Annotated in this window: 58 protein-coding genes and 2 riboswitches (1 of these 60 only partly in view); of the genes, 37 read left to right on the forward strand and 21 right to left on the reverse strand. The window is 44.1% G+C overall.

Translation table 11 applies throughout. From position 1 onward, the window contains the following. Positions 1-178: 178 nt before the first annotated feature. A complete protein-coding gene (locus HMPREF0083_RS14425) occupies positions 179-871 on the reverse strand; it encodes a M15 family metallopeptidase (RefSeq protein ID WP_021622226.1) in 693 nt (230 codons plus the stop codon). 233 nt (positions 872-1104) lie between these two features. Between HMPREF0083_RS14425 and HMPREF0083_RS14430 the strand changes: the two genes are divergently transcribed. The 5 genes from HMPREF0083_RS14430 to HMPREF0083_RS14445 all read left to right on the forward strand — a co-directional run bounded on the left by HMPREF0083_RS14430 (position 1105) and on the right by HMPREF0083_RS14445 (position 4642). Beyond that, complete coding sequence (locus HMPREF0083_RS14430) at positions 1105-2106, forward strand: Rad52/Rad22 family DNA repair protein (RefSeq protein ID WP_021622228.1); 1002 nt, start codon at positions 1105-1107, stop codon at positions 2104-2106. 106 nt (positions 2107-2212) lie between these two features. After that, complete coding sequence (locus HMPREF0083_RS14435) at positions 2213-2638, forward strand: single-stranded DNA-binding protein (RefSeq protein ID WP_040302883.1); 426 nt, start codon at positions 2213-2215, stop codon at positions 2636-2638. Between the two features lie 31 nt (positions 2639-2669). Beyond that, positions 2670-2885: a hypothetical protein gene (locus HMPREF0083_RS28125; RefSeq protein WP_021622230.1), complete on the forward strand. Its 216-nt coding sequence runs from the start codon at positions 2670-2672 to the stop codon at positions 2883-2885. A gap of 128 nt (positions 2886-3013) precedes the next feature. Beyond that, positions 3014-4261, forward strand: a complete 1248-nt coding sequence (locus tag HMPREF0083_RS14440) for a DUF418 domain-containing protein (RefSeq protein ID WP_021622231.1) — start codon at positions 3014-3016, stop codon at positions 4259-4261. Positions 4262-4456: 195 nt separating this feature from the next. Then, on the forward strand, positions 4457-4642 hold the full coding sequence (locus HMPREF0083_RS14445; protein ID WP_021622232.1) for a hypothetical protein: 186 nt from the start codon (positions 4457-4459) through the stop codon (positions 4640-4642). A gap of 131 nt (positions 4643-4773) precedes the next feature. Here HMPREF0083_RS14445 and HMPREF0083_RS14450 read toward each other — a convergent pair whose 3' ends face one another. After that, the gene (locus HMPREF0083_RS14450) at positions 4774-5214 is read right to left on the reverse strand and encodes a DUF3888 domain-containing protein (RefSeq protein ID WP_040302884.1); all 441 of its coding nucleotides are present in this window, start codon (positions 5212-5214) and stop codon (positions 4774-4776) included. Positions 5215-5655: 441 nt separating this feature from the next. On the opposite strand from HMPREF0083_RS14450, the gene HMPREF0083_RS14455 reads away from it, so the two are divergent. The 7 genes from HMPREF0083_RS14455 to HMPREF0083_RS14485 all read left to right on the forward strand — a co-directional run bounded on the left by HMPREF0083_RS14455 (position 5656) and on the right by HMPREF0083_RS14485 (position 12440). After that, positions 5656-5970, forward strand: coding sequence for an antibiotic biosynthesis monooxygenase (locus HMPREF0083_RS14455; protein WP_040302886.1), 315 nt, complete (start codon positions 5656-5658; stop codon positions 5968-5970). Between the two features lie 270 nt (positions 5971-6240). Further along, positions 6241-6437: riboswitch (cobalamin riboswitch) on the forward strand. 256 nt (positions 6438-6693) lie between these two features. Next, entirely contained in the window at positions 6694-8262 is a 1569-nt protein-coding gene (locus tag HMPREF0083_RS14460) for an ABC transporter substrate-binding protein (RefSeq protein ID WP_040302905.1), read from the forward strand. Continuing rightward, positions 8259-9197: an ABC transporter permease gene (locus tag HMPREF0083_RS14465; protein WP_021622237.1), complete on the forward strand. Its 939-nt coding sequence runs from the start codon at positions 8259-8261 to the stop codon at positions 9195-9197. The genes HMPREF0083_RS14460 and HMPREF0083_RS14465 overlap by 4 nt, the downstream gene beginning before the upstream one ends. Next, positions 9194-10024: an ABC transporter permease gene (locus HMPREF0083_RS14470; protein ID WP_021622238.1), complete on the forward strand. Its 831-nt coding sequence runs from the start codon at positions 9194-9196 to the stop codon at positions 10022-10024. Before HMPREF0083_RS14465 ends, HMPREF0083_RS14470 begins: the two co-directional genes overlap by 4 nt. Positions 10025-10036: 12 nt before the next feature. Next, complete coding sequence (locus HMPREF0083_RS14475; RefSeq protein ID WP_021622239.1) at positions 10037-10987, forward strand: ABC transporter ATP-binding protein; 951 nt, start codon at positions 10037-10039, stop codon at positions 10985-10987. Beyond that, positions 10971-11741, forward strand: a complete 771-nt coding sequence (locus HMPREF0083_RS14480; RefSeq protein ID WP_021622240.1) for an ABC transporter ATP-binding protein — start codon at positions 10971-10973, stop codon at positions 11739-11741. Before HMPREF0083_RS14475 ends, HMPREF0083_RS14480 begins: the two co-directional genes overlap by 17 nt. 12 nt (positions 11742-11753) lie before the next feature. Further along, entirely contained in the window at positions 11754-12440 is a 687-nt protein-coding gene (locus tag HMPREF0083_RS14485; RefSeq protein ID WP_021622241.1) for a class I SAM-dependent methyltransferase, read from the forward strand. 290 nt (positions 12441-12730) lie between these two features. Here HMPREF0083_RS14485 and HMPREF0083_RS14490 read toward each other — a convergent pair whose 3' ends face one another. Then, on the reverse strand, positions 12731-13621 hold the full coding sequence (locus HMPREF0083_RS14490) for a DUF4349 domain-containing protein (RefSeq protein ID WP_021622242.1): 891 nt from the start codon (positions 13619-13621) through the stop codon (positions 12731-12733). Positions 13622-13990: 369 nt separating this feature from the next. Between HMPREF0083_RS14490 and HMPREF0083_RS14495 the strand changes: the two genes are divergently transcribed. Next, on the forward strand, positions 13991-14698 hold the full coding sequence (locus HMPREF0083_RS14495; protein WP_021622243.1) for a pirin family protein: 708 nt from the start codon (positions 13991-13993) through the stop codon (positions 14696-14698). Between the two features lie 249 nt (positions 14699-14947). Here HMPREF0083_RS14495 and HMPREF0083_RS14500 read toward each other — a convergent pair whose 3' ends face one another. Genes HMPREF0083_RS14500 through HMPREF0083_RS14510 form a run of 3 tightly spaced genes read right to left on the reverse strand, consistent with a single transcriptional unit; the run spans position 14948 to position 18682 of the window. Continuing rightward, the gene (locus HMPREF0083_RS14500; protein ID WP_021622245.1) at positions 14948-16072 is read right to left on the reverse strand and encodes a Ger(x)C family spore germination protein; all 1125 of its coding nucleotides are present in this window, start codon (positions 16070-16072) and stop codon (positions 14948-14950) included. Beyond that, positions 16069-17169, reverse strand: coding sequence for a GerAB/ArcD/ProY family transporter (locus HMPREF0083_RS14505; protein ID WP_021622246.1), 1101 nt, complete (start codon positions 17167-17169; stop codon positions 16069-16071). Before HMPREF0083_RS14505 ends, HMPREF0083_RS14500 begins: the two co-directional genes overlap by 4 nt. After that, complete coding sequence (locus HMPREF0083_RS14510; protein WP_081696087.1) at positions 17153-18682, reverse strand: spore germination protein; 1530 nt, start codon at positions 18680-18682, stop codon at positions 17153-17155. Before HMPREF0083_RS14510 ends, HMPREF0083_RS14505 begins: the two co-directional genes overlap by 17 nt. 136 nt (positions 18683-18818) lie before the next feature. Here HMPREF0083_RS14510 and HMPREF0083_RS14515 point away from each other — a divergent pair, with 136 nt between their 5' ends. Continuing rightward, positions 18819-19079 (forward strand): metal-sensitive transcriptional regulator, encoded by a 261-nt coding sequence (locus tag HMPREF0083_RS14515; RefSeq protein ID WP_021622248.1) that lies wholly within the window; start codon positions 18819-18821, stop codon positions 19077-19079. Between the two features lie 55 nt (positions 19080-19134). On the opposite strand, the gene HMPREF0083_RS14520 is transcribed toward HMPREF0083_RS14515, so the two are convergent. Beyond that, positions 19135-19581, reverse strand: a complete 447-nt coding sequence (locus tag HMPREF0083_RS14520; RefSeq protein ID WP_040302887.1) for a 2-thiouracil desulfurase family protein — start codon at positions 19579-19581, stop codon at positions 19135-19137. A 139-nt stretch (positions 19582-19720) separates the two neighbouring features. Here HMPREF0083_RS14520 and HMPREF0083_RS29780 point away from each other — a divergent pair, with 139 nt between their 5' ends. Together HMPREF0083_RS29780 and HMPREF0083_RS14525 are read left to right on the forward strand one after the other, a co-directional pair. After that, a complete protein-coding gene (locus HMPREF0083_RS29780; protein WP_021622250.1) occupies positions 19721-19855 on the forward strand; it encodes a hypothetical protein in 135 nt (44 codons plus the stop codon). Positions 19856-20019: 164 nt separating this feature from the next. Next, positions 20020-21177, forward strand: coding sequence for an aminotransferase A (locus HMPREF0083_RS14525; protein ID WP_021622251.1), 1158 nt, complete (start codon positions 20020-20022; stop codon positions 21175-21177). Positions 21178-21226: 49 nt separating this feature from the next. Here the strand turns inward: HMPREF0083_RS14525 and nhaC are convergent, their stop codons facing one another. Beyond that, positions 21227-22639 carry a Na+/H+ antiporter NhaC gene (nhaC, locus tag HMPREF0083_RS14530; RefSeq protein ID WP_040302889.1) on the reverse strand — a complete coding sequence of 471 codons (1413 nt, stop codon included), beginning with the start codon at positions 22637-22639 and terminating at the stop codon, positions 21227-21229. A gap of 139 nt (positions 22640-22778) precedes the next feature. On the opposite strand from nhaC, the gene HMPREF0083_RS14535 reads away from it, so the two are divergent. Beyond that, entirely contained in the window at positions 22779-23480 is a 702-nt protein-coding gene (locus tag HMPREF0083_RS14535; protein ID WP_021622253.1) for a hypothetical protein, read from the forward strand. Positions 23481-23568: 88 nt separating this feature from the next. Here the strand turns inward: HMPREF0083_RS14535 and HMPREF0083_RS26450 are convergent, their stop codons facing one another. The 6 genes from HMPREF0083_RS26450 to HMPREF0083_RS14565 form a co-directional block, all read right to left on the reverse strand. Next, positions 23569-24096 (reverse strand): C40 family peptidase, encoded by a 528-nt coding sequence (locus HMPREF0083_RS26450; protein WP_021622254.1) that lies wholly within the window; start codon positions 24094-24096, stop codon positions 23569-23571. Between the two features lie 6 nt (positions 24097-24102). Next, positions 24103-24248: riboswitch (cyclic di-AMP (ydaO/yuaA leader) on the reverse strand. A gap of 151 nt (positions 24249-24399) precedes the next feature. Continuing rightward, positions 24400-25488, reverse strand: coding sequence for a YheC/YheD family endospore coat-associated protein (locus tag HMPREF0083_RS14545; RefSeq protein ID WP_021622255.1), 1089 nt, complete (start codon positions 25486-25488; stop codon positions 24400-24402). Next, positions 25485-25949: a GNAT family N-acetyltransferase gene (locus HMPREF0083_RS14550; protein WP_021622256.1), complete on the reverse strand. Its 465-nt coding sequence runs from the start codon at positions 25947-25949 to the stop codon at positions 25485-25487. Before HMPREF0083_RS14550 ends, HMPREF0083_RS14545 begins: the two co-directional genes overlap by 4 nt. Before the next feature lies 1 nt (position 25950). Continuing rightward, on the reverse strand, positions 25951-27258 hold the full coding sequence (locus HMPREF0083_RS14555) for a YheC/YheD family endospore coat-associated protein (RefSeq protein WP_021622257.1): 1308 nt from the start codon (positions 27256-27258) through the stop codon (positions 25951-25953). Beyond that, positions 27255-28355 carry a YheC/YheD family endospore coat-associated protein gene (locus HMPREF0083_RS14560; RefSeq protein ID WP_040302913.1) on the reverse strand — a complete coding sequence of 367 codons (1101 nt, stop codon included), beginning with the start codon at positions 28353-28355 and terminating at the stop codon, positions 27255-27257. Before HMPREF0083_RS14560 ends, HMPREF0083_RS14555 begins: the two co-directional genes overlap by 4 nt. A gap of 5 nt (positions 28356-28360) precedes the next feature. Further along, positions 28361-29788 (reverse strand): YheC/YheD family endospore coat-associated protein, encoded by a 1428-nt coding sequence (locus HMPREF0083_RS14565; protein WP_021622259.1) that lies wholly within the window; start codon positions 29786-29788, stop codon positions 28361-28363. A 155-nt stretch (positions 29789-29943) separates the two neighbouring features. Here HMPREF0083_RS14565 and HMPREF0083_RS14570 point away from each other — a divergent pair, with 155 nt between their 5' ends. Then, entirely contained in the window at positions 29944-30633 is a 690-nt protein-coding gene (locus HMPREF0083_RS14570) for a metal-dependent hydrolase (protein WP_040302892.1), read from the forward strand. Positions 30634-30871: 238 nt separating this feature from the next. Here the strand turns inward: HMPREF0083_RS14570 and HMPREF0083_RS14575 are convergent, their stop codons facing one another. Together HMPREF0083_RS14575 and HMPREF0083_RS14580 are read right to left on the reverse strand one after the other, a co-directional pair. Next, the gene (locus tag HMPREF0083_RS14575) at positions 30872-32059 is read right to left on the reverse strand and encodes an MFS transporter (RefSeq protein ID WP_021622261.1); all 1188 of its coding nucleotides are present in this window, start codon (positions 32057-32059) and stop codon (positions 30872-30874) included. Between the two features lie 25 nt (positions 32060-32084). After that, positions 32085-32546: a MarR family transcriptional regulator gene (locus HMPREF0083_RS14580; protein ID WP_021622262.1), complete on the reverse strand. Its 462-nt coding sequence runs from the start codon at positions 32544-32546 to the stop codon at positions 32085-32087. A gap of 185 nt (positions 32547-32731) precedes the next feature. Here HMPREF0083_RS14580 and trmB point away from each other — a divergent pair, with 185 nt between their 5' ends. The 3 genes from trmB (at position 32732) to HMPREF0083_RS14595 (ending at position 35259) form a co-directional block, all read left to right on the forward strand. Further along, positions 32732-33421: a tRNA (guanosine(46)-N7)-methyltransferase TrmB gene (gene trmB, locus HMPREF0083_RS14585; protein WP_021622263.1), complete on the forward strand. Its 690-nt coding sequence runs from the start codon at positions 32732-32734 to the stop codon at positions 33419-33421. 43 nt (positions 33422-33464) lie between these two features. Further along, the gene (locus HMPREF0083_RS14590; protein ID WP_051354668.1) at positions 33465-33725 is read left to right on the forward strand and encodes a hypothetical protein; all 261 of its coding nucleotides are present in this window, start codon (positions 33465-33467) and stop codon (positions 33723-33725) included. Positions 33726-33948: 223 nt separating this feature from the next. Continuing rightward, entirely contained in the window at positions 33949-35259 is a 1311-nt protein-coding gene (locus HMPREF0083_RS14595) for a DRTGG domain-containing protein (RefSeq protein ID WP_021622265.1), read from the forward strand. Positions 35260-35288: 29 nt separating this feature from the next. Here HMPREF0083_RS14595 and HMPREF0083_RS14600 read toward each other — a convergent pair whose 3' ends face one another. The 4 genes from HMPREF0083_RS14600 to HMPREF0083_RS14615 all read right to left on the reverse strand — a co-directional run bounded on the left by HMPREF0083_RS14600 (position 35289) and on the right by HMPREF0083_RS14615 (position 36791). Further along, a complete protein-coding gene (locus tag HMPREF0083_RS14600) occupies positions 35289-35705 on the reverse strand; it encodes a YtpI family protein (RefSeq protein WP_021622266.1) in 417 nt (138 codons plus the stop codon). 5 nt (positions 35706-35710) lie between these two features. Next, entirely contained in the window at positions 35711-35905 is a 195-nt protein-coding gene (locus HMPREF0083_RS14605) for a YtzJ family protein (protein ID WP_021622267.1), read from the reverse strand. A gap of 62 nt (positions 35906-35967) precedes the next feature. Then, positions 35968-36372, reverse strand: a complete 405-nt coding sequence (locus tag HMPREF0083_RS14610; RefSeq protein ID WP_148315978.1) for a sporulation membrane protein YtrI — start codon at positions 36370-36372, stop codon at positions 35968-35970. A 74-nt stretch (positions 36373-36446) separates the two neighbouring features. After that, on the reverse strand, positions 36447-36791 hold the full coding sequence (locus HMPREF0083_RS14615) for a YtrH family sporulation protein (RefSeq protein WP_021622269.1): 345 nt from the start codon (positions 36789-36791) through the stop codon (positions 36447-36449). Between the two features lie 182 nt (positions 36792-36973). Here HMPREF0083_RS14615 and HMPREF0083_RS14620 point away from each other — a divergent pair, with 182 nt between their 5' ends. The 10 genes from HMPREF0083_RS14620 (at position 36974) to HMPREF0083_RS14665 (ending at position 48476) form a co-directional block, all read left to right on the forward strand. Beyond that, positions 36974-40405, forward strand: a complete 3432-nt coding sequence (locus HMPREF0083_RS14620) for a DNA polymerase III subunit alpha (protein ID WP_040302894.1) — start codon at positions 36974-36976, stop codon at positions 40403-40405. Between the two features lie 147 nt (positions 40406-40552). Then, positions 40553-41773, forward strand: coding sequence for an NADP-dependent malic enzyme (gene ystJ, locus HMPREF0083_RS14625; RefSeq protein WP_021622271.1), 1221 nt, complete (start codon positions 40553-40555; stop codon positions 41771-41773). 121 nt (positions 41774-41894) lie between these two features. Then, on the forward strand, positions 41895-42566 hold the full coding sequence (locus tag HMPREF0083_RS14630; protein ID WP_021622272.1) for a FadR/GntR family transcriptional regulator: 672 nt from the start codon (positions 41895-41897) through the stop codon (positions 42564-42566). An 86-nt stretch (positions 42567-42652) separates the two neighbouring features. Beyond that, positions 42653-42835 (forward strand): hypothetical protein, encoded by a 183-nt coding sequence (locus HMPREF0083_RS14635; RefSeq protein WP_021622273.1) that lies wholly within the window; start codon positions 42653-42655, stop codon positions 42833-42835. A 29-nt stretch (positions 42836-42864) separates the two neighbouring features. Then, positions 42865-43746, forward strand: coding sequence for an acetyl-CoA carboxylase, carboxyltransferase subunit beta (gene accD / locus HMPREF0083_RS14640; protein ID WP_040302921.1), 882 nt, complete (start codon positions 42865-42867; stop codon positions 43744-43746). Beyond that, a complete protein-coding gene (locus HMPREF0083_RS14645) occupies positions 43746-44714 on the forward strand; it encodes an acetyl-CoA carboxylase carboxyltransferase subunit alpha (protein ID WP_021622275.1) in 969 nt (322 codons plus the stop codon). The genes accD and HMPREF0083_RS14645 overlap by 1 nt, the downstream gene beginning before the upstream one ends. Before the next feature lie 14 nt (positions 44715-44728). Beyond that, complete coding sequence (pyk, locus tag HMPREF0083_RS14650; RefSeq protein ID WP_021622276.1) at positions 44729-46480, forward strand: pyruvate kinase; 1752 nt, start codon at positions 44729-44731, stop codon at positions 46478-46480. Positions 46481-46492: 12 nt separating this feature from the next. Beyond that, complete coding sequence (locus HMPREF0083_RS14655; RefSeq protein ID WP_021622277.1) at positions 46493-46921, forward strand: acyl-CoA thioesterase; 429 nt, start codon at positions 46493-46495, stop codon at positions 46919-46921. A gap of 22 nt (positions 46922-46943) precedes the next feature. Beyond that, positions 46944-47351: an FxsA family protein gene (locus HMPREF0083_RS14660; protein WP_021622278.1), complete on the forward strand. Its 408-nt coding sequence runs from the start codon at positions 46944-46946 to the stop codon at positions 47349-47351. Between the two features lie 138 nt (positions 47352-47489). Continuing rightward, entirely contained in the window at positions 47490-48476 is a 987-nt protein-coding gene (locus tag HMPREF0083_RS14665) for a bile acid:sodium symporter family protein (protein ID WP_021622279.1), read from the forward strand. An 80-nt stretch (positions 48477-48556) separates the two neighbouring features. On the opposite strand, the gene ytvI is transcribed toward HMPREF0083_RS14665, so the two are convergent. Further along, positions 48557-49690: a sporulation integral membrane protein YtvI gene (ytvI, locus tag HMPREF0083_RS14670; protein WP_021622280.1), complete on the reverse strand. Its 1134-nt coding sequence runs from the start codon at positions 49688-49690 to the stop codon at positions 48557-48559. Between the two features lie 288 nt (positions 49691-49978). Here ytvI and citZ point away from each other — a divergent pair, with 288 nt between their 5' ends. From citZ to pnpS, 6 genes are all read left to right on the forward strand, one after another. Beyond that, positions 49979-51088, forward strand: coding sequence for a citrate synthase (citZ, locus tag HMPREF0083_RS14675; RefSeq protein ID WP_021622282.1), 1110 nt, complete (start codon positions 49979-49981; stop codon positions 51086-51088). 143 nt (positions 51089-51231) lie between these two features. Then, positions 51232-52506, forward strand: coding sequence for an NADP-dependent isocitrate dehydrogenase (gene icd / locus HMPREF0083_RS14680; RefSeq protein ID WP_148315979.1), 1275 nt, complete (start codon positions 51232-51234; stop codon positions 52504-52506). Between the two features lie 136 nt (positions 52507-52642). Then, positions 52643-53587 (forward strand): malate dehydrogenase, encoded by a 945-nt coding sequence (gene mdh, locus HMPREF0083_RS14685; protein WP_021622284.1) that lies wholly within the window; start codon positions 52643-52645, stop codon positions 53585-53587. A 179-nt stretch (positions 53588-53766) separates the two neighbouring features. Beyond that, positions 53767-54237, forward strand: coding sequence for a hypothetical protein (locus HMPREF0083_RS14690; RefSeq protein WP_021622285.1), 471 nt, complete (start codon positions 53767-53769; stop codon positions 54235-54237). 11 nt (positions 54238-54248) lie between these two features. Beyond that, positions 54249-54950 carry a response regulator transcription factor gene (locus tag HMPREF0083_RS14695; RefSeq protein WP_021622286.1) on the forward strand — a complete coding sequence of 234 codons (702 nt, stop codon included), beginning with the start codon at positions 54249-54251 and terminating at the stop codon, positions 54948-54950. 1 nt (position 54951) lies between these two features. Then, positions 54952-56469, forward strand: partial view of a two-component system histidine kinase PnpS gene (gene pnpS / locus HMPREF0083_RS14700; protein WP_021622287.1) — the 5' portion only. 267 nt of this gene lie beyond the right edge of the window; only the first 1518 of its 1785 coding nucleotides appear in the window; it begins with the start codon at positions 54952-54954; its stop codon lies beyond the right edge, outside the window.

The following is a 56469-nucleotide window of genomic DNA, read 5'->3' on the forward strand; positions in this document are numbered from 1 at the left end:
TTTCTTCCACCTTATGGATAATCAACAGGCGTGGCTTTTTCTCTTAAATAAAATAAAGCTGCCGCATGGTTTATCTGTTGCGGTAGCTTTATTTTTTGCTTTAATGGACAAGGAAGTATCACTTGCAAAACGCCCATGGCATGGCAGATGAAAAGACAGACAACGCCAGTGAGTTTTTTTATTTGATTTTCTTCTCAAAATGCTGATAGTCTTTAGAGCTTTTCCATTCCCCGCCCCAGCTCCAGCCACGCTTTTTAAACGCGTTATAACATGCGTCTCCTTTCATAATCATTCCTTTTCGGGCGACTTTTCGATTAGCGTATTCTTTAGAGCTTGCCGGGTTTACTTTATTCCCAACCACATGAGGATTCTGTAATGGATTGATATCGATAGCTATGCCATAGCTGTGATTTGACATTTTTTTCTTTCCATCTATGGCCCTTGTATTAAATGCAGATGAGTTGTTGGCTTTCATCGACAGTTCGTCAGAGCCTTTGTATTCGTCGATAAGATTGACCTTTTCAATCGGATACCGTTTTTGATATAGTTCTTCGAAAATCTCGAAAACGTCCTTTGCCAGCATTTTATGAACAATAAGCTCCCCTGTATGTGCCTTATCATCAAAACCTATGTATCGTACACGTACATACGATAAGTCGCTCATTTTAACGGGTGTTTTTTTGGTAAAAGAGATACCTGTAATTTTCTGCTCTATAGCAGTCGGTATGCTACCGTATCCGACGTCTGTAGTTGATAGAGGCAAGGCCTCTGTATTTGTCGTTGCCGGCATCGACGGAGCAGCAAAGGTAGAAGCTCCTGTAATGGTTGACAGCATACAAGCTAAAATAAGTCCATTTCGCAAGTGTTTCATGTTGTATCACCCCCTGCATTCTTATGCTCAGTATAGCACGTTACACAGTAAGAAAAGAAGGAAGGGCGGTGGGCGGGAGCGGTCAAAAAAAGCCACGCCAGCCTTCTTCGTGCCCTGTTTGGGTGTCTGCTTGCCAAAAGCGAACGTATGTACTATAATAGGAACATAAGTTCTTGTATAGGCGTAATTTCCCGACATGTCTTGTGTGAGCATCTAAGAAAGGGGAAAGCAGTATGAGCATTGGCAAAATAGCGCAATCATTAGGCGTTGAGTTATCCAGCTCCTCCAGGGAGCAGATAATGGAGAAGGAGCGCTGGCTAAAGTTGGCGGATGCTCCGTTTCCGTATCATGATTATAAAGTGAATTATGACGGTAATATTTATATTGCCCAACAGTGTATCGCAGACAGGAATGCACTGTTGTTTGATCAATTCCAATATGAAGCGGAAGAAGCGCAAGTGAATACGGATACCTGGTGTGTTGGGGTATGGGTAAAAGTTCGTGCCATTATTAATGGCAAGGAGCACAGTGTACGTCAGTACGGTGTACATACCATCAGCAAGCTGCGGGGAGATGTCAAACCGGTCGGAGATGCAATGGAGCAAGCCATTAAGTCAGCCGTATCGGATGGAATGAAGAAATGCAGCTCCTGGTTGGGGATTGCGGCGCACATTTATCGCGGGGAAGTTATTTCTATTCGCGCAAACCGTAACAAAGAGGGACAGTCGCAGAGCAAGTTCTATCTACAGAACCTTGAGAAATTTGGTCTCTCGGAGTACGAATACAAATACGGTATTCCGGTGCTTCCTGATTCATTCAAATCTTTTTATGAGAAGATGGATTGGACAGACGGTATATTTTATTCCGATGTATTTGGTTATAGGGACCATCAGGAAGATGAGCATATACCATCCGAAAAAATGGAGAAGAAAACGGAGAAGGTTCAGGAACGAAGCGAAGCGGAGAGCCCAGCTTTTATTAATGACATGCAGGCCAATTATCTGCGTGGCCTGATTTATGACTTTAATGAGAATGCCCAAGAGGCAGATATTGTGCAGGCAATTATTGCATACCTTGTTAAGCGCAAAGTCGATGTTGTACAAGAGGCGGAGGAGATGGGGAGACGTTTTACGACGGTAGATGCTTTACCGTCTGTGCACTTTACTTCTGTACACCGCTATTTTAAGCAGCTAAGAAGGGCGCGATTGGAAAGCACAGAGGAGAAATCGGCGTAAACTGGTATATGTAAGCCGCGTTTTGTCGAATGCTACTATAGTAAACCAGTATACACATGTACATGATATGCACGCACGGTAAAGAAATGAGAGAGGAGGAGACATGATGTTAAACAGGGTGATTTTAATTGGCAGGTTAACAAAAGATCCAGAATTGCGCTATACTCAGAGCGGTACAGCCGTTGCGACCTTTACATTGGCGGTTGATCGGAGGGTTACCAATCAGCAGGGTGAACGGGAGACTGACTTTATTTCTGTTGTGGTATGGAGCAAGCAGGCAGAATTATGTGCTCAATACTTGAATAAAGGAAGACAAACCGCTGTGGAAGGCCGACTTCAGGTACGTAATTATGAGAATAATGAGGGACGGCGGGTGTATGTGACCGAAGTTGTTGCTGAGAACGTACAATTTCTTGGAAGTGGACAAGGGGCAGGAGCAATGGAACGGAGAGAAGCATCAAGCCGGAATGAAAATCCGTTCGCAGAAGATCAACGTCCGATCGATATTTCGGATGATGATTTGCCATTCTGATTGTTGAGAAACCCTTATTTTTAAAAGTGAAATGTATAAAGTATTAGTAAGATTCACACCTGTTGATTGTCCAAAGAGGAAAAGGCCGCCACAACAGGAGACGAACCGCCGCCCGTTTGGGGCACGGTGTGATGGTGATCCACTCTGGATCATACTGGATAATCAACACCCTTGTTCTGATGCGACAAAAGGTACAGAAGTTATTGCGGCATTATCTGCGGAAAGCAAGGCAAAAATTGATGAATAACTGAAACATAGTGCCACTCATTTCCCTATGCTTGGAATGAGTGGTTTTTTGCATGTAATCCCTGTCGTTGTCATTCTTTATTTTTTCTTTAGAAACTGTATATAAACTAGGGACTGGGAGGGATAAACATGAACCGTTTTGGTACAAATGCAAGCAATCAAATCAGTTTTAAAGAAAGAGGAGATGCGATAATTAATTTGTCTGCAAATGAACGAATACAAATTATAGATATCATCCGAGGAATTGCTATTCTTGGTATTTTGTTTGTTAATATGAGTTTTTATAGTTCCTCATTAATGGCTATATCCTTGCAAGTTGAGCTATGGCAGGGATTTTGGAATAAAAGCGCAGAATTGTTTAGAAATATATTTATAGATGAGAAATTTATCAACATATTCTCCTTTTTATTTGGATTCGGGATGATTTTGTTTAAAGAAGGGGCAATTGCAAAAGGGAGACGCTTCATTCCCCTATTCTCCAGAAGGTTAATCGCATTATTTCTATTCGGCCTGATTCATGGCTGGTTTATCTGGTATGGCGACATCTTGCTGCATTATGCAGTGTTAGGCTTTTTTCTGTTATTATTCCATAAATGTAAGCCGAGAACACTGTTGATATGGTCCATCCTGCTGCTTTCGCTGTTACCAATAGTTATTCTAATGAGTGGAAACGCAGGAATGCCTGCCAGCTCAGACTTGAGCAGAATGGGACAGGAGGCGATGAAGCATGATACGGCGATTTATGGAAGCGGAAGTTTCATTGCTATTCAGAACCAACGTTTTATCGATTGGAATAGTACGTTAATTAATCAAATTTTGTTTTATCCACGAATCCTTGGGATGTTTCTGCTTGGTTCTTATTTTGCTAAGCGAAAAATTTTACATAATATATCCGGGCACTTACGATTAGTGAAAAACATTTGCAAATGTACGGGATTGTTCGGATTTGGGCTTATCATGTTAGGTGTGTTTACACAGTATTCGAGCAACCCGGTTATCGCTGGCTGGCATGATTTTCTGTTTGTTTTAGGAATGCTGGTTGGTTCCCCGCTACTAGCTTTGTTTTATATTACGTTCTTTGCCCTGCTATTTCAGAAAGAGAACTGGAAAAGAAGACTACTACCATTTTCTTTTGTTGGTAAAATGGCGTTTACCAATTACATTGCACAATCAGTGATTTGTACATTAATTTTTTATAGCTATGGTTTGGGTTTATATGGGAAAGTGGGGACTTTTGCCGGACTATGGCTTGCTTTGGGAATATATATTCTGCAGTTGATAGTAAGTAGGCTTTGGCTGCAAAAATATCAGATGGGATTGCTGGAATGGATGGCGTATCCTCACTTATTTACGAGTATCCCCCTTAAAATATCCTAACAAGCACAATAGATAATGTAGGATAAAAGCGCGCTGTACAAACTAATGGTTGAATTTACCTTATTTATGAATTAAAATGTAATAGATTTACAATTAAAAGCTTAAGCAAATAAGTTTACACAGAAATAGAAGACGGAATAATCAGAATTAAATTGAGTGAAATGATGTAACAATTTTATCCTAGGGGGAATCGCAATGGAAATTTTAGAAAAGAAAGCAAGAAGCTATTTTAAAGAAGATGAACAAGTGATTCATAAGAAATTTGGAAAGGGAATTGTCTACAGTATAGATGAGAAGGTAATTGAAATTGATTTTAATGAGGAGCGAAAGAGAATGAGCTTAGAAGTGTTGATCAAAAATAATCTTCTTGAGAAAGCATAGGCTGGATGGTACTGGATAATCAATATCCTTTGAACAGAAATATGCCCGAATCATAAGCAAATGTAAAGGAGAGGAGTTGTTCTGACTTGGAACAACTCCTTATTATGGTTCATAACTAAACAAGTAATTTATTAAAGCTGTTCTTTAATCATGTGTTTCCAGTTTTCAGGCAGGTTCTCGGTTTTTATATGCTCAAACTTTTTTAATTCAACATCGCCACTCCCTCTGATTTTAAATGTCAAATGATCGATTCCGACAGAAATATGTGGTCCGATAACCGGGATGACTTTAAGTTTCACTAAAAAATCGAAGGAACGATAATCCCCGATTCTTTTTGCTTTTAATACATAAACAAAATATGGATAAACCACAGGGGAGGTAGTCAGGACTTTTGTGTAATAATTATTTATTTGCTTTTGAATATGTGGCATAAGCAAAGAAATAAAGATGTCTTGATACAATTCTTCCCTTGATTGCTCGGGTGGTGTGTATATACTTTCCGCATGACAAGTGAACGGCGAGGAAATTACAAATCCCATCGTTAAAAACATTGCAATAACCGTTTTATTCAAGGTAAAACCCCCACGATAAATCTTTTAAGTTATGTTTTCCTTTCGTGTTCAGGTTAATGCTTTTAAAGGCAAATGTTATGTACGGTAACGATTAATATATAAACCAACTATCCACTCCTGAATCCAATAAACCTGAAATTATTGCCGCATCTGCAAGAGTGGGCACTGAATTAGGCGCAGATATTATTAAAACAAGATTTTTAGGGGAACCAGGGGATGCGGATGTAGATGAAAATTGGATGCGCCCTGCGCTATGGTAGAAAAAAAGACTGGTGTTTCTTTTCTTACCTTCTGCTACAAGAGTATGTTCATTCATTAAGTCAGAAGTATATAAATAGTTGACAGATGCGTTTTATATAGTGATATAATCGAGACTAATAATCTTTATCAATAAAATGAATGAATACTATACTCTTGCATGAGCAAAAGGAGTGAATGCTAATGTTTATTGAAACTAAAACTATTATTGTCAAGGAAGGCACTTCTGATAAAATTGTAAGCCGCTTTAGCCAGGAAGGGGCTATCGAAAAATCTGAAGGGTTTATTGATTTAAGCGTTCTGGTTAAGAAAAGCAGAAAGGGTGATGAGGAAGTCATTGTTATGATTCGTTGGGATTCTGAAGAATCATGGAAAAATTGGGAGAAGAGTGAAGCACATATCCAGGGTCATAGACAAAGCAGGGGGAAGCCGAAGCCGGATTATATTATCAGTTCCGGCCATAGCACATACGAGGTTAAAGTAATAAAGGGAGCCTAAATATTAGGGGTACATTCATTCCGCGCATTTATGCAAAGCCGATCTGTGAAGAAGCCTGACGATCTACCTTATTAGGGGTGTGTCAGGCTTTAAGTTTCCTATAGTTCCTGTTCTCTTACCAGCGTACCTCTTGTTTCTAAAACAGCAGATAATTTTTTTGCAAAAATAGTAAACAGGGCTTCCGATATAGCTTTATGTGATACTATAATCTTATAGAATAAAACTTCTATTAGTGAAAGTTTTACTGCCCAGGGAGGGCTGGGACAAAAGAATACGATTCGGTTTGTTGGTGTGTATGTGCAATATAAGCATACACTTAAAAGGGAAGAACGGTGTAAATCCGACGCGGTCCCGCCACTGTAAATGCCAGTTTCTTTACAGGATGCCACTGTTTCATTTGGAAATGGGAAGGCGTAAAGAAGCGTGTAAGCATGAGCCAGGATACCTGCCAACAAATACCACACTGATTGAACCACGGAGATTGGGGAGGTGTTTTCTGTACGTACGTGAAGATTATACATAATCAGTACGACTTTATGAAAGCAACGTTTCCTGTGATGGATGAACGTTGCTTTTTATATTGTAAGAAAATCTTGCAGGTGTTGCCACTTGTTCTTTTTTCGTCCGCTGTGCTACGTGCTACACAGGGCGCAAGCAACGTTTGGCACACGCCTCGCGAGCTTTTTTAAGCGATACTTATCCATTAAAGAAAGGACAGGGGTTATGAAACAAAGACTAAAAAATATCGGATTATTTTTTCTTATCGTATCTTTGCTTGCCGGGATTATAGGGTGCTCCAATGTAGCCAATCAGACGGCAAATCATGCTGACGAGAAAGAAATCGTATTAGCTGCACCACGTGATTTAGCTCCGGGGGAAAAGGATGCATATTACACAAGCATTATTACGTATGTTTGGGAACCGCTAGTGGGGATGGGAGAGAATGGTGAGCCGATTCCTGGCCTGGCTACGTCCTGGGAGATGGCGAATGGTGCGAAGGAATGGATATTTACTTTACGAAAAGGAATGAAGTTCCATGACGGTAAGCCGGTGAACGCTGATGCGGTTGTCACAAATTATAAGCGTCATTGGGAAGTCAGCCCTAAAAACTCACCTTTTTACACATTGGATTTTAAAAAATCATATGCAGGGCTGCAAGCGATTGAAAAGGTAGATGAGCAGCGGGTGAAGTTTGTTTTTGAACAGCCGCAACCGACCTTGCTTTATGCGATGGAGAACTTCGGAAGCCCGATATACAGTCCAGATTCATTTGCGGAGAACGGGGATTTTAAAGGAATACCGGCCGGTACAGGACCTTTCAAGCTGGTATCCCATGAAAAAGATCATTATATGCTACTGGAGCGTAATGAGGAATATTATGGGGAGAAAGCCAAGGCAAAACAAATCCGAATTAATGTAATTCCGGATGCAGATACAAGGTTCTCGGCCCTGAAGTCGGGCGAGATTATGGGTGTGATTGATTTGGGAGCGATTTCGCCCGATCAGGCGAATCAGTTGAAGCAGAATCACGATTTCTCTATATCCGTTAATAAATCAAGTGTATCCCATTATATCCATCCGAATGGAACAAAATATCCGTTTAATGATGTAAAAATGAGACAGGCGGTGAGTTTGCTGCTGGATAGAAAACAGCTTGTCGACTCTTTATACGGGGGGTACGCCACACCGACTGCGACAATGATAAATGCAATGTCTCCTTTTTATGTGGAGCAGCCGATTGAACACAGCCCTGAAAAGGCGAAAAAGTTAGCGAACGAAGTGTTACAAGGCAAAAGAAAATCGGTTACATTGATTGTTCCAAGCTATGGGATTGATCGCTATCCGTATAAGGCACAAGCTGAATGGGTACAAGCAGTGTTAAAAGAAATTGGATTGGATGTTTCCATCAAAATTTTGGATGGCGCTGCTTTTAAAGAGGCACAGCGTACCGGCGACTATAATTTGGCTCTGGCTACACAGGGACTGCCGAATATGGACCCGTATACACTTTTGGCTAATTATATGCAAAGTCACGGAGCCAGCAATAAGAATTACAGCCTTGGCTATCAGAACGCGGAAGCAGATGCGTTGCTTAAGGATGTGCAGAAGACACTGAATATAGAAGAACGCAAGAAAATATACGGATGTCTATTGCAGATTGCAGCACAGGACTGGCCGACAATTCCGCTTTTCCATGATGCAACGCTTGTGTCTTCTAATGCAAAGCTACAGGGGCTTAATGCTTTGCCATACGGGGTTACTTTGCCACAAATTGAGCGGAAAAAGGAATGACGGGTCGTCAAAAGCTTATCGGGAGCATCTGCACACTCCTAGGGGCATCTTTACTTGCTTTTGTTCTGGGAGTGATTGCCCCCGGCGATCCTGCACTTGAAGTGCTTAGTATGAATGGATTGAATGAACCGACAGAAGCGGAGATTGCGGCTAAAAGAGAGGAGCTGGGCCTTAATCTGCCTATCTGGAAGCAATATATGCACTGGTTGGGAATGGTTTTACAAGGTGATTTAGGGGTGTCGTATATTACTCAACAATCGGTGAGCGCAGAACTTATTCAGCGTTTACCGATTACATTATCCCTGGCATGCGGAGCGCTTGCATTTGCAATCGGCTTCGGTATTCCAGGCGGTATTATACTGGCAATGTTTCATAATCGATGGATCGACTATGCTGGAAGAGCGTGGATAACCATATGGACAGCGTTTCCCAGTTTTTTGAACGCCATTCTTTTTATTATTGCTTTTTCAGAGGTATTGCATTGGCTTCCGACGAGTGGATACGGCACGTGGCAGCATTTCATCATGCCTTCGATTGTACTTGGATTGGGAACGAGTGCTGTACTTATGAGGTTAACGCGTGCCGCAGTATTGGATATCCTTCCTCAACAATATATCGTTACCGCAAGGGCAAAAGGGATTCACATGTTCATTCTTATGCTGCGCCATGTATTATTGAATGCATTTATCCCGCTTATTACGGTAATCGGCAATTACTTTGGGGGTATTCTAGGCGGCGCTGTTATCGCAGAAGTTATTTTTTCGTTGCCCGGGATTGGCCGTTTTGCCGTAGAAGGGATTTTTCGGCGGGATTATCCGGTTATGCAAGGATATGTTCTTTTCATGGCTTGTGTGTATGTATTATTCAACACCGTTGTCGATATATTGTACGGACTCATTCATCCTCAATTGCGACGAAGTGAGGTGTTGAAATGATAGGTAAGGGAAAAGCCGGAGCATTTGCTGCTGGCTGTTTAGGCCTGATTGTTTTTGTCAGTCTGTGTGCTCCCTGGATAAGTCCATATGATCCTAATCAAATCGATATGAGCAATCGTTTGATGTCTTTATCTGCTGCACACTGGATGGGTACAGATCAGTTAGGAAGAGATGTATATAGCCGTATATTGTACGGTGGACGTGTTTCCTTGCTATTATCGGGAGTAGCTACCGTTTCGACGCTTCTCGTAGGGTTTTGTATCGGCGTGCTGGGTGGATATTTTCGAGGGAAGGTGGATACTTGCTTACAAACAATCGTCCATATTTTTCAGGGAGTTCCCGGTTTGACAATGATGCTGGCCATTGTCGGCGTATTGGGGCCAAGCCTGAAAAGTTTATTTCTCGCGATTGTGCTTACTTCCTGGGCTGACTTTTCCCGTGTAGTACGGGGAGAAGTAATGAAAATACAAGTGGAGCCATACATAGAGGGCACCAGGGTGCTGGGTGCATCCGCGTTTTATATTATGATTGTTCATATTATTCCTTCTATCGCTGGTACGGTGCTCGTATTACTTACGATTCGGATGAGCCGTACATTGTTAATGATTGCCTCCTTAAGCTTTCTCGGCTTGGGCGTACAGCCGCCTACCCCGGATTGGAGCGTCATGCTTAACGATGCAAGACCTTTTCTTCGTACGCAACCGCATCTTATGCTAGCACCAGGTATATGTATCACTGCCGTTTCTCTATCGTTTCAAATCATAGGAGATACGCTACGGGATCGATTGGATCCTAAGCGCATGCAGCGGGTGGAGGATATCGCATAAAAGAAAGGAAAGATGATGAAACCTTTACTTTCGTTCGAGCACATATCATGTTACTTTTCGACTTCATTTGGTGAACTGCAAGCTGTTCGGGATGTATCACTCGATTTATATGAAGGAGAAATATTTGGATTAATAGGAGAAACAGGTAGCGGAAAATCAGTTTTAGGTTTAACTGCTTTGCAACTTTTGCCTGCAAACGCTCGGGTGACTGGAGAAGTAAGATTTGAAAATAAATCTTTACTGCAGTTATCCGAGAAAGAAATGAGGCACGTACGTGGCAAAAAAATTGCTCTTATTCCCCAAAATCCAGCCTCTTCATTAAATCCTGTACTAAAAATCCGTACACAGCTACGGGAAGCAGTACGTCACCAAAAAGAATTGAAAGATAAAGACGGGTACTTGGCCTCATGGCTGCAAGCCGTATCTTTCTCATATCCGATCAAGTTGCTTCAGTCATATCCCTTTCAGCTAAGCGGTGGAATGAAGCAGAGGATTCTAACTATAATGGGAGCGGCCGGACAGCCGAAGCTTTTAATTGCAGATGAACCGACAAAAGGGCTGGATGCCCCGGCGCGTCATGATGTTGTCGAAGCGCTACGGAATGTTTGCAGACAAACGGGTACTACGTTGCTCGTAATTACACATGATTTGCATGTGGCTCAAATCCTCTGCGATCGGATCGGTGTGATGTATGCAGGGCGACTGGTAGAAAGCAATGATACGGATTCATTGTTTGCTACACCCGGGCATCCTTATACGGAAGCTCTGCTCTTGGCACGGCCGACAGCAGGAATGAAACCAATGGCTGGAGACAGCCCAAATTTGTTGCAAGTACCTTCAGGCTGTGCATTCCATCCGCGTTGTTCTTATGCAAGCGAAATGTGTGTTGAACAACTTCCACCATGGACTGAATATGGGCAGAAAAAATACGCGAGGTGTTTTCTTCATGCTCCAAGTACATAATGTCTCTAAATACATTGAGTACGGTTTAGTACGAAAACGAAAAAAAGCGATTGTCAACAATACAAGCTTCTCCATACAAGCAGGGGAAACATTTGGCTTAATCGGAGAGAGCGGCTCAGGAAAAACAACGCTTTCCCGCATGGCAATAGGTTTGCTGCGACCGGACGAAGGAGCGGTTGAGTTTGCTGGATATGATTTGTATTCTGCTTCACGAGGTGATAGCAAGCTGCTGCGTCAAAAGATGCAAATGATATTTCAGCATCCGGATACAGCATGCAACCCGAGAAAAACGCTGCTGCAAAGTATAATGGAACCGTTTGTGCTGCATCCGACTTTGCGAAAGGGAGATGACCATGAACAAATTGAAGAAGTGATGAACATGGTTGGATTGCAGCCAGAATTGCTGAGGCGCTATCCTTATCAGGTAAGCGGAGGACAGATTCAGCGAATTGTACTAGCGCGAGCTTTATTGATGAACCCGGAATTCATTGTGCTGGATGAGCCAACATCGATGTTGGATGTATCTGTTCAGGCGCAAATTCTACGGCTGCTCAAACACATACAGAAACAAAGAAAGATGACGTATTTGTTTATTTCACATGACTTGGATGTAGTAAATTGGATGAGCGACAGGGTGGCAGTCATGAAAGACGGGGAAATTGTAGAGACGGGAACAAGCAATAAGATTATGAAGCACCCCACCCATCCCTACACGCAAAAGCTTGTGCAGGCATTCCTGTATACAGATAGATGAGGTGAAAGAGTAATGAGGGCTTCAGCAATGTGGATAGCAAATTGGGAAGCATGTGAATTGAACAGCCGTACCAAACAGGACGAAAAGGAAGAGGCGTATTGGCAAAGCCATGCTCCTATGTACGATGTGCGCAACCCTTTGGCGCCTTTTGCTATTCCTATAATAGAGCAAATAACGTATCATTTACATTCGACAGATCATTTATTGGAGATTGGGGCAGGAACAGGCGGTTTTACACAGCTATTAGCTCCGTATGTTCGGCGGATAACCGTTATAGAGCCATCGGAAGCGATGAGAATACAGTTGCAGAATAATTGGCAGGAAGAGCACAGCGCTTCCCTTGATGTATTAGCATGCAAGTGGGAAGAGGCGGGAAACATATCGTGTGATGTCATTTTTGCTGCAAATGCATTTTACCGGATGCGCGATATGAAGGAATGTATTATTCGGATGAATGAAACTGCGTGTAAAAGCGTGTTTCTCATCCAATCTATTGGAAAGCCGTACGCTTCGCCTATTATTGTAAAGCGAGGGGCAAGTACAGAACAGATGGAACGGGCCCATTTAATCTCGCATATTTTAGATGAAATTGGTATTGTCCATGAGTTTATCTCCTATCCGATTGTGCGAAAGGATGGGGGAAAGCATGAGGTTGCGCTTATTTCATGGAACGTAGAATTAAATGATTCTACAGAATAGTGCTTCGGAAGGCAGGCACATTTGCCGTGTTACGCGAATATCATACCGCTCGAATAATCCTTATCCACCCAACAGACATCAATAACATAAAATAATCCCTAGCTACCAATTTTCAGGCGGCTGGGGATTATTTTTTATTCCAGATCACTAGTGTTGCATTAAATCTTAGGGAGTATATTGACCCAAACGAACCCGAATTTGCACATGCCACAGACCATTGATATTCATAGATGAAGGAGACCGGAAACTGTCTTCTGTTCTGAAATACCCGAATGTTTTTTCTTGCTATTTTATACAGATTCGTCCTTTTTCCCTTTCCGTTTCTTCCAATACATAATTCCTGCTATGATGGCGCCAATGAAGAGGAGAAGAGGAGACGTGCCGACAATAACAACAAAAAGAACGGAAGCGCTATCTACCATGAATTTAATGCTATTCATAAACTGCTGTTTTGTTTTATCCCATGTACTTACGGGATTGTCAGAAAGGGAGGGAAGGACAGCTTTATTTTCTGTCATATGAATAGTAACGGTTGCAAAGTCGCTTTGGTTCTTCAAATATTTCATCTTGCCTTTAAGCTGCTCGATTTCTGTTTGAACCTTGTTTACATCTTGCGCAATTTGAAGCAGATCTGACGTTTTTTGTGCGTTTTTCATTAAGCCGAGCAGTTGTTTCTCTAACACCTGCTTCGACGCAAGCCTTGCTTCCAGATCGATATACTCTTCTGTTACGTCACGTCCCTGTATCGTACGGTTGGCTACTTTAAGCGCTAGTTTCTCTGTTTCCTCCAGGAAGGCATTGAATTTAGCGTTAGGAATACGAATACGGAAATTGCCGTTCAGCAGACTATTTTCTTCTCCCTGATTGTATGAGTTTGCTTCCACAATGTATCCATTCATTTTTTCCACTAGCTGGGTTAGCGACTTTTGCGATGTTGCAAGGTCTTTGACATTTAGGCTAAGTTCTGCTTGATACACCATCATCGCGGCCATTCCGGCCGATTTTTTTTCTGATGGAGCAGTATTTGGATTTTTGCTGTCGGCAATTTCAGTTATCTGGCTTTGGCTCGTATCCGCCATTGAACTGTCTGGGTTTTGATTTGATGCTCCGCATCCTGCAATTAGAAGAATAGAGATCCAGCCTAGTATTATCCATATGTTGTATCTGCTTCGATTTGTCATTGTTCTCCCCCTGTAGTTTATTTGTTCCAATAAATGGATAGTTCTATTCTATCATCTTGTATGACTTGTTCATACATGCATCTATATACATCTGGTTTAATAAATCGATAAACTTTTGTGGTAGGAGGTAAGAAAAAACGGAGAAAATCAGAGACTAGAAAAAGATACGCAGGTTTTTTTCCTGTCGAGGTGCAGGACGTACTAATTTGTCCATCTTGAACTATACACGGCTAGAGGCGTGTCAATTCTGAAAATGATGCCAGTATGTTACCGACTCTGCCAGTATAAAATAAGCAGGACACGTATTGATTTTTTAACTATACTATCATACAATACTTATATAAAGTAAGTTAATTAAGGAGGAATTTCATGATTACGATATATCCGGCAGCTTCTCGTTATTCTACAAATCATGGCTGGTTGCAAAGCAACTTCAGCTTTTCGTTCGCTGAATATTATGATCCGAATAACCTGCAGTTCGGTCCACTGCGTGTATTTAACGATGATATCGTTCAGTCGGGAACCGGGTTCGGAGCTCATCCGCACCGTGAAATGGAGATTGTATCCATTGTGCTTAAGGGACAGCTTAAGCATGAGGATAGTACCGGGAATACGGAGGTGCTTGTTCCGGGAGAAATCCAGCGCATGAGTGCAGGCACTGGCATTGTACATTCCGAATTTAACCCATCTGATACAGAGGATGTGAATTTTCTTCAGCTATGGTTTCTTCCAGATAAAAAAGGACTGGAACCATCGTATGAGCAGTTTGCATACGATCAGGATGCTCTGCACAATCAGCTGTTGCCAATTGTATCGAACAGACAGGAGGGCGAACATCGTGTCGCACATATTCATCAGGACCTGACACTGTATTTATCCAAATTGGATGCTGGCCGTACGATTTCATTTACTCAGTCAACAGGACGCAGAATCTACGTGTTTATTATCGAAGGAGAGCTTGAACTCAATGGAGAGAAAAAGCTTGCAAAACGGGATGCGGCACGTATTACCGATACATCTTCTCTGGAGTTAAAGGCGCATAGTAATACGCATTTTATGCTAATTGATTTGCCGTAAAGAAAAAAATCCTATCACACCTGTTGATTATCCAGTATGATCCAGAGTGGATCGTCACCACACCGTGCCCCAAACGAGCGTCGGTTTGTCTTCCGCATCAAGAGGCCCAGATGTTTTGCCGGTCCGGCCCTGGCGCCAAAAAGCGGCTGTGTCTCTTCCTTGTGAGAAAAAGACGAGGGAAGACGCCGACGCGTGCATTTTTTATTCCAATGTATGGGTAATTAACAGGTGTGATGCGAACCTTTTGGATTAATCGATAATCCCATATCCAACAATGTCTACATTCACCTTTGGTTCCAGCCGGATATTCCGGTACGCTGTTTCCCAGCGCAGCTTCTTCCATGTATCTGGATGGTAGGCCATAAGCTCTCTTCCGATACCAAAATAATCGCAGTTCGCTTTCTGGAGTTTGGTCATGAGGGCATTTGCTTGCTCGGTCAACTGTGCAGTAAGTTTCTTGCCCAAAGCCTTTTCTCTGCCCTTGCGATTTATTCTATCGCTTGGATACTCATTGATGACGGCCTTTATGTTGAGATGTATGCTTACTTTCAATGGTGTTTGATTTGTATCAATGTTCATTCGTACTTTTGCTTTTTTTGCATTAAAGGTTACATAATCAAAGGGCGTTTCTTTCTTACTGTTTTTAACTTTTTTTGTGAAATGGGCGAATTTTTTCTTCTGATCGGCCAGCAACAGAAGAAGCGTGGAGTCGCTAGGAGATAGTGTAATGCCGCTGAATTGCTTACCGTGAAAAAGAGCCGTTCCGGCAAGTTCCACTCTTTTTTTTCCAGGCGATATTCGCAATTGGGGGAGAGCAAAATCATGACCGGAATCGAACATGTTAGAACAAATAGTTTGAATGGTGCTAGCAGGAATAGCTGTATTTTGTTCTTCTGTTTTAATTAATTGCCAAATGTATTCATCTATTAGCGTTTCTTCTTTTGTCTTTAATTTTATTATATCCTCGGCTCTTCCATCTACTACGGCGACCCGGGCTCCAAGCTGGCTGCGCGGGTCCCGGTAAAAAATATCGAGCAACCCGTAAATATTATCCTTCGCTAATTCGTTTCCTAACAGAACGAATTGGGTTTTGGAAGCGCTGAAGGGTCCGGAGATTTTTCGTTCTATATTCCTACGCGTTTCATGTACCGTATCTCCTCTGGAAGAAACAATATCATTCGTAGGGGAGGAAGGGCCTCCACGGGAAGAGATGGAACTGTGGATAGAAACGGTAGTCAGTAGATGATTGTTCTGTACCTTGTCTAAAGAAACCCCATATACAAGACGGGTATTCTTCAGCAGTTGCCGATCCCAGCAGCCAGTTGTTATAGAAAGTGTGCAAACAGCAATAAGGAGTAAGAGAAGTCGCTTCATGATGCTGTGTCCTTTCGTTCCTTTTTCCTTAATACATGAGAGAGAAGCAAAAGTGTTAAGGGAATCGCTGCGAAAAATGCGAAGCTGGTGCGGGTAATGAAGAAAGCAAGACGATTAATAGCCAGCTGGCTATCCGGATACAAGGCAATGAATCCGCAGGCAATAGCGGCATACCAGACAGCGTTTTTATGCCGATTTTTATGGAATGCATATCCTAAGCCCTTGCTTGCCAGATATAAATAGCTGACAAAGGAAGTTACAGCGAATGTAATCCATATGGACAGAAAGAACAAATCCAGCCGTTCGATGACTGTGAAAGTAAAAGACTTCAACATGTAGAGCATTGGCTGTGGAATAACCAGAATTTCTTGCGGACTGAATACGATTAAGCATGTAAAGACAAGAAATGTAGATAGCGAAGTAGCGATTAGGTTGGCTATGCTCATGGCTTTCAAGACGCCTTTTTCATTGTTTTCCACATAGGGAAAAATGACAAGCAGCGCCTCGAAGCCTAACATGGATAGCAAGGCTTCGCTTGATGCTTTTATAATGTTAAGCGCACCCGAGTGACCGATGGGAAGGATATATCGGATATCTATATGGGCATAGGCCATGCACGCCAAAAAAATCAAAATGAAAGCAAAGAAGGAGATAAAAACATGAAAGCGGGCAATAATTCGTATATTCTCTCTGGCTAAATAAATCCCCGCACTCACCATGAGCAAAATAAGCGCCCATCTAGGAGTCACATCAAAAACCCAGTTGTTAATGATATTGCTGAATAAGAGAAGAACAACACCGCCGATTCCGATGAAGTATAGCGAATATAGCAGAGTGAAAAAAAATGCCACAGGTTTTCCGATGATTTGAGGCATGAATTCATACAAAGACAGCGTTGGAAAGCGTCGGTTGAGCGCCCAGATAAGAAAAATGCACAACTGGATAAAAAAACCGATCAGCAAAGTGGAAATCCATCCGTCACCATGTGCGATTTTTGCCACAGCAAAAGGGAGGGATAGCAAACCGACACCGATTTGTGTTTGAAAGATAAAAAACGTAAGCTGTCCCTGGGTAATTGTGCTATTTTTTGTTGCCATTTCGTTTCCATCCTCTTGAGAACCATTCTCTTTTCAAATATTGGGGCTTAGCATCCAGTGGACGTTCATTCTGTATCCAAACTGGCAGGCGGATAAAGGCATCCTTCCAGTCTTTTATTCGTAATGGAGCAAATGGTGCAAAATAAGGTGTGCCAAATGACTCAAGCTTGCACAGGTGAATTAGAATGAGTATAATTCCGAACATAATGCCGAAAAATCCCAAGGTAGCCGCGCCTATCATTAGCGGAAAACCAAGAAGCCGTATGGCTGTACTCATCTCGGCAGAAGGCACGACAAAGGAAGAGATCGCAGTCACCGCCACTATAATAATCATCGTGTTGGAAATAAGACTTGCCTGCACGACCGCATTTCCAATAACAAGACCGCCTACGATACCGATCGTTTGTGCAATTGGGGTAGGCAGTCGAATCGCCGCTTCACGGAGCAGTTCGAGCATAACCTGCATAATCATCGCTTCGAGAATGGGTGGGAACGGTACGTGTTGGAGCGAGCTTTTTACATTAAAAATCAAGTCGAGTGGAATCACTTCATGATGAAATGTTACAACCGCAATATAAAAGGCGGGAAGAACAATAGTAATAAAAAAGCTCAAAATCCGAACAGCTCGGAAGAAGGAGCCAATGTGCCAGCGGTCATTAAAATCGTCAGGTGACTGATAGAAAGAGAAAAAGGTAACCGGTACGATGAGAGCGGAAGGATTCCCTTCCATAATAATGGCGGCCCGTCCCTCTATAATATTTGCCGCTGTCTTATCCGGCCGCTCCGTATTCAGTGCTTGAGGAAAGGGGGAAAACGAGTTGTCCTCAATGTAGTCCTCAATATAGCCTGGTGTTTGAATCGAATCGGCAGAAATGGATTGAAGCCTTTTCTCCACCTCTTCTATGAGTTGAGGGTTGGTCAGGCCGTGCAGATACACGACAGCGACCCTTGTATTACTTGTTTTTCCGAGCGTTATATATTTGACGGTTAAATTAGGGTTTTTGATCCGCTTTCGTAAAAGGTAAAGGTTAGTCGACAAGCTTTCTACGAAGCCCTCGTGGGAGCCCCGGATTATTTTCTCATTTGCCGGCTCTTCAATGCTTCGGCCAAGAGCGTTGAATGCTTCGAGTAAGTAAAGGGTATCATCATGTTCTGTGAGAAAGATGCATTGTCCTTTGAGCAGCCCTGTAATCGCCTTGCTTATATCGGACGTTTTTTGGATTCCGGCTATGTGGACGATTTCTTCAAGCTTTCCCTCACCAGCACTAAGAATAGGACGGATAATATCGTCCTGAACTTTGTCTTTGTCTACCAGTATGTCTAAAAAGAATAGCAAGCCTTTCTTTCCATTCCATGTAAGCTCCCTGTGCATCACATCTTGCGAATGATGGAAAGCGTTTTCGATATGCGTTTTGTTCTCTTCCAGACTGATAGAGGCTTTTATGTATTCTCTAGGAAATGCTTCATAAGGCGGTTTGGTACGTTTTTGCGTTCGGAGAAATCGTCTCCGCATGGTTTTACCCTCCTTAATTAAACTATTATGTATAGCTTGCTCTTTTTGGAGCGTTTTGATGTATTTTCTTTGTTTACAACTCATACCTAAAGGGGTATGATATACTATATAGCTTATTAGGTCGAGGTGATAATAAATGGAGTATAACGATGCCGTAAAAAACCGTCTTCGCCGTATTGAGGGACAGATTCGCGGAGTGCTGAGTATGATGGAACAGGAAAAAGACTGCCGGGATGTAGTTACTCAACTGACTGCCGTGCGCTCCGCCGTCGACCGTGCTATTGGATTGGTTGTGGCGAACAATATGGAAGCGTGCATCCGCATGGAGATTGAAAAAGGCAACAGCCCGGATCATGTAATTAAAGAAGCAGTGGACTTGCTTGTCAAAAGTCGCTAGTATACGAAAACAGCACCATGCGTGCTGTTTTTTTGTGTATGGCTATATATTTCAGTTAATCCAGTGACTCTTCAGAGCGTACAAAGATACCATGACGCAAGAGGAGGGCGGCAGTAACACCAGTGCCTTCTCGTTTTGTTTTGGAGAAGGTCCCATCGTATACGAGCGCGCTCCCGCATGAAGGGCTTCGTTCTTTGAGGATAGCCTCTTCAGCCCCGGCTGCCTGTGCCATACGCAATGCCTGCCGGGCACCTTGCAGGAATTGTTCCGTTACATCGTTGCCTTGATTATCAATAACCTTCGCCGTACCGTCAAGCACATCGAAACCGTCTCCATTGACGATTTCCGCCGGATTACGCGGAGTAGGAAGACCGCCTAGCTGTTCGGGGCAGACAGGTATGGCCTTACCGTCCTTAACGAGTTGTTCGATTTCATCCACCTTGTTGTCTTTTTGATCGTATCGACATTCACATCCCATTAGACATGCGCTTACGATTTTCACATACTTCAGCTCCTTCTGCATTCTATTACAAGTATACACCGACAAAAAACAGGAGCAAAATGAAGGTTGAAAAAGGATATGCCGCCCCTTTTTTGACATGAACGCAGGATGTATCAATACAAGTGAAGGAGGAAGAGCTATGCGTTATCATTACTGTCCGAAATGCAGGGGCGTACTACAGGCGTCCGATGATTTGACGGATGTTGGTTTTTTACGTTTGAAGATATATCCGAATTGGCTTTTCCTACTGATGAGATTGTCATTCGCCCATTAAAAGAGGACGGTTTATTAAAATAATAAAAAGTAGGATAAGGCGGTTGAAGCTTGATAGAACAATCTTGGCAAGAGTAGAATAACGGGCACCTTCTTTTACAAACCGTGCTATACTTTAACGAAAGAAGCCAGATGTTTTGCGTAAAGAAAGGATGAACGAGATAGATGCAGCATTTACTCAATTCGCGGGTACGCGATATTCAGATTTCAGGAATTCGTAAGTTTTTTAACCTTGTTCAGCAGTATGACGACGCTATTTCATTAACAATTGGACAGCCCGATTTTGCCACACCTGAACATATTAAGGCTGCGGGCAAGCAGGCGATTGACCAAAACCGGACGACGTATACACCGAACGCTGGCTTACAGGCTTTGAGAGAAGCAGCAAGCACATTCGTGGCGCAAAAATACGGGTTGTGTTACGATGCGGCCTCGGAAGTGATCGTGACCAACGGAGCGAGCGAAGCGATCGATATTGCATTTCGCACGATTCTTGAAGAAGGTAGTGAAGTGATCTTGCCGGGGCCGGTATATCCAGGATATGAACCGATTATTCGCTTGTGTGGCGCAGTACCAGTCTATGTGGATACGCGTCATACTGATTTTAAAATGACGGCAGCGCTTATAGGTGAAAAAATAACGGAGCATACACGTTGTGTAATTTTGCCGTACCCGTCGAATCCGACTGGCTGTACACTTGAGCAAAAGGGTATTGAAGAGATAGCTGAATTATTGGCAGGCAAAGAGATTTTTATCATTTCGGACGAAATTTACAGCGAGCTGATTTATGGCGAAACACACCGTTCTATCGCGACGCTTTCTACCATGAGAGAGCAAACAATTGTTATCAATGGACTGTCTAAATCGCATTCCATGACCGGCTGGCGTATCGGATTTACGTTCGCACCAGCCTACATAACTGAACAGATGGTGAAAGTCCATCAGTATAACGCAACGTGTGCGAGTTCTATTAGCCAGTATGCGGCACTTACGGCGCTCACAGAAGGGATTAACGATGCACAAGCGATGAAGGACGAATATGATAAACGGCGCGTGTACGTATATGAACGGCTTACAAAGATGGGGCTCGAGGTAGTGAAACCGGACGGGGCCTTCTATATTTTTCCGTCTATTAAGAAATTCGGTTTATCTTCTTTTGATTTTGCATTGCGTTTGCTTGAAGAACAGCGAGTGGCGGTCGTGCCGGGCGATGCATTCTCTTCCTATGGAGAAGGGTACATTAGAATTTCTTATGCTTATGCAATGGACGTTCTGGAAGAAGGGCTTGATCGTTTAGAAGCATTTCTTGTACTGAATAAGTGAGGCGGAAAAGGATTCAGGCAAACCGGCTCAGAAAAAAGAAGAAGCCTCCTTATTCCAGAGGGAGGCTTTGTTTGTTTTCTTGCTTTTTGGCTATGCCGATTCCGGTAAATCCAAGAAAGATAGTAAGGATCGGGCACAATAGACAGAAAAACGCAAATGGTAAGTATTCGATTGTCGGAACACCGAGCACTTCGGAGAGAAATACGCCGCATACGCTCCAAGGAACAAGCGGATTAACTACCGTGCCTGCGTCTTCGAGTACACGGGCCATGTTTTTGCGTTCAAGTCCCAGTTTTTCATATTGTTGTACGAAAGCATTTCCGGGTAAAACAATGGACAAATATTGTTCCCCAAGCAGTACGTTAATGCCGATAGAAGAAAGTGCAGTAGATGCGATAAGGCGACCCCGCGTTGCAATAAACCGATGGACCATCTCCATGAGTCTGTTAATAATCCCCAGGCGATACAGCAATCCGCCCATGCTAAGCGCCAGAAAGATAAGCGAGACAGAGAACATCATGCTCTGCATACCGCCTCGTGTAAGCAATGAATCGACTGCTTTGATGCCAGTCTCGGAGACGAAGCCATTTTGAATAATAGTAGCCATCTGCCCAGCGGTTATAACGGGATTTAACCAGAATGCAATTGCTATACCTGATAGAATTCCCGCTATTAAGGTCGGTACGGCCGGAACACGGAGCATAGCCAGAATAAACAGCAGAACAGGTGGAATAAGAGCTGCCGGATGGATAATGGCATGCTGTTCTAACGCCTGGCGAAGGCCTTCTACCTGAGCAGCCGAGTCAGATACTGCGCTTCCGTTGCCGATGAGAAGAAATAACACAAGAGAAATCAAAAGCGCAGGTACGGTTGTCCAAAGAAGATGACGAATATGTGTAAATAAATCTATTCGTGCTAATGTTGGTGCTAGATTGGTCGTATCGGATAGCGGTGACATTTTATCACCGAAGAATGCTCCTGATATGACCGCACCGGCCACCCATGCTGGATTGATATCCATAACTGTTCCCATGCCCATAAGCGCGACCCCGATCGTGGCGACTGTAGTGAGCGAGCTGCCGATACATGTTCCGACGATGGCGGAGATAACGAGCGCAGCAGGAAGAAAATAATGGGCGGATAGAACATAAAAGCCATATACCATCATAGTTGGTACAGTACCGCTAGCCATCCATACGCCAATAAGCGTCCCGATAAGTAAAAAGATTAAGATTGGCACGAGCCCCGGTTTCACACCGTCGACAATTCCCTGCTCCATCGTCTTCCAGTTCGCTTTCTTAAGAAAGCCGATGATAATTAATAGGAATATACAGAGAAGGAGAGGAACATGTGGGGGTGTCTGCAGCTTAATAATAAATGAACCAATAAGGCCGAGCAGCAGTAGTGTGAGTAGCAACGCCTGCGTTTTTGTGAAAAAATGCTCAGTTGTGTCCTCTTGCACGTAAAATCCCTCCAATACTAATTTATTGCTTAAACGCTTGTTCGCTTTTTTGTGCTAAAGCAACCTAATTAAGAATACAAGATTAATAGTTTGTTTGTAAAGTATTGTTTGTTTTTGCACAATTAAAAAGTACGCTATAATGGACGAAGATCAAAAGCCAAACAATGTAAATGGGGATGAGAGTATGGAACATAATGCGGTGCAGTGGGATGTGAAGAATCAGCAGTTGCTGTCCGAAGTCTGTCGGTGCTGTCCCGATTCACACTTTGAGCGGCGTTCGAAAGAACTGCCCCATATCGGCTGCTGTGCATATGAACCGGTGTTTACTTTATTTGAGGTATATAAAATGATTGCAGCAGAAAAGACGGAATTCTTTTTAGAGGTGCTGTACCGCAATCCGCGTAATACAATCCACGATTACGAAATTGTGGCAGGCGCATTCATTCACCCGCTATTTTATCAACGGGATTCTACATCATTGGAATCTCCGGCAGAGCGGTATGACAAGCTGCGTCAATCGCCACATACTGTATATAAGGCAGTGGATGAACGATTAGCATATGCAGTTTGCCAATTCTTCATCGACGGTAAAGGATGCGGACTTAACGCCAGCTTTAAAACAAGCATATGCCGTTCTTTTATATGCGGGGCGATTGAAGAGAAGCTTTCAGGAGATGAACGGGAGTGGTTAGGCAAGAGACAGCGAGCCATTCGTGATGAAGCAGAACCGTTTCATCGCAAGTACAAGACCGTTTTTCATGAAAGAGGATGGACGCTTCCGAACAATATTGAAGAAATCATTGTCTATTTTGAGCAGCTGAGCAGAAAACAAGCGGAGTAAAGCTGGAGAGACTGATTAAAAAACCCTTCCCTTGTTTATACGGAAGGGAAGGGGCCATTGTGATATGATGATTGGTAATAGGCAATGTTTACTCAATGATACGTCTTGCTGTTACATAGTTTTTTTGATGCCAGGAGCTGTTCAGATTACTGATGGTAATGTCTGCTTGCGAGTTTGCCATGTGTAATACTTTTCCATTGCCAATATACATGCTTACATGTGTAATATCCGATTTATCTTGTTTGGTGCTGTAGAAGATAAGATCCCCTTTTTGGAGATTGCTTTTCGGCACGTAGCTGCCCAGCTTTACCTGACGGTCATCGTCGCGTGTATGAATGTCAATGCCGTTTTTTTGGAAGATATAATACATGAATTGCGAACAATCCATATATTTCCCAGGCTGATAGTTGTGGCTGTAATGCGCTATGCCCTCTAAGCCTTTACCGGTGCGGATGATATTATCAATAACGTCAGTTTTGTTCGGTACGTTTACTGTTTGACCGAATTTTGCGGAAACGGATGCGGCATCGGCTTGTCCCGGAATAACAGTCAATCCCCCAAATAGCAAGCATCCTACCAACAATCCCCCAGCAAGTGTTTTAGTGCTTTTCTTCACGTTGTTTCTCCCTCTCTTATCGCCGACGAGGTTAGCTGACGGGTTCGGTCGAAAGGCGCCCGATCGCGTATAGTCGCGATTTCACCCCACTATATTGGTTCCCCCGTTTCAGTTTTGTTGTATAACAGAACTGAATTTGGCGTTTTTTTGTTGCTTGTTATACCTTAACGTAAAAAAGAGGGCGAAACATTATAAGATAGGTGGAAGCGTTTCCTTCATTTGTAAAGGTGGGGAAAAAGTCATAAGCCCCTGTTCGGTAAGAAAACGAACAGGGGCTAGGGGCTATACATGTGGGCATAAAGCTTAGTGATGGGAGTAAAGATGGGCTGCGGCGACGCGAATGGGCATTTCGATGGCGGTTTGATACGCATCGGTTTGCCCAGCCAGACGGAACAGCTCACGGTTTGGTTTTGTATTTACCTCAATAATCCAAACTCGGCCTTTCGTATCAATACCGATATCAATGCCAAATTCTATGAAATTGCCGAATTTTGATTCGATATATCGGGGGAGAATCAGGCTAATCCGTTCAATATCTGCAATAATATGTTCCTTTTCCTTTGCGGAAAATCGATGATGAAGTAGCTCTTCAAGCTCAATGGCCTGACCTCCGCTTTGCAGATTGGAAGTGACCAATGCCTCTGGCGATTTCTTACCTATCATGCCTGTAATGTGCCATTCGTTTTGCTCGTTTTTCTGGACAAGTACACGGCTATCACAAATGCTGTTAGGTAAGAGGGTAAGCGTGAGTCCTTGCTGTATAATGAAAGAGCGTCCTTGCTTTTGGCACCATAGTAGAAGAAAGCGTTCGGCCGCAGATAGGGAAGAAATGGAATTATGGATGACACAGCCCTGCCGGTCCCGCCCGATTATTTCGAGCCTGTTCTTCTCACGGCGAATACGCAGAATGCCTTTGCCTCCAGAGCCATTTACCGGCTTGACGTAGAGAATTGGATACTTTTTAATCATTTTTGCCAGAATGCCTTGTCGCATCGGGGCTGTATCTGGAAGGTAGGGAACAAGCTCTGAATTGCGGCTAAAGAAGCAGTGAGCATTCCATTTATGCGCGAAACGATCGTTTAAGTAGCGTAATCGGCTTACTTTTCTGTATGCCGCATATTTTTTAAATGATTCAGGTGTCATATTGCTAAAGCGATCATAAACGATATCGGGCAACCGTGTTTTTCGCTGTTGCCATGTTTTCATTTCACTATTATAGATAAATCCGTTCACAATTCCTTTTTCCTCACGAATATCAGAAGGGGAATAGACAACAAGCTTACAGCCATACGTTTCAGCGACCATAGCTAGACTGGTAAGGTATGTTTTCCCCGCGATAAAAGCGCCTCTGCGGTGTGTTAAAACTCCGATAAGCGGTTGATTTATAGTCATAGTCTCTCCACATCATCTTTGCTCCAGTCTCCAGCTGCAAGCCACAATGTCGGTTTTCCGGTGACACCTCGTATACAAGAAAAAGCGACCATGCGTGCTGCAAAGCATGTTTTGAGGCTGGGCATATTATCTGCTGCAACACGGGCATACAGCTTGCCGAGCCGATGGATTGCTTCTTCGGTTAGTGTTTTGCCGATTTGCTGCGTTCGTGCCTTTGGGTGAACAACGAGAAAAGATTCTCGTATTCCGTATTTGGCTACAGCGAGAAACCCGAGCAATTTTTTGCTGTGTACATATGCAAGAAGCAGGGTGCCTTCCTGGTTGATGTCAACTTCAGGCATTTCCTGGACCCAGCGAATAGCCTTTGCAGTGATGCGCCGATCTCCGTGTGTTTTACTAAACCTGATTAATTTTTCTCTCGCGCGGCTGAACGTATCGGGCGAGAACGCATAGACGGGCATCTCAAGATTCTCCTACCTCGATAAATTTTGCCTTATGTTGAGCATATTCTACAATGCGCTGCAATGATAGCTTGCGGATATGCGGTTCATCGAATTTGCCCGGTTTGGCATTTGCTTCGATAAACCAGATGTTCATATTTTTGTCAATTCCGATATCCATGGATACTTCACCGAGTGTTTGCCATTCTTTCTCCAGTGAACGGGCAATGCGCAAAGCCATACGGCGAACCGATGTAAGCAGATGGCGAGGCGCAATATGTGGGAATGCAGCCATAAGAATGTCTTCAGGCGGCTGAATGGAGCCGCCGCGCGGGACATGGGTCGTAATCTTGCCTGCCCCTGCTAACCGAATGCCTGCCCCTGTTACCTCCCATTCGCCGCGTCCATTTTTCTGCGCGAGAAGGCGAACATCGAATAGCTTATTGTCAAAGGTCGCCAAATCAATTCCTTGTTGAATGACGTAATTTTGTTTAATTAGGGGAGCAAGATATGTCCATACCTCCCCTTTAGAGGAGAAACGTTTGCTTACCGTATCATCTTGTTCCTGATATTGCACAAGATAGTCGCCATTGGTTATTTTTTGTACGCGGTAAATACCTTTACCGGCCATGCCGTTGACTGGTTTGATGTATACAAACGAATAGGAAGACAGCATGTGATAGAGCTGAGCTTTGGATGTAAACGTAACGGTTTGGGGAAGATAGGGCGTAATGTCAGGATCGCGTTGTAGTGCGGCATATAATTGTTGTTTATTAAAAAACTGTGGATTGTACAAAGTAAGATTACGCATAGTTGATAGTTGCTCGAGCGCGGCTTTGACATGTGCTTGCTCTTCAAACATACGGTTGGGGATGCGATTGTACAAAACGTGCGGTAACGGCAGTCTTTCTTTAATCCATTTCTTTTCTTTGGAATAAAACAGATAGCCTTGTACGGTTTTTGATTTCCAATCGATATTTTCTATTGGTACGACATAGACAAAAGCCCCTTTTTTCCTTCCAGTTTCGATAATGTCGATAAAATTGCTTTGAACCCCGCGGAATCGTCCGCCTCCAGCTACGGTTAGGATGCCAATAAGCGGTCCTATCGTATAACGATTTTTCTGTGAACGAATGCGTATTTTTGCCTTTATAGTGTGAGGACTGGGTCGTTTATGCGTTATGAGAAGGTCTTTTCTCCAGCTTCCGAACTGAATACGGAGTCTTTTACGTATTAACAGAGCGCGAGGTGAATTTTTCGCAGAGATGTGAAGACGCCATGTTCGCCTTAAAGGGTGGATCGATACCCATCCTGTCGCCAGCCTACTCATGGGGTGGCCGTCCCTTTACGATTTTGTACCAGATAGTATGCATAGCGCAATGGATTAAGCTGTACATCGCGTCGGTATTTCCCATTTTCAATCTTCCTAAAAGATGCGCGTCCCGGTTTAGAATTTACCTCGATAAGCCACACTCTTCCTGACAGGTCGATACCGATATCGATGCCAAGTTCAACGAGCCGACCATGTCGGCTTTCCAGGAACGGTGGCAGTTCCTTGACAATAAAGTCGATTTCCCGATGAATTTGTAACAGCTGCTCTTCGCTAAAATATTGCCGCAGAAATGGTTCGTATGTGTGCGCTTTGCCACCGCCGCATAGGTTTGATGTAAGTCCATCAACCGCTCCCGCTCGAACGGCGCGTCCGGTCTCTCCCCACTCGCCATTGCCTCCCTTTTGAACAAGCACGCGGATATCAAATGGTACACCCTCAGGTGTGTGAAGCTCCAGATACGGTTGGGCAATCATCTTGACTTTGCACTGATTCTGAAGCCAAAACAGGAGCGAGGAGCGGTTAGAAAACTTTCTATGGAAGACCTTGTTTTTGAAATCACGTCCATCGACACGATGAATGTTGTTTTTGGATGTAACTTTCATCACACCGATACCGAGTGAATTGCGCATTGGCTTAACGATGACTGCATCATACACGTTAAGCATGTTCTTAATCACCTGCATTGAGGTGACTGGTTCGGTAGGCGGCATATGGGCAGCAATTCCCGGGTGCTGAATGAGGTGGTTATGATTTTTAAGCTTGTCGCCCAACACATGGCCAAGAAATGTAATAGAAGGCTGGGATTTTAATTTTTTGATTTGTGTTTCATATTTTTTACGGTTTGATAATCGGTCATATATGAGCGTAGGGAATGGCATACGGGTTTTGACCCATTTTTTCTCGGTTGTATAGCGGTACGCGATAACCGATTGAGTGGCAAAATTAATATGAGTGGGCAAAATTACATAGACGGGCAGCCCGATACGCCTTCCTGCTTGAGTCAGGTATGCGTAGAATGTTTTGTCGGGAAACGGGAGATATTTTGTACTCGGAGTGGCCAGGATGCCCAGATAGCCCGTTGCCTTTTTTTTCATGACGATCATTTCCTCCTTGTGCGACGCTTAGCTTGTGGCGCCTTCTTTGGCGCCGGTGAGATGAATCCGCTACGATAAAAACAATAATCGATCAACCGAACAACAGAAGGTCGCGGTCCTTTGCCGACACTTGCCACGGAGTTATTTGTCTTGGAAGGCTTCGAATTGATTTCGATCATCCATACTTTTCCTTTTTTATCAACGCCTAAATCAATGCCGAGTTCGGCGTAATGTCCTTCTGTGCATTGTTCGAACAATTGTGCAATCAAAAGCGCATGCTGCCTGACGGAAGCGCCGATGGACTTGCACGTTATTGGCGGGAATCCAGCCGCTGCTAACGCAGATCCAAGGGACAGTATCGTACCCCCGTGTGCGACATTGGAAACAATGCTGCTTGTCGGTGCACTTCGCCCAACGATGGATGTGATGCTCCATGTACCACGTTTATTTTTCTGGACGAGTGCACGAAAATCTACGATGCCTCCTCGCGCTTTGATGAGATGCAATCCTTGCTGCATTAAGTAAGGTTGGTTTTTCATACGTGAACGTAACATCTGATGCAGCATATTAAACGATGGATAGCGGCGCGTAACGGTTCCGGTTAGTGAAGAGTATTGACAAAGATAGCCTTGCTTGCTTCGGACGAGACGGATAATGCCACGACCCAGGCTGCCGCTGGATGGTTTAAGATAAAGATATGGATACCTTTGCAGCATGGAGGAAAGAGATGCAGCTCCCATGTACAGTTCGGTGTAGGGAGAGAACGAGGCTGTCTCTGGCAGTAGGGACATACGTTGGTGAATGTGCCATTTATCAAGAAATTGTTCATTGAAGAAGAGTGAGCCTTTCTCTTTTAATATAGCTATTTTCTCTTGCGTCTCTTTTTTTTCTTCAATCCGGCGTGAACCAATACGATTGTAGACACATTGTGGAAGTGGAAACTTGTGTTTGGTCCACTGGTTATGGTGATATGTCCAGCCGTCTACCGTGTCATTTTCCGGTGAGATCTGTTCCAGAGTGAAAATAAAGCCGAGTCCGCCGTGTTTCCGACAGGTCTGCACCATTTCTCGACAGAAGTCGGTGATGCCGCCGAATGGCCCGTTTTCCGTAGGTGCCATTCGATAGATAAGAGCTCCAACAAGTGGACCGATAATAAGTTTTCGTGTATTCGGATGAAAATGAAAGCCATACGTCATATTATTTTCTTCTAGTAGATGAAGACGACGTGCGAGAGATTCACGGATGCGAACTGTGGAAGCCGTGGCGCCAATCTCGAAATTTACGATCGCGGTCTGTAATCCATAAACGAATTCAAGCGTATGTGTGCCGAAGATGCCGTGTTTTTTAGCAAAGGCAGCCGGAAGTAACAAATCGACCGCAGCGGGAAGGGACGAATCGGCTATACGCTGAATTCGCATATGATGTTGTATCATGGCTCGCTCCCCCTTTCCTGCATGCGTATATCATCCCTTCATCTTATGTGGAAGCCAAGGAGAGCGTGAGTGTTCTTGCCTATTTGTTTGCGGAGAGGGACGCTGGTACAATAGAATGGAGAGTACGAGTGAAGCAAAGAATGGAGGATGAAAGTATGAAGATTACGTATCACGGACATTCTTGTGTACAGGTTTCACATGGAGGAAAATCGGTTATTATTGATCCATTTCTTACCGGGAACAGTCTTGCAAAAGTAAAGCCTGAAGACGTCGAAGTACAGTATGTATTGTTGACGCACGCACATGGCGATCATCTCGGCGATGCGCTTACTATTGCCAAGCGGAACAATGCTACGGTTGTCGCTACACATGAGTTGGCTACATATATGAGCTGGCAGGGAGCAAATGTTCATCCGATGAATCTTGGTGGGGCATACACGTTCGACTTTGGGACAGTAAAGATGACACAGGCTTTTCACAGTTCAGCCATTGTGCTCGAAGATGAGCAGAGAATCATTTACGGCGGTATGCCTGGCGGTTTTCTAATTACTATGGGTGGTAAAACCCTGTATCATCTTGGTGATACAGGGCTGTTCAGCGATTTGAAGTTGATAGGTGCTCGCAACCGGATCGATGTTGCATTCGTGCCGATCGGAGATAATTTTACGATGGGGCCAGAAGATGCGCTTCAAGCATCCGAGTGGGTAGGTGCAGAGTTGACGGTTCCAGTACATTACGACACATTCCCGGTTATTAAGCAGGACCCAGGAACATTTGTGAGCAGTCTTGAGGGCAAAGGATTGAAGGGGAAAGTGTTGAATCCAGGTGAAGAATTGGAAATATAACAGTTTCATAATAATTTTGTAATATACATGTAATATACATGGGGTATCTTAAGAGTGTGATGAAAAACCCCCTTTTTATATACCTCTTGTGTTAGAGTGGCTCATAAAGCCACTCTCTTTTTTCGCCCTAGTTTTCGGACACCGCTTTACATGTGCTTCTTTATATAAAAAGAATTGGATATGTAACGCTGTTCCTTGTCCTGACGCTCTGGAAGAAACAGAAAGTGTACCTTTCGCTTCATGTATCTGCCCCCATTGAACAGGACTGTTCCGTCTTTTGCAGCCATCTCCATGAAAATAAAATAGCGCCTCCGAATAATAAGGCCGCGAAGCTGAATGGTAAGAAAAAATTTCCACCTTGCACAAGGAAGCTGCCTGCTATGGGGCCGATTGCCATGCCAATATACCGCACGAAATTATACATGCTGATTGCGGTTGCCCGTTCATGCAAAAATTCATCTGTTAATAATCTGCTCTGTATAGGCATAGAAAAGCCGACGGTAAGACCGTATAACGCAATGATTATAATCATACATACTATTGAGACATGAGCGAGTGCAATGAAGAGAACAACCGAAAGTACATTTAGTAAACATGTGTATAATAAACTGTTTGTCGGCTTTATGTCCCCCTGTAGCCGCCCGCTTAAAAAGCTTCCTAGCATCACACATAACGAGAGTGGTAGAAATGCAACGCCAATTTTTTCCGGGCTGATGCTATATATATGATTTAGAATAGAAGGGAGAAAAACAAGAAAGCTGTAAAACGTATAAAATTGTGTAAAGCCAAGTACCAATACGGCGAGCCCGGTAGAATTGCGTGCGATAGTAGAAAAACGAGTTAGACTGAGCTTTCTTGTTTGTCCGTTTTCCGGTTTTGTTTCTGGAAGAAAGCGCAGGTTTAGTAATAGCAGAATCAGTCCGGAAATAGATAGGAAAAAGAATACGCCGAAATGTCCGCTCTTTGCTCCAATAAAGCCACCGATGAGTGGACCGATGACAGAAGCAAGAGAAAGGAGCATCTGATACGTACTTAATGCTTTTCCGCGTTGTTTCCCTTCAAAAAGATCTCCGATTACTGTGGCTGCCACAACAGGAATGGCAGCAGCCCCGATTCCTTGAAGAGTTCGGAACAATAATAGTGCATAGATGGAGCTTGAGAAGGCACATCCGATTGAAGCTACGACATAAAGCAACATACTGGGCAACAATATTTTTTTCCTTCCTTTGCTGTCAATGAAAGGACCATAAACGATTTGCATAATTGCGAGCGCTATTGTAAAGACAGAAATCGTAAGGTTTGTTAAATAAGGTGTTGTATGAAATGTTCTTTGTATTTCAGGTAGAATTGGCGTGTATATGTTTTGCGAAATAGAGCCTACAAGCGCACTAATTCCCAGAATGTACAGGATAAGCCGTATGTTCATTAAATATCAACCTTTCTGTTTTTATCTAAAGCTCATTAATGACGTCTTTTAACAGCCGATCGATGAATTGCAACTCGGCGGGGGTATACTTTTTTAGAAAACGGATTACTTTCTCCTCAGCGGCTTGATGTAGCGTTTCATGGAGCGAAAAGATTTTTTCGCCAAATTCGGTTAATCTGAAGTGAACTTCTTTCTGATTGTCCGCCAGGTGGATTTTGTCTATCACTTTTCTTTTTAGTAATTTGGAACATATTTTAGAAATAGCTCCTCTTGTCATATCCATTTCTTTTGAAAGCGAAGTTATATTTTTTGTTCCGTATGTACCGATGCAATCAATTACATGCAGCTCGGATAAAGTAATACCTGCCAGTTCAAGGCTGAGTTCTTTTGTTTTTATGATGAATTGTTCCCGCTCTTGTTTGCTTGTATCTTCCCGCTTGTGAAGTAATTTCTGTAATGTCAAAACAATAGTTTTTTCTATTTGCATTTGGCTGCCTCCTTAATCACATGTATGCTATTTTTGTTTCCTAGGAAACAAAAATAGTATACATAATCGTAAAGGAAATGTCAAAGGAATAAAAAGCAGAACGCTTTTTGGTTGCAACTTCTACATCGAATGCGTAAGATAAATATCAGTGTGAAAAATCTTGAAGCAAACAGGTGGTTAATCAAATGCGCTTACGTAAAAAGCCCGGCGTACGGGAAGCAATGGCGACATATCCGAAGCTTGTCCCGTTGAACGGTGAAGAATACAGAGGCAAGTGGAATTCTTTTTTTGGAAATGATAATCCGATTCATGTAGAACTTGGAACAGGTAAAGGCAATTTTATCACGACGCTGGCTGAGCAAAATCCGGATATTAACTATTTTGGCGTGGAACTTTATGAAGAAGTTTTAATCAGAGCTGTTAAAAAAGCGGAAGCCAAAGAATTAAACAACCTCTCTTTTCTTTGGATTAACATTCAGGATATTGAGAAGTATTTTGCACCCGGAGAAGTGGACAAGTTCTATCTCAACTTTAGCGATCCATGGCCTAAGAAACGCCATGCCAGACGCCGTTTAACCCATAGTGAATTTCTGGAAAAATACAAAGGGCTGCTAAAACCGGAAGGCGTTATTCAATTAAAGACAGATAATGAAGGGCTCTTCCAGTTCAGCCTTAACCAATTCGCCCAAGAATTGTTCCTATTAAAAGAGATTACGTTTGATTTGCACAATAGCGAGTATGTAGAAGGCAATGTTATGACTGAATATGAAGCGAAATTCGTCGGACAAGGCATGAAGATTTTCCGCTGCATCGCTGCCCATCCAGCGCAGCTAGCCGCAAAGATTGAAGAGCAAAAGAGCCGTTCATCAGTCTAAATTCTTTTGGCCTCGCATATACTGTCAATGCGAGGTGAGCAAAGTGAGACATTCTTTTCGCAACATTAGTTATCTTATTTTCGCGTTTGTGCTTGTGTTTTATGGGCTGCCGCGGCTTCCTCTGCTAGCGGATAAAGCCGAAGCGGTTTTATTTAGCATTGTATGGCTCGGATTTGCTCTACTTATTATCGGGGCGAATCTTTACCAGATTATTAGTGAACGAGAGGAACGAAACGCTGCACCGCCCTTCGTCTTGCCGCAACGCGAACGGACAAAAAAAAGAACACAGCATGATTATGAATAAGTACAGAATAAGCTGCCGAATGAAGGTGGCTTATTTTCTGTTTGTGATTGTTATAATAACAAAGTATAATATGGTTAATACAGATTAATACAGATAGAGGTAATCGGTTTTCATAGTTTTGCGGTCACTAATTCGTAGGTGAAAGCGAAGATAGGAGAGGTCAGGCTTATGCAGAAGGAAATAACATGTGCCGACCTCTAATTTTCATAGAGAAGGTGAGTCTATGGCAACGAAACATGAACAGATTCTGCAGCATATCGAGGAATTGGAAGTAGGTAGCAAGATTTCTGTACGCCAGGTCGCGAAAGAGCTCGAGGTCAGTGAAGGGACAGCCTATCGTGCGATTAAGGAAGCTGAATCGCAAGGGTTGGTGAGCACGATTGAACGGGTCGGCACGGTGCGTATCGAAAAGAAGAAAAAACAAAACATTGAGCGGCTAACGTTTGCAGAAGTAGTCAACATTGTAGACGGTCATGTACTCGGAGGACGGGAAGGGCTATACAAGACTCTCAATAAGTTCGTCATTGGGGCGATGAAACTGGAAGCGATGATGCGCTACGTGGAAGCGGGGAGTCTGCTCATTGTAGGGAATCGTTATCAGGCTCATAAGCTGTCGCTACAGCATGGGGCCGCTGTATTGATTACTGGCGGGTTTGATACGAGTGAAGAAGTGAAGAAGCTGGCTGACGAGTTGCAAATGCCGATTATCTCAAGCAGCTACGACTCGTTTACAGTAGCGACACTGATTAATCGTGCCATTGATGACCGATTGATTAAGAAAGAAATCATGATGGTAGAGGATATTTTAATTCCTCTGAAAGATTCATATTACTTAAGTGTAAACCACACGGTACGGGATTGGCATCGGTTTGTAGAAAGCATTGGACATGGCCGTTTTCCGGTTGTCGACGAAAATATGAAAGTAATTGGCGTTGTTACGACGAAGGATATTGTCGGACATGAATATGAGGTTCCGGTCGAAAAAGTGATGACCAAGAATCCGATTACGGTTATGGCACGTGTCTCAGTCGCTTCGGCTGCTCATATGATGGTATGGGAAGGTATCGAGATGTTGCCGGTTGTCGATAATCACCGGCGTCTGCTGGGCGTCATTACGCGTCAGGATGTATTGAAAGCGCTACAGTATGTGCAGAAGCAGCCACAAATGGGCGAGACGTTCGCCAATCAGATTATGAACCGTTTCCAGGAAGAAAAAGGGGAGAAGGGCATCTATTTCCGCGGCGAGATAACACCACAGATGACGAATCATCTAGGGAACATCTCAAGCGGGGTATTGACGACGCTTGTGTCCGAATCGGGCAGCATGGCACTTCGCCAGTTTAAGAAGGCCGATATGGTACCTGAGAATATTACGGTGTATTTCCTAAAGCCCGTTCAGATTGAGAGCACGATTGAAATCTATCCTCGCGTGCTTGAGGTGAGCAGGAAATTTGGGAAGGTGGAGGTAGAGGTATACCATCAGGGAACGCTCGTATCCAAGGCGATGATGACTGCGCAGGTTATTGAACGATAAGAAGAAAAGCGGAGGTGTATGCTTCCGCTTTATTTTTTGTTCTCCTGTTCTTTTTTTAGCTTCATAAAATAGTTCAGATTTCGAATACCAAGTATAAGGTTTACGCCTCCTACGAACAGGAGAACAATACCGATAATGAGACGAATCGTATCCATGCCCTCGAATGTAACCTGGTTGAATCCGATACCAAGCAGAGCGATTCCCATGCTGATATTCATGCGCGCTTGATAAATGCGTGCCATAATTCCCGGCTGGCTGCGCCAGGTAATTGCGTAGTAAATAGCAAATGTTGCGGATAAGATAATGATAATAGAAAGAATGGCCGTCAATATGGGAACTCCCTTCGCTGCGATTTCTTCTCTATTTTCGCACCAATTGCCAAAAAGTACAATCATGCAAAATAAGAAGCGGCTGCCTGGTTGGGCAGTCGCTTTATTAATGGACATAAATATTAGTGAAATTCATGTTTATCCGCCGGGATGAACCAGCAGCCTAGAGACGTTTTGTCTATGTGCACATCCATATTTTCTTCTTTGATATAGCGCTCCATTAACTCTGTTACTTCCTGTGTTTCTGAAAATGCGGAGAAACCGTTTTTTAATTTTTCGACTTTGGCACGTGCCATTTCTCTACGACTAATAACCATGCGAATTCCTCCTTTTCCTTCTATTTTACTAAATTATACGATTATTTGCGAGAAAAAGAAAATTACCGTTTCTCTTCAACACGAATATACATGTGTAAGGAAGGCGAGATCACGAGTGTAGAAAGTTGAAGAGAGTACATTCGATTGTTAATCGTGTACGTACGCTCTGCGACCATCATCATAATGCCTTCATGAAAACCGGTTACATAATCCAGAGGCTTCCCTTTCAGAAAAAATAAATCTTTAATAAGCTTTTTCTTAAGTTCTGCTTCTACAAATCCGTCCTTTGTTTGAAGGTGGAGTTCTATTTCTTTTACCACGTTTTTTTCTTTTTGAATCAAACTATTTTCAATTTTTTTATACTCGATTTTTTCCTGAACGTATTCGACATTTTCCTGCTCCAGTTTGCGAATCTTCAGATGCAGCCTGTCCACCTCGTCCCCCACAATCAATAAAAATACACTCATGCCTGTGAGTATTCCGAGTATATATAAGAGAATGAAACGGATGGAGCGCCGCCAATATGCGCCGGAGGGCACTCTCATATCGAATCACCGTGAACCAACCAATGGATAAGTCTGGTCCCGGTATCCGCTCCGATAAATGCGCTGACAATGAAGATGATTTGCTTGATGACAGGCGACATGTCACCTTCCTGGAAAATTCGTTCAATCTGCATAAATGAATCGAACGTGCCACCGAGTGCGCCGACCATGCCCCAGATTTTCAATTTGAATGCAAGTTCGTACATCGTATGGAATGGCGGCTGGCGAGTGAGTAGCGCTGCTATGCCGCCCAAAATCGAGCCGCCCAGTACGATGCCGAACGCAACAAAAAAGTAGATTGACATGTCTTTTGCTAACTGTCCGAGCAGCATTTTGCTCATCTTCGCACCTTCCTTTAACCATATGCATCGTGTCCGATGTTTTCTGACTTAATACATATGCATATGAATGACAGGCAATAAATATGAATAAAGAACGTATGTTTCTGTATTGCGCCGCACGGTATAATAGAGGAAGAGTGCTAAACGGAAAAGCAACTGATCAAGCGAACAGGAGGAAGATAATGGATAGGGCATCTTTTGTACATTTGCATGTACATAGCGAATATAGCCTGCTTGAGAGCGCGGCGCGTATCCGTCCGCTTGTGCGCCGTGCCAAAGAACTCGGTATGCATGCGCTTGCGATTACTGATTCGCAGGCGATGTACGGAATTATTCCATTTTATAAGGTGTGTCTGGAAGAAGGGGTTAAACCGATTCTCGGCGTGCAAGTACAAGTAGCGGACAGGCCTGCTGGTGGAGAGTGGAGCAGGGAGGAGAAAGGGCATACGCTCGTCCTTCTGGCTGAAAATATGACAGGCTATCGTAATATTATGCGCTTATTATCACATGCCCATATGGAAGGACGCCATCGTCCGCTTTTGGCGAAAGATAGATTGCACGGATATACGGACGGCATTATTGCTTTAAGCGGAGCACAGGATGGAGAGATTGGCATGCTGCTTCGTGCAGGGCAAATAGAGAGAGCAGTCGAGATAGCAGAAACGTATGCTTTGCTATTTGGAAAAGAGAACTTTTTTCTGGAAATCCAGGATCATTTGCTGGAAGAGCAGAAAGTTGTGAATCAACGGACAACCGATATGGGTCGTATGTTAGGTCTTCCGCTGGTAGCAACGAATAATGTCCGTTATCTTAAAGAAGAAGATGCTTCCGTATTTGACGTGCTTCTCTGCATCAGGGAAGGCAAGACGATAGAGGATACAGAGCGGACAAAGTATCCTACGCATGAATATTACTTAAAAAGTGCGAAAGAAATGAATGAGCTGTTTATTTTTCTGCCTGAAGCTCTTGAGAATACAGTGCGAATCGCCGATCGCTGCAATGTGGAACTGCCGCTTGGCGATTCGATTTTGCCGTATTTTCCGGTGCCGGATGGTCAAACCGCCACCGATTATTTGCGTCAAATATGCGATGAAGGTCTTGTGATGCGATATGGCAAGGAAGCGAGTAGCGAAGTACGTGAGCGGCTTGATTATGAACTTGGTGTCATTGCGCGCATGGGCTTCTCTGATTATTTTTTAATTGTGTGGGATTTTATCCGTTATGCGCGGGAGCAGGGCATCGCGGTTGGTCCGGGTCGCGGTTCAGCGGCAGGCAGTCTCGTAGCATATGTGCTGCAGATTACGAATATCGATCCTGTGAAATACAAGCTGTTGTTCGAGCGTTTCCTGAATCCGGAACGGGTCAGCATGCCTGATATTGATATTGATTTTAGCTATGAGCGGCGCGACGAAGTCATTGATTATGTGGTGCGCAAGTATGGCAGGGAACGAGTGGCGCAGATTATTACGTTTGGAACGATGGCGGCACGTGCAGCGGTACGGGATGTAGGGCGGGCGCTTGATACACCGCTTTCGGTCGTGGATCGAATCGCAAAAATGATTCCAGCTGAACTTGGCATCACCCTTGATAGGGCGCTTGCCAAAAGCAAAAGTTTGCGTCAGGCGACAGAAGAAAATCCGCAGGTCGAGAAGCTCCTTACAGCAGCGCGTGCTGTAGAAGGTCTGCCACGCCATGCTTCTACCCATGCAGCTGGCGTGGTCATTTCGCGCGATCCGTTGACTGAATATGTGCCAATTCAACAAGGACATGACGGTCATGGACTTACGCAGTATGCGATGGAAGCGCTTGAAGAGGTCGGACTGCTTAAGATGGATTTCCTTGGGTTAAAAAATTTAACCTTACTTGAGAGGGCTATTAAGCTCATAAGGCAGGAAGAGGGACAGGAAATTGATTTGGCAACTTTGCCACTTGATGATGCCCGTACGTATCGCATGCTGTCTGAAGCGGATACGGCAGGCGTATTTCAATTGGAATCCTCTGGCATGCGTCATGTGCTTAGAGAGGTCAAGCCGTCTGTATTTGAAGATATTGTCGCGGTGCTGGCATTGTTCAGACCAGGTCCGATGGAGTTTATTCCCGATTTTGCAGCGGCCAAGCATGGCAAAAAGAAAGTGGAATATATGCATCCGGTATTGGAGCCGATTCTTCAGGATACGTATGGCTTCATCCTATATCAAGAGCAGATTATGCAAATTGCTTCTACAGTGGCAGGATTTACATTAGGCGAAGCTGATATTCTGCGTCGTGCCGTATCCAAGAAAAAGCGGGATCTTTTGCAGGAACAGCGGGAGAAATTTGTTGCTGGTGCTCTTGCACAAGGATATGATGCTATGCTAGCCAATCAATTGTATGACATGATTGTTAGATTTGCCGATTACGGTTTTAACCGGAGCCATAGTGCAGCATATGCTATGATTGCGTACCATATGGCTTATTTGAAAGCTAATCACCCCGTTGCCTTTCTCGCCTCTCTTCTGACCATGGCGCAGGGAAGCACAGAAAAAATCGCGGAATATATAGAGGAGTGTAAGCGCCGTTCTATCTCTGTACTCGGGCCTAATGTGAACTGTAGTGAAGTTGATTTTACGGTGGAGGGTGGAAGCATTCGATTTGGCTTGGCAGCCATTAAAAATGTTGGTGTTCAGGCGATTCGCAGGATTCTTGAAGAACGAGAAGAGAAGCCGTTTACAGGGCTTGCGGATTTTTGTCTGCGCATCGACCAGCGGGTATGTAATCGTCGTGTACTAGAAGCACTTATCAAAAGCGGTGCCATGGATGACTTTTCCTCTAATCGTGCTGCTCTTTTGGCTGCGCTTGATGAGACAATGGAATGGGCACAGCGCATGCGCAAGCTCAATGAAGGAGAGCAAATTGATTTTTTTACTCAGGAAAGCTCTAGCGCTGAGAAAGCCCCGGAAATACCGGAGGGCATCGCGGATTTTGCTCAAAAGGAAAAGCTTCTTCAGGAGAAAGAATTGCTTGGTCTCTATTTGTCAGGTCATCCGTTGGACAACTATCGTGGCGTATGCGAACGGCTCTCTTTCTTACCGCTGGGTCAGTTGCGTGAAATGCAGGACAAACAGTCAATTCGCCTTGCTGGTATGGTGGTTGGTGTCCGCAGCATTATGACCCGTCACGGACAGCCGATGGCGTTCGTTCAGCTTGAGGACCAGACTTCCCGCGTCGAAGTGGTTGTGTTTCCTGGTGTTTATCATCATGCATCTCAATTATTGGAAAAGGGACGTTTGCTTGCAGTAGAAGGAAAGGCCAATCATCAGGGAGAAGAAGTCAAATGTATTGCCGATCGAATAAAAGATATTGCGAAGCTGGACCAACCGGAACTACAAACCGGGTCGTCACCCGTTATGTTTGTCAAAATTGAAGCTGAGATGGAAGCAGACCTGGAAAAAATGCAGTATTTGCAGCAAATTTTACGGGATGATTCTGGAAAAAGCCCAGTCATTTTATATTATGCAGCCACACGAAAGTCTGTTCAACTGGCACCGGAGTACAACACTAGTGCAACAAATGAAATAATTAGCAAAATTGAGAAAATTACAGGGAAAGGACACGTTATTATAAAAAATCGGTAATTTTATACGAAAAAACGTCCAAAAGCGGCCCTCATCTGGTTTACAGATTGGCCGCTTTTGATATAATGGGATAATAATAATCGAAGTGGTCAGACCACTTGAAATTCGGAGCAGAAGAGAGAAGGAGTTGTGAGAAGGGTGCCAAACATGCGTGAACAAGCGTTGAAGTTGCACAAAGAAAGCCAGGGAAAAATTAAGGTAGAATCAAAGGTTGCATTAAACGATGCAACTGATCTAAGCCTCGCCTATTCACCTGGTGTAGCAGAGCCTTGCAAAGATATTTTTGACGATCGGCAAAAAGTTTATGACTATACGGCCAAAGGCAATATGGTGGCGGTCGTCTCCGATGGATCAGCCGTACTGGGATTGGGAAACATCGGTCCTGAGGGCGCGCTTCCCGTTATGGAAGGCAAAGCGGTTCTATTTAAATCGTTTGCCGGTGTCGATGCATTCCCAATCTGCCTTAATACGCAAGATCCAGAAGAAATTATCAAAACGGTGAAATATCTGGAACCTACGTTTGGCGGCATCAACTTAGAGGATATTGCAGCTCCGAATTGCTTTGAGATTGAAGAACGCTTGAAGAAAGAACTATCCATTCCAGTATTCCATGATGATCAGCATGGTACTGCCATTGTAACGGCTGCAGGACTTTTGAATGCTCTGAAAATCGTCGGCAAGAAAATGGAGGATATCTCTGTAGTGGCGAACGGGGCAGGGGCGGCAGGCATAGCGATTATTAAATTGCTGCTTCTAATGGGTGTCAAAGAAGTTATTATGTGTGATTCCAAAGGGGCTATCTATGAAGGGCGCCCATACGGAATGAATCCGATTAAAGAAGAAATTGCCCGTATTACCAATCAGCGCAAAGCAGAAGGTACGCTTGCGGATGTGCTTGCTGGTGCTGATGTTTTCATTGGTGTATCGGTTGCCGGCTCTCTGACACCGGATATGGTACAATCCATGAATGAGTCACCGATTATTTTCGCTATGGCTAATCCGATTCCGGAAATTATGCCGGAAGTTGCGAAAGAAGCGGGTGCGGCAATTATCGGTACGGGGCGTTCCGACTTCCCGAACCAGGTCAACAATGTGCTGGCATTTCCGGGAATTTTCCGCGGGGCACTTGAGGTTATGGCCACTGATATTAACGAAGAAATGAAGCTTGCGGCTGTAAAGGCCATTGCGGAACTCATCGGAGAGGATGAATTGAAACCGGATTATATTATTCCTTCGCCATTTGATCCGCGAGTAGCTCCACATGTTGCTGCTTTGGTCGCCAAGGCGGCTATGGATACAGGTATAGCGCGTAAAGAAATTAATCCAGAGCAAATTAAAACGTCCATGCTGGCTGCTGTAAAAATATAATTTTTACAGGGAAGTATACGGAGCAGGATTTGTTTTCCCATGTGCAGAAAAGGAGGAGTTCATCCTCCTTTTTTGCCGAGGAAAAATAAAAAGAGCAAGCAAGGTGAGAAATGTGTCAATTATGCCTGAGCAGCGCAAGGTCTATCAGGAAATTCTGCTGGAAATTAATCGAATCATTAAGGAAGACGGGTTAAAGCCGGGGGATAAACTGCCTTCAGAACGGGAGCTATCGGAACGTTTGCAGGTCGGACGTTCTTCCGTACGGGAGGCGCTGCGGGCGCTGGAACTTCTAGGACTTATCACAACGCGCCGGGGGGAAGGAACGTTTATCCAACATTACCGTCACAACCAGCTTATTAATCTCATCGGAGCGTACATTCTAAAGGATTACAAGACGCGAAATGATCTGGTGGAGATGAGGAAGATATTAGAAATTGATGCGGTGCGCCTCGCGTGCAAACGTGCACGTGATAAGCACTTTGCCGAGATGGAACGTATCATTCTTCAAGGGGAAGAACGCATCCGACAGGGACAGGTGCCTACAGAGGAAGATTATTTGTTCCACAGGGCGATTTGTCGTTCCAGCCGTAATTCGGTGTTGCATCGGATGTGGGTTCCGCTTGTTGAATACAGCAAGGCGATTCGGGAGAGCTCGCTTGCACGTGAAGGACGGGCAGAAGAAGGCTTCAAGGAGCATCGGGCGATTCTTGAAGCGATTCGGGCGGGAAATGAAGAAGAAGCTGTACGCCGCATGGCTCATCATTTAGAGAACAGTATTTTATATCCGCGCTAAATATGCTATATCGATAAGGCAAATTCTATAGAAAAAGGGTAGAATGATGATGAGCAACATATATTTGGTAAGGAGGATGAGCCGGAATGTGGACGGTCATCTATATCGCCCCGAGTGCAAAAATTGCGGAAAAAATTCAAGATAAGCTGACAGCCGAAGGGTTTCTCGTGAAACTTCGCCAGTCCGGTATATCCAAGCAGTATGAAATTCTCGTTCCGGCGGGAGAAGTGAATGAAGTTCAGGAAGTATTGAGCACAATTCTACATTGATGCGTTAGTTTTGAGAGAGGTGTATCGTGTTGTTAAAAGACATTTTCTATAAAAAAAGGCGTTATGCAACCGTACAAGCAGAGCAGGGGCAAGCTCAGGCAGAGAAGCCGACAGTAAAAGAAGTGCCGGAAGGACTGATGACAAAATGTCCAGAATGCGGCACGATTGCCTACGCCAAAGAGCTGGAAAAAAACTTGAAAGTATGTCAAGGATGCGGCCATCATTTCCCAATGACGGCATTTGAACGGATTGCCATGCTGGTAGATGAAGGGCGTTTCTTTGAGTATGACAGCGAACTTTTGTCTACAGATCCGTTGAATTTTCCAGATTATACGGCAAAGCTGGAAAAAGACATGGAGAAGTCCGGATTATCGGAAGCGGTCGTTACAGGAGAAGGAACCATCAAGGGATATCCAGCCATTATTGCTGTAATGGACTCTCGTTTCCGAATGGGAAGTATGGGCTCCGTTGTCGGGGAGAAAATTGCCCGTGCTATTGAACGAGCGATTGAAAAACGCTATCCGTTCATTCTGTTCTCCGCTTCCGGTGGCGCGCGGATGCAGGAAGGCGTATTGAGCCTTATGCAGATGGCGAAAACGAGCGCCGCACTTGCCAAGCTGGATGCAGCAAGGGGGTTATACATCTCTGTTATGACCAACCCTACGACCGGTGGCGTATCTGCCAGCTTTGCTTCGCTTGGTGACTATAATTTTGCCGAGCCTGGTGCATTAATCGGCTTTGCGGGACGGCGGATTATTATGCAGACTATTCGTCAGGAGCTGCCGGAAGATTTCCAGACAGCGGAATTTCTTCTGAAGAAAGGGCAACTTGATAGGGTCATTCCTCGTAAAGAATTGCGTGATACTCTTGTGACGATTCTTGATATGCATACGGAAAGGAGGGAAAACTAATGGCCGTAGAATTACCATTTGAGAAGCCGCTTCTGGAATTGGACGCAAAAATTGAAGAGCTACGCAAATTTACTCAAGAGAAGGATATCGATTTCACCGATGAAATTATAAAGCTGGAGGCAAGGGCTAAATCATTGGCTCAAGAGATATACGGGAACCTAACTCCATGGCAGCGTGTAATGCTGGCTCGGCACCCGGAACGTCCTACTACGCTTGATTTAATTGGCGAGTTATTTACCGACTTCATTGAGTTGCATGGGGATCGGCTTTATGGTGAAGACGCTGCAATTGTTGGCGGGATTGCCAAATTTAACGGACAGCCGGTTACAGTAGTGGGACACCAAAAAGGCCGGGATACAAAAGAGAACATCGCGCGTAACTTTGGCAGCCCTCATCCTGAAGGTTATCGGAAGGCGCTGCGCTTGATGCAGCAAGCGGACAAGTTTAACCGCCCGATCATCTGCTTCATCAATACGCAGGGAGCATACCCTGGCAAGGCAGCGGAGGAGCGTGGACAAAGTGAAGCTATTGCTCGTAATTTGCGTGAGATGGCTTCATTCGGAGTACCGATACTATGCGTTGTAACCGGAGAAGGTGGAAGCGGCGGTGCGATAGCACTCGGTGTGGGCAATCGTCTGTTGATGATGGAAAATGCCTTTTACTCTGTTATTTCACCGGAAGGGGCGGCGTCGATTCTGTGGAAGGATTCGACTCAGGCGCAGCGTGCTGCCGAGTCGATGAAAATCACGGCAAACGATTTGCATGAATTAGGTGTGGTGGATGAGATTGTACCTGAGCCGATTGGCGGTGCGCATCGCCATCTCAAGGAAACAGCGGCTTCTCTTCATGCAGCGCTGACAAGGCATTTGGCTGAATTGAAAGGCATGAGCCGGGAGGAATTGATTGAGGATCGCTATGAGAAGTACAAGGCGATAGGACAATATGCAGCTCTCACAGAATCTATCTAGGAGGTCCGCAAACGATGCGAAAAACGAAGATTGTATGTACGATTGGTCCTGCAAGCGAATCAGCTGAAACACTAAAGGCATTGATGGAAGCGGGGATGAATGTGGCCCGTTTGAATTTTTCTCACGGTTCGCATGAGGAGCATAGCGCGCGAATTGCCACGATTCGCCGGGCTGCTTCAGAACTTGGAAAGAACGTGGCAATTCTGCTGGATACGAAAGGACCTGAAATTCGTACGGGCGTATTAGAAAAGCCATCTGTAGAGCTTGTGGAAGGTCAGATAATCATATTGACCACAGAAGAAATCAAAGGCAACGAGAAGCGTGTGTCGGTAACATACGAAGGACTTCCACAAGATGTCCATTCAGGATGCACGATTCTCATTGATGATGGGTTAATCGAACTAACGGTTGAAAAGGTTGAAGGTACGGATATTTATTGCCGTATTCGCAATGGCGGAACACTAAAGGACAGAAAAGGGGTTAACGTACCGGGGGTGCAAATTGGACTTCCGGGCATTACGGAAAAAGATGCAAAGGACATCCAGTTCGGCATTGAGCAGGGAATCGATATCATCGCTGCCTCCTTCGTCCGTAAGGCTGAGGACGTGTTGGAAATCCGTGAAATTCTTGAACGACATAACGCCGATATTCACATCATCTCGAAAATTGAAAATCATGAGGGGGTAAATAATGCAGCAGATATTTTGGCTGTCTCCGATGGATTGATGGTGGCTCGAGGAGATCTTGGTGTAGAAATTCCGGCTGAAGAAGTGCCTCTTGTGCAAAAGGAATTGATTCGCCGTTGTAATGAAGTTGGCAAACCGGTTATTACTGCAACGCAAATGCTGGACTCTATGCAACGCAATCCCCGTCCTACCCGCGCAGAAGCGAGCGATGTCGCGAACGCGATTTTTGACGGAACGGATGCCATTATGCTGTCAGGGGAGACCGCGGCGGGTAAATATCCGGTAGAAGCCGTAGAAACAATGAAGCGGATTGCTGAGCGAACGGAAACGGCGCTTGCATACCGTGAGATTCTACATACGAATTCTGTTGCCAAGCAAACCGTCATTCCGGACGCACTTAGCCAGGCGGTAGCGAATGTAGCTTTTGACCTGGATGCACAGGCGATTATTACTGCGACCGAAAGTGGTCATACAGCCCGTATTGTATCTAAATTTCGCCCGAAAGCGCCAATTATTGCGGTGACACCGAACCTGCACATCTGCCGTAAGTTGGCGCTTGTTTGGGGCGTGATTCCGCTTCATAGCGAACCAACGGAAAGCACGGATGAGATGCTTGACAGCTCTGTGCGTACAGCTGTTCGTTCCGGTATTGTCAAACGTGGTGATCTGGTAGTTATTACGGCAGGTGTGCCGGTACGTGAACCTGGAACGACTAACTTGCTGAAAGTCCATATTGTAGGCGATGTAGTTGCACGCGGACAGGGGATCGGACATGGCACTGCTACAGGTAAAGTGCTTATAGCCAAAGACGGCACCGAGACTCCACCTGCGAAGGGAACGAATTTTATTGTAGTTGCCAAAGCTACAGATCGTGAAATGATGCCATTAATTCAAAAAGCGAGTGCACTCGTAGTTGAAGAAGGCGGATTGACATCCCATGCTGCAGTTGTCGGTTTGAATCTCGGTATTCCGGTTATTGTCGGTGTGGCGAATGCAGATCAACTGTTTGAAAATGGTGATGAAGTAACGGTTGACTCGTCCAGCGGATGCATTTATGCCGGTTTTGCCCGAATTTTATAAAGGTGGACAAACATGGAAGAAAAAGAGAAGTGGTTTGAGACAACTATACGGGTCCGTTATCAGGAGACGGATCAGATGCAGGTTGCCTATCATGCCAATTATCTGGTTTGGTTCGAAGTAGGGAGAACGGAGATGATTCGGCAGATGGGATTTTCTTATCGTCGGTTTGAAGATTTGGGATTCATGCTTCCTGTAACGGAAGCGAATGTAAAATATAAGCGTTCCGCCCGCTATGATGATGAAGTGCTCATTCGTACAAAAGTTAATCTTTGCGAAGGAGTTCGCCTGGTGCTTGGTTATGAAGCGCTGCGCCTGCCCGATTGTGAGCTGCTTGCTTCAGGAGAAACGCACCATGTATGGACATCGCTCAATTTGAAGCCGGTACGTTTGGAGAGGCGGGCTCCTGAATTGTATGCTCTGATGAAACAGTACGAAGGGTAGGAGAAAGGAGGAAGAAGACACCATGCGTGTGCTTATTATGCTTTTTCTGCTTGTGCCGATATTGGAAATTTGGTTTCTGGTGGCAGCAGGCAGAGGGATCGGATGGGGTCCGGCATTGTTGTTATGTGTTTTGACCGGAGTAATTGGAGCCTGGCTTGCCAAGAGAGAAGGTTTGCAAATTTTCCGGCTGGCACAGGTACAGCTGAGTCGTGGTGAATTGCCTGGAGAAGCAATTTTGGACGGTATATGCGTATTCATGGGAGGTCTTCTTCTTCTGGCACCCGGATTCCTTTCGGATATTGTCGGTTTTTTGCTATTAATCCCGTACACCAGAGGAATTGCCAAGCTGTTTATCAAGCGTTGGTTATACAAGCGAATACGAAACGGGCAGCTTAATATATTCACATTTAACCGATTTAATCGGTTTTAAGAGAAAGAGCGTATGATTGCCGTAATAGTAGTTGCGGTTTTTATACGCTTTTTTGTTTTTTACTATGAGAATGTTGAATAATAGGAAAAATAGGAATAGAATAGCATAAATACAGAAAGAGAAAGTTGAGGGGTGTAAATGAGAACTTTAGAGAGAATAAGCAAGTTTGTGGGCGATACATTTGCAATTTGGGTGTTGCTGTTTGCTGTTCTGGCATTTAGTATGCCTGACTCTTTCGCCTGGCTGGCGAAATATACTGTTCCATTGTTGGGAATCATTATGTTCGGTATGGGCCTTACTTTGTCAACAAATGATTTTAAGGAAGTGTTCCGACGTCCGAAAGATGTTTTGATCGGCGTTATCGGTCAATTTTTAATTATGCCACTACTTGCATTTGGATTAGCCAAGGGGCTGAATCTTCCGCCTGAAATAGCCGTTGGTGTTATCCTGGTCGGTTGTTGTCCGGGAGGTACCGCTTCAAACGTAATGACATATTTGGCCAAAGGTGATGTAGCGCTATCTGTAGCGATTACTTCGGTTACGACCGTACTTGCACCGGTAGTTACTCCCTTTTTAATTTTGCTGTTTGCTAGTGAATGGATTCCGGTAAATGCCGGTTCGCTGTTCTGGTCTATTATACAAATTGTTATTATACCTATTATACTTGGTTTCCTTGCTAAAACCTTATTCCAAAAGCCGGCAGAAGTAGGAGCGAAGGCACTGCCGCTGATCTCCGTTATCGCTATTATTGCCATCGTATGCGGAGTCGTAGCGAGCAGTCAGGAAAAAATAGCAACATCAGGGCTTCAGATTTTTGGTGTCGTTATCATACACAATGTATTAGGTCTTCTTATCGGATTTTTATTTGGCAAGATGCTTGGAATGGACATGGCTAAACGCAAAGCGGTATCCATTGAGGTGGGAATGCAGAATTCAGGGCTTGGGGTAGCGATTGCTACTGCGCATTTCTCCCCGTTATCCGCTGTGCCGAGCGCTATTTTTAGCGTGTGGCATAACATCTCCGGGCCGATTGCGGCTACGATTTTCAGCCGGATGAAAGGGCAGGAGGAAGACGGTGAGACAAAGCTGTCTCTTCCATCGAAAAATACGACAATCGAGAAATAATGCAAAAACGGAGCCAGACATTGTTTGGCTCCGTTTCTATTTAGTGGAAAAAGGACAAGCGAAGGCGTCCGCGAGCTTTTTTATGCAGGTGGTGTTCCTTTAATAAATAGCCATATGTCACGGAAGACGCCAGCGCCTTGCAGGGCATTGATGACGACAAGCAGGACGGGGCCTAGAATCAAGCCGAGAAAGCCAAACAGTTTAAGGCCTACGAATAGGGCGATTAACGTGAGCAACGGGTCAAGTCCCACGTTGTCAGCCACGATTTTGGGCTCCATTACTTGCCGCTGTACGATAACAATTGCATAGAGAATTCCAAGTCCAACGGCCAAGCGAATATCTCCATCAAAGAATGCGTATGCGATCCAGGGAACAAATACGGTACCAGTTCCAAGATACGGAAGCAAATCGACCAATCCGGTCAGAAGGCCGATGGAAACTGCATATGGTACACCGATAATGAAGAGGCCGATAATGACGATGACGGCGGTAATAGAGATTAATGTAAATTGTGCCTTAATAAAGCCAACAAGCGCTTTACGTAAATCTCCCGTTACTCGTGTGCTCCGTGTTATCAAATCTCCCGGGAGCATACTTTTTGTTTTGTGTGTAATTTTGTGGTAATCCTTGCTGATAAAAAAGGCTGACAATACCGAGATGACCAGAACGGTTGCGGTATTCGGAATGGAGCTGAGCAGGTTGCTGATTCCACCCAGAAAAGTTTTGGTAATATTCGTTCCGGCCTGTGCAATTTTAGTCATTGCCTGTCCAACATTTTGCTGTATTTTTTCCTTGTAGCTAGCATCAAGATTGCTGTATAGATTCATGAAGCGATCATATAGGCTGGATTGCAGGCTATGCGATATGGAGTTTCTAGCATAATTGGAAAGCTGATCGATATAGATGGGCAGCATTTCCAAAAGCTTACCGATTTCGATAATTACCTGCGCCACAAGTATGGTCGTAATTCCCAGGATAACCAGAATAACGATGGTCAGCACGCTCGTTACCGCCAGCCAGCGAGGCCAGCGACCTCGATGCTCCAGCAAATCCACAGGACGTTTAATTAAATATGCGATAATGAAACCGATGATAAACGGGTACAGTAAAGGGGTAAGGAAAAAAGTAAGTTTATACGCAATGTAAATGACCCCGATAACAAGCAGAAAACGCAGTACTTGGAACAATCGGTGGTAAAATAAAGTAGTGTTCATTTCGCTCTCCTTTAAAAATGATGGGTCCGGATTGGCACTTTCTTAATTATCATTTTTAGGTTATGATAATTGTGGACAAAAAAGCAAGATTTTGTGTACGTTGTGGGATATTTCACATTTTTTTTAAGAAACATTCACAAATCAGATGAAATATTCTATAATGATTTTAAACTAAAGAAGTGTCCTCTCTCTTTTTTTATGCCTTCAAGGGCTTCCCTGAAAAGAATGAGGACATCTTCGAAAGAACGTCCGACAGATAAATTTTAGGGATAAAGGAGAGATAGTACTATGTCAGCAAAAGGTTTAGAAGGTATTGTAGCTACTCAGTCTTCCATTAGTTCCATTATCGACGGAGTACTTACATATGCTGGTATTAACATTGATGAGCTTGCGGAAAACGCTTCATTTGAAGAAGTGGTATACTTGCTATGGCATGGACGCCTGCCAAAAGCTGATGAGCTGGCTCAGTTAAAGAAGGACCTGGCTGAAAACGCTACAATTCCAGAAGACGTAATCGCGCTTCTGAAGGCAAGCCCGGAAGGCAACCATCCGATGTCTGTTCTCCGCACTGCGATCTCTGCTCTGGCCCTGTACGATCCCGAGGCGCAAGATATGACCAGAGAAGCGAACCTGCGTAAAGCAACACGCTTGCAAGCAAAAGTAGCGACAGTTATTGCTGCTTACCATCGTCTTCGCCAAGGCAAAGAAATCGTGGCTCCACGTCCGGATTTCTGTTTGGCGCAAAACTTCTTATACATGTTGAACGGAGAAGAGCCGAATCAAATCGCAATTGATGCGCTCGATACTGCACTTGTTCTGCATGCTGACCACGAATTGAACGCCTCTACGTTCGCAGCCCGTGTTACGGTCGCTACCCTGTCCGACATCTATTCTGGTATTACTTCCGCCATTGGCGCTCTGAAAGGACCGTTACATGGAGGAGCAAATGAAGCTGTAATGGCGATGCTTGAAGATATTAAAGATCCAGAACAAGCGGAGAGCTATGTTCGTGAGAAGCTGGCACAAAAAGTGAAAATTATGGGCTTTGGCCACCGTGTATACAAAGATGGGGATCCTCGTGCGAAACATTTGCGTAAAATGTCCGAGAAGCTGACAGGTATTACTGGACAGCCGCAATGGTACGAAATGTCCGTGAAAATTGATGAACTGGTAACTTCGGAAAAAGGCTTGAAGCCAAATGTAGACTTCTACTCCGCTTCCGTATACCATAGTCTGGGGATTCCTCGCGATTTGTTTACGCCGATTTTTGCCATTAGCCGTATGGCTGGGTGGACAGCACATATTCTGGAGCAATACGAAAATAACCGTCTTATTCGTCCGCGTGCCGAATATGTCGGTCCAGTGAACGCTCACTACGTTCCACTTGACGAACGTTAAAACATAAACAAATTTTAGGCAGGGGGTTACGAAAGTACCCCTTTCCTATCTTTTATTCATATTGCGTAATCGGGGAAAAACCCGATAAGCTGTAATACATATCTTGGGAGGGTTATAACGTGTCTATTTTCGAAAAGTATGAAATGCCTGCACACGGGGAGAAAATCACGGTTGACAGCACGGGAACGCTCAATGTTCCGAACAATCCCATCGTCCCTTATATCGAAGGGGACGGCACCGGTCCTGATATCTGGAATGCATCTGTTCGCGTTCTGGATGCGGCTGTAGAGAAAGCATACAATGGCGAGAAGAAAATCGCATGGTATGAAGTGTATGCCGGCGAGAAATCTTTCAATAAGTATGGCGAATGGCTTCCGAAAGACACACTGACAGCAATCAATGAATACCTGGTAGCAATTAAAGGCCCTCTGACTACACCTGTTGGCGGCGGAATCCGTTCTATCAACGTAGCGCTGCGCCAGGAACTTGACTTATATGCATGCGTAAGACCTGTACAGTATTTCCAGGGTGTACCTTCTCCTGTTAAGCATCCTGAACTGACAAATATGGTTATTTTCCGTGAAAACACGGAAGATATTTATGCTGGCATCGAATGGCAAGAAGGTAGCGATGAGGTGAAGAAAGTCGTTTCTTTCCTGCAAAATGAAATGGGCGTGCATAAAATACGTTTCCCTGAAACATCTGGTATCGGTATCAAACCGGTTTCCAAAGAAGGGACAAGCCGTCTTGTTCGCGCTGCTATTCAATATGCGCTTGATAACAACCGCAAGAGCGTAACGCTTGTACACAAAGGAAACATCATGAAATTTACAGAAGGTGCTTTCAAAAACTGGGGTTACGAAGTGGCGGAAAAAGAATTTGGCGATAAAGTATTCACTTGGGCACAATATGACCGTATTGTAGAAGAGCAAGGTAAAGACGCGGCAAACAGAGTACAGGCAGAAGCAGAAGAAGCGGGCAAGCTTATCGTAAAAGATTCCATTGCTGATGCATTCTTGCAACAAATCCTGACTCGTCCTGCTGAATACGATGTGGTAGCTACGTTGAACCTGAACGGAGACTATGTTTCCGATGCACTTGCTGCACAGGTTGGCGGCATCGGCATTGCACCGGGTGCAAACATCAACTATGTAACCGGTCGCGCTATTTTCGAAGCAACACATGGAACGGCTCCGAAGTATGCAGGGCTGGACAAAGTAAATCCTTCTTCTGTTATCTTATCAGGCGAAATGCTGCTCCGCCATCTGGGATGGTCAGAAGCAGCCGACTTAATCTTGAACTCTATCGAGAAAACCATCGCTTCTAAGGAAGTGACGTATGATTTTGCACGTTTGATGGAAGGTGCAAAAGAGCTGAAGTGCTCTGAGTTCGGCGATGCATTGATTAAAAATATGTAAGATAGATGTATGTTTTTACGGGGCAACGTATACACAGCAGGAAGCTGGGGTACGTTTCCCCTTACTTATGTGATTTAACATGTTCTTATATGTTAAATCACATATATAAAACTTATTTAACCAGGAGGGAACCTTTATGTCTTTTAATCGTAAAAAAATTGCTGTTATCGGTTCTGGATTTACTGGAGCTACCACTGCATTCCTTCTTGCACAAAAAGAGCTGGGTGACGTTGTACTTGTTGATATCCCACAAATGGAAAACCCAACAAAAGGTAAAGCGCTGGATATGGCAGAAGCTGGTCCGGTACAAGGCTTTGATGCCAGTGTAATCGGTACATCCAACTACGAAGATATTAAAGGCGCCGACCTTGTTATCGTAACAGCAGGTATTGCACGTAAACCAGGAATGAGTCGTGACGACCTTGTTAACACAAATGCAGGCATCATGAAAGCTGTTGGTGAGCAAATCAAAACATATGCACCGAACAGTACGCTTCTTGTGTTGTCTAACCCGGTAGATGCAATGACATATACACTTTTCAAGACAACAGGTTTCCCGAAAAACCGTGTAATCGGTCAGTCTGGTGTGCTCGATACCGCACGTTTCCGTACATTCGTAGCAATGGAATTAAACATGTCCGTGAAAGACGTAACAGGCTTTGTGCTTGGTGGTCATGGCGATACGATGGTTCCGCTTGTTCGTTACTCCTATGCAGGCGGTATTCCGCTTGAAACACTTATTCCAAAAGAGCGTTTAGATGAAATCGTAGATCGTACACGCAATGGCGGTGCAGAAATCGTTAACCTGCTGGGTAACGGTTCAGCTTACTATGCACCGGCTGCTTCTCTGGTGGAAATGGCGGAAGCTATCTTGAAAGACCAGAAGCGCATCATTCCTTCTATTGCATACCTGGAAGGCGAATATGGCTACAACGATCTATACCTTGGTGTGCCGACTTTGCTTGGTAAAGACGGTATTGAGAAAGTATTTGAACTCGAACTTACGAATGAAGAAAAGGCGCAGCTGGATAAATCAGCGGATGCAGTTCGTAGCGTAATGGATGTATTGAAAGCTAACTAAATAGTATGAATTAAGCTTTTATAAGAGTTAGAGTCCGGTGTATTATATCCGGACTCTTTTTTGTTGGACATATCTAGGGTGTAATAAGAGGGGGCACTATTTAAAAAAAGGATGGTTATGTTCCTCTTCTTGCTTCTTATTTTTCCTATGGGGTATGATAGCTTTGGAGGGATATAGTTATGCTAAACAAAAAAATATGCACAGCCTTGTTATTTGTAGCTGTATTGTTACTGCTTGGGGGATGTTCGGCCAGCCAGGAGGATTTAGATTATTATCAGAAGGAATTCTTACAAAAGTCGAGCGCTGCTTTTGAGGCGATCGATAATTCAAGCAAGGTGCTCGCAGATGTGAGAGGCGAAGCGTCTAAAGGCATGAAGCGAACAAAAATTATGAATGCAGTAGATCAAGGAAAAACGGCGCTTCAATCCATGCATGATGACCTGTTCAACTCCCCTGTACCGAAAGAGATGGAAGAGACAAAAGAAACACTGCTTCTGGGAATTAAAAAAAGAATCGAAGCGCATGATGAATTATTTAAGTTTTATGACTTGCAGGACAAAAAATTTGAGCAAAAAGCCGAACAACTATTGAAAGAGTCGAATGATTTGGTGCAGCAGTCGAAAGCAGAGTCGCAAAAATTTAAGAAATAAGGGTGTAGAGAGTGAAAAAAATTCTGGTAGTAGATGATGAGCAGTCAATTGTTACCTTATTGGAGTTTAATCTGCAAAAAGCAGGGTTTGAGGTAATAAAAACAGGGGATGGTCCGACAGCAGTTACATTGGCTGAAACAGAAAAACCGGATTTAATTGTGCTTGATATTATGCTCCCAGGCATGGACGGTATGGAAGTGTGCAAGAAATTACGAATGGAAAAAATCAATACACCGATTTTGATGCTGACAGCTAAGGACGAAGAATTCGATAAAATTCTTGGACTGGAGCTGGGCGCGGATGATTATATGACCAAGCCGTTTAGTCCGCGTGAAGTGGTAGCCCGCGTTAAAGCAATTTTGCGGCGGAGCGGACAGCAGCAAGAGCCGAAATCAGCAGGGGCATCGGATGAACAAGTGATTACGATTGGTCAACTTGTCATTTATCCAGAGAAATATGAAGTAGTTTTTAGCGGAAATAAACTTGAATTGACACCGAAAGAATTCGAATTACTTCAATATATGGCGAGTCATCCGGGCCGTGTAATGACGAGAGATCAACTGTTGAACGCTGTGTGGAATTATGATTTTGTAGGAGATTCACGCATTGTGGATGTTCATATTAGCCACTTGCGAGAAAAAATTGAAGAGGATACGAAACAGCCCAAATACATTAAGACTGTGCGTGGATTGGGTTATAAACTAGAGGGATAAGATGCAGAGGTTTCGAATTCGGCTTAATTTTATTTTCGTGCTTATTATTGGTGTACTGCTTCTGCTATTGGGCTTGTATTTTGCGAAGATGCTGCAAAATACGTACATCGATGTACTGGAAGAAAGACTCATAAAAGAAGCACGGATTATTTCTGATGATGTATTGTACGGTCACCTAATAGACAAGACAGATATTCTTCAGCAGCGCATGAAACGTTTTTCCGAGGAAATCGGGGCACGTATTACCGTCATGGATCATCAAGGAAAAGTGATAGCCGATACGGAGCATGATCCAAAAACGCTGCCGAATCACGCAAATCGGCCAGAAATTCGAGCAGCACTTCAGAGCGGGGAAGGGCAGTCGATCAGGCATAGCAATACGTTGAATTATGACATGCTTTATGTAGCTGTTCCGCTAAAAAGGGAAGGAAACATAGAAGGGGTTGTACGTGTATCCATTACTATTACACGAGTGCAGGAGACAGTACGAAATTTGTGGGTAAGTCTTGGCGGCGTATTAGTGCTGATGCTTTTGCTATTTGGATTTATCAGTACTCGTATTACGAAGAGCATCACACAGCCGATCGAAGAAATAACCCGTGTAGCACGGAGAATTACGAAAAAGGAATTTAAAAACCGAATCCGAACGAATGTAAAAGGTGAAATCGGCCAACTGGCTCAGGCGATTAATTATATGGCGGTCAGTCTCGAACAACAGATGTCGGCTATTCAGGAGAATGAGAAGCGGCTGGAGAGTATACTTAACAATATGTTCAGTGGAATGATTCTTATCAGCGATTCACGTCGAATTGTGATGATGAATGCAGCGGCGGAGAAACTACTTGGTTATGAAGCTAAAAATTTCATGGGACATCTTCATACGGAAATCGGAAAAAGCTCAGGATTAAGCCTGATCATTGACCGCTGCCTGGAGACGGGAGAGAAAATTCGCGAGGAAATTCATGTGTATTATCCTGAAGAACATATTATTGATGCGAATCTTGGGGCGTATACGAACGAAGATGGCGAGATTAAAGGGGTTATCGTGCTGTTGCACGACATTACGGCTATTCGCCGTCTTGAGAAAATGCGCAGCGAATTCGTAGCAAATGTATCTCATGAATTGAAAACCCCCATCACATCCATTAAAGGATTTACGGAAACGCTGCTTGACGGGGCGTTGGAAGATGCAGAGATTAGCCGCTCGTTTCTGACGATTATTAATGAGGAAAGCGACCGGTTAAACAGGCTTATTACCGATATTCTCGATCTCTCAAAAATTGAGCAAAAAAGAATGCCATTAAAGGTAGAAGAAATTAACCTGGACAAGTTGATTAAAGAAACCGTGCGCATCATTCGAGAAGAAGCACGGGCCAAAAACATCGCGATTTACCTCCCGACAGAGAAAAACCTAATCATCGAAGGCGACAAGGATCGGATACAGCAAATTATATTGAATCTGGTCAGCAATGCGATTAATTATACGCCGGATAATGGAGAGGTTACGATTACGCTGCAA

Source organism: Aneurinibacillus aneurinilyticus ATCC 12856, assembly GCF_000466385.1.
Taxonomy (GTDB): domain Bacteria; phylum Bacillota; class Bacilli; order Aneurinibacillales; family Aneurinibacillaceae; genus Aneurinibacillus; species Aneurinibacillus aneurinilyticus.

Excerpts from the sequence above, each read along its gene's own strand:
- HMPREF0083_RS14425 (WP_021622226.1), bottom strand. The coding sequence starts at position 871 with ATGAAACACTTGCGAAATGGACTTATTTTAGCTTGTATGCTGTCAACC.
- HMPREF0083_RS14430 (WP_021622228.1), top strand. The coding sequence starts at position 1,105 with ATGAGCATTGGCAAAATAGCGCAATCATTAGGCGTTGAGTTATCCAGC.
- HMPREF0083_RS14435 (WP_040302883.1), top strand. The coding sequence starts at position 2,213 with ATGTTAAACAGGGTGATTTTAATTGGCAGGTTAACAAAAGATCCAGAA.
- HMPREF0083_RS28125 (WP_021622230.1), top strand. The coding sequence starts at position 2,670 with ATGTATAAAGTATTAGTAAGATTCACACCTGTTGATTGTCCAAAGAGG.
- HMPREF0083_RS14440 (WP_021622231.1), top strand. The coding sequence starts at position 3,014 with ATGAACCGTTTTGGTACAAATGCAAGCAATCAAATCAGTTTTAAAGAA.
- HMPREF0083_RS14445 (WP_021622232.1), top strand. The coding sequence starts at position 4,457 with ATGGAAATTTTAGAAAAGAAAGCAAGAAGCTATTTTAAAGAAGATGAA.
- HMPREF0083_RS14455 (WP_040302886.1), top strand. The coding sequence starts at position 5,656 with ATGTTTATTGAAACTAAAACTATTATTGTCAAGGAAGGCACTTCTGAT.
- HMPREF0083_RS14460 (WP_040302905.1), top strand. The coding sequence starts at position 6,694 with ATGAAACAAAGACTAAAAAATATCGGATTATTTTTTCTTATCGTATCT.
- HMPREF0083_RS14465 (WP_021622237.1), top strand. The coding sequence starts at position 8,259 with ATGACGGGTCGTCAAAAGCTTATCGGGAGCATCTGCACACTCCTAGGG.
- HMPREF0083_RS14470 (WP_021622238.1), top strand. The coding sequence starts at position 9,194 with ATGATAGGTAAGGGAAAAGCCGGAGCATTTGCTGCTGGCTGTTTAGGC.
- HMPREF0083_RS14475 (WP_021622239.1), top strand. The coding sequence starts at position 10,037 with ATGATGAAACCTTTACTTTCGTTCGAGCACATATCATGTTACTTTTCG.
- HMPREF0083_RS14480 (WP_021622240.1), top strand. The coding sequence starts at position 10,971 with ATGCTCCAAGTACATAATGTCTCTAAATACATTGAGTACGGTTTAGTA.
- HMPREF0083_RS14485 (WP_021622241.1), top strand. The coding sequence starts at position 11,754 with ATGAGGGCTTCAGCAATGTGGATAGCAAATTGGGAAGCATGTGAATTG.
- HMPREF0083_RS14490 (WP_021622242.1), bottom strand. The coding sequence starts at position 13,621 with ATGACAAATCGAAGCAGATACAACATATGGATAATACTAGGCTGGATC.
- HMPREF0083_RS14495 (WP_021622243.1), top strand. The coding sequence starts at position 13,991 with ATGATTACGATATATCCGGCAGCTTCTCGTTATTCTACAAATCATGGC.
- HMPREF0083_RS14500 (WP_021622245.1), bottom strand. The coding sequence starts at position 16,072 with ATGAAGCGACTTCTCTTACTCCTTATTGCTGTTTGCACACTTTCTATA.
- HMPREF0083_RS14505 (WP_021622246.1), bottom strand. The coding sequence starts at position 17,169 with ATGGCAACAAAAAATAGCACAATTACCCAGGGACAGCTTACGTTTTTT.
- HMPREF0083_RS14510 (WP_081696087.1), bottom strand. The coding sequence starts at position 18,682 with ATGCGGAGACGATTTCTCCGAACGCAAAAACGTACCAAACCGCCTTAT.
- HMPREF0083_RS14515 (WP_021622248.1), top strand. The coding sequence starts at position 18,819 with ATGGAGTATAACGATGCCGTAAAAAACCGTCTTCGCCGTATTGAGGGA.
- HMPREF0083_RS29780 (WP_021622250.1), top strand. The coding sequence starts at position 19,721 with ATGCGTTATCATTACTGTCCGAAATGCAGGGGCGTACTACAGGCGTCC.
- HMPREF0083_RS14525 (WP_021622251.1), top strand. The coding sequence starts at position 20,020 with ATGCAGCATTTACTCAATTCGCGGGTACGCGATATTCAGATTTCAGGA.
- HMPREF0083_RS14535 (WP_021622253.1), top strand. The coding sequence starts at position 22,779 with ATGGACGAAGATCAAAAGCCAAACAATGTAAATGGGGATGAGAGTATG.
- HMPREF0083_RS14545 (WP_021622255.1), bottom strand. The coding sequence starts at position 25,488 with ATGACTATAAATCAACCGCTTATCGGAGTTTTAACACACCGCAGAGGC.
- HMPREF0083_RS14550 (WP_021622256.1), bottom strand. The coding sequence starts at position 25,949 with ATGCCCGTCTATGCGTTCTCGCCCGATACGTTCAGCCGCGCGAGAGAA.
- HMPREF0083_RS14555 (WP_021622257.1), bottom strand. The coding sequence starts at position 27,258 with ATGAGTAGGCTGGCGACAGGATGGGTATCGATCCACCCTTTAAGGCGA.
- HMPREF0083_RS14560 (WP_040302913.1), bottom strand. The coding sequence starts at position 28,355 with ATGAAAAAAAAGGCAACGGGCTATCTGGGCATCCTGGCCACTCCGAGT.
- HMPREF0083_RS14565 (WP_021622259.1), bottom strand. The coding sequence starts at position 29,788 with ATGATACAACATCATATGCGAATTCAGCGTATAGCCGATTCGTCCCTT.
- HMPREF0083_RS14570 (WP_040302892.1), top strand. The coding sequence starts at position 29,944 with ATGAAGATTACGTATCACGGACATTCTTGTGTACAGGTTTCACATGGA.
- HMPREF0083_RS14575 (WP_021622261.1), bottom strand. The coding sequence starts at position 32,059 with ATGAACATACGGCTTATCCTGTACATTCTGGGAATTAGTGCGCTTGTA.
- HMPREF0083_RS14580 (WP_021622262.1), bottom strand. The coding sequence starts at position 32,546 with ATGCAAATAGAAAAAACTATTGTTTTGACATTACAGAAATTACTTCAC.
- trmB (WP_021622263.1), top strand. The coding sequence starts at position 32,732 with ATGCGCTTACGTAAAAAGCCCGGCGTACGGGAAGCAATGGCGACATAT.
- HMPREF0083_RS14595 (WP_021622265.1), top strand. The coding sequence starts at position 33,949 with ATGGCAACGAAACATGAACAGATTCTGCAGCATATCGAGGAATTGGAA.
- HMPREF0083_RS14600 (WP_021622266.1), bottom strand. The coding sequence starts at position 35,705 with ATGTCCATTAATAAAGCGACTGCCCAACCAGGCAGCCGCTTCTTATTT.
- HMPREF0083_RS14605 (WP_021622267.1), bottom strand. The coding sequence starts at position 35,905 with ATGGTTATTAGTCGTAGAGAAATGGCACGTGCCAAAGTCGAAAAATTA.
- HMPREF0083_RS14610 (WP_148315978.1), bottom strand. The coding sequence starts at position 36,372 with ATGAGTGTATTTTTATTGATTGTGGGGGACGAGGTGGACAGGCTGCAT.
- HMPREF0083_RS14615 (WP_021622269.1), bottom strand. The coding sequence starts at position 36,791 with ATGAGCAAAATGCTGCTCGGACAGTTAGCAAAAGACATGTCAATCTAC.
- HMPREF0083_RS14620 (WP_040302894.1), top strand. The coding sequence starts at position 36,974 with ATGGATAGGGCATCTTTTGTACATTTGCATGTACATAGCGAATATAGC.
- ystJ (WP_021622271.1), top strand. The coding sequence starts at position 40,553 with ATGCGTGAACAAGCGTTGAAGTTGCACAAAGAAAGCCAGGGAAAAATT.
- HMPREF0083_RS14630 (WP_021622272.1), top strand. The coding sequence starts at position 41,895 with ATGCCTGAGCAGCGCAAGGTCTATCAGGAAATTCTGCTGGAAATTAAT.
- HMPREF0083_RS14635 (WP_021622273.1), top strand. The coding sequence starts at position 42,653 with ATGTGGACGGTCATCTATATCGCCCCGAGTGCAAAAATTGCGGAAAAA.
- HMPREF0083_RS14645 (WP_021622275.1), top strand. The coding sequence starts at position 43,746 with ATGGCCGTAGAATTACCATTTGAGAAGCCGCTTCTGGAATTGGACGCA.
- pyk (WP_021622276.1), top strand. The coding sequence starts at position 44,729 with ATGCGAAAAACGAAGATTGTATGTACGATTGGTCCTGCAAGCGAATCA.
- HMPREF0083_RS14655 (WP_021622277.1), top strand. The coding sequence starts at position 46,493 with ATGGAAGAAAAAGAGAAGTGGTTTGAGACAACTATACGGGTCCGTTAT.
- HMPREF0083_RS14660 (WP_021622278.1), top strand. The coding sequence starts at position 46,944 with ATGCGTGTGCTTATTATGCTTTTTCTGCTTGTGCCGATATTGGAAATT.
- HMPREF0083_RS14665 (WP_021622279.1), top strand. The coding sequence starts at position 47,490 with ATGAGAACTTTAGAGAGAATAAGCAAGTTTGTGGGCGATACATTTGCA.
- ytvI (WP_021622280.1), bottom strand. The coding sequence starts at position 49,690 with ATGAACACTACTTTATTTTACCACCGATTGTTCCAAGTACTGCGTTTT.
- citZ (WP_021622282.1), top strand. The coding sequence starts at position 49,979 with ATGTCAGCAAAAGGTTTAGAAGGTATTGTAGCTACTCAGTCTTCCATT.
- icd (WP_148315979.1), top strand. The coding sequence starts at position 51,232 with ATGCCTGCACACGGGGAGAAAATCACGGTTGACAGCACGGGAACGCTC.
- mdh (WP_021622284.1), top strand. The coding sequence starts at position 52,643 with ATGTCTTTTAATCGTAAAAAAATTGCTGTTATCGGTTCTGGATTTACT.
- HMPREF0083_RS14690 (WP_021622285.1), top strand. The coding sequence starts at position 53,767 with ATGCTAAACAAAAAAATATGCACAGCCTTGTTATTTGTAGCTGTATTG.